54 protein-coding genes and 5 pseudogenes are annotated in these 56,389 nt (G+C 58.8%); 26 read left to right on the top strand and 33 right to left on the bottom strand.

The annotated features are described in order from the left end of the window. Positions 1–67: 67 nt before the first annotated feature. From C6W91_RS15225 to C6W91_RS15205, 5 genes and pseudogenes are all read left to right on the top strand, one after another. A pseudogene (locus C6W91_RS15225) lies at positions 68–667 on the top strand (type IV secretory system conjugative DNA transfer family protein); the annotation flags it as partial. Positions 668–859: 192 nt separating this feature from the next. Further along, entirely contained in the window at positions 860–2,194 is a 1,335-nt protein-coding gene (locus C6W91_RS15220; RefSeq protein ID WP_370571030.1) for a DUF4365 domain-containing protein, read from the top strand. After that, complete coding sequence (locus C6W91_RS15215; RefSeq protein WP_066010375.1) at positions 2,191–3,666, top strand: hypothetical protein; 1,476 nt, start codon at positions 2,191–2,193, stop codon at positions 3,664–3,666. The genes C6W91_RS15220 and C6W91_RS15215 overlap by 4 nt, the downstream gene beginning before the upstream one ends. 65 nt (positions 3,667–3,731) lie before the next feature. Continuing rightward, positions 3,732–5,720, top strand: coding sequence for an ATP-dependent endonuclease (locus C6W91_RS15210; RefSeq protein ID WP_370571029.1), 1,989 nt, complete (start codon positions 3,732–3,734; stop codon positions 5,718–5,720). After that, positions 5,720–7,591: a UvrD-helicase domain-containing protein gene (locus tag C6W91_RS15205; RefSeq protein WP_370571028.1), complete on the top strand. Its 1,872-nt coding sequence runs from the start codon at positions 5,720–5,722 to the stop codon at positions 7,589–7,591. Before C6W91_RS15210 ends, C6W91_RS15205 begins: the two co-directional genes overlap by 1 nt. A gap of 60 nt (positions 7,592–7,651) precedes the next feature. Here C6W91_RS15205 and C6W91_RS15200 read toward each other — a convergent pair whose 3' ends face one another. The 16 genes from C6W91_RS15200 to C6W91_RS15125 all read right to left on the bottom strand — a co-directional run bounded on the left by C6W91_RS15200 (position 7,652) and on the right by C6W91_RS15125 (position 20,663). Further along, positions 7,652–9,049: a hypothetical protein gene (locus tag C6W91_RS15200; RefSeq protein ID WP_370571027.1), complete on the bottom strand. Its 1,398-nt coding sequence runs from the start codon at positions 9,047–9,049 to the stop codon at positions 7,652–7,654. 30 nt (positions 9,050–9,079) lie between these two features. Then, the gene (locus C6W91_RS15195; RefSeq protein ID WP_108887240.1) at positions 9,080–10,156 is read right to left on the bottom strand and encodes a type IV secretion system protein; all 1,077 of its coding nucleotides are present in this window, start codon (positions 10,154–10,156) and stop codon (positions 9,080–9,082) included. Between the two features lie 12 nt (positions 10,157–10,168). Then, the gene (locus C6W91_RS15190; protein ID WP_370571026.1) at positions 10,169–10,438 is read right to left on the bottom strand and encodes a hypothetical protein; all 270 of its coding nucleotides are present in this window, start codon (positions 10,436–10,438) and stop codon (positions 10,169–10,171) included. 143 nt (positions 10,439–10,581) lie between these two features. Further along, complete coding sequence (locus C6W91_RS15185) at positions 10,582–10,773, bottom strand: DUF4177 domain-containing protein (protein ID WP_089963179.1); 192 nt, start codon at positions 10,771–10,773, stop codon at positions 10,582–10,584. Next, positions 10,770–11,756: an ATPase, T2SS/T4P/T4SS family gene (locus C6W91_RS15180; RefSeq protein ID WP_370571025.1), complete on the bottom strand. Its 987-nt coding sequence runs from the start codon at positions 11,754–11,756 to the stop codon at positions 10,770–10,772. Before C6W91_RS15180 ends, C6W91_RS15185 begins: the two co-directional genes overlap by 4 nt. A 4-nt stretch (positions 11,757–11,760) precedes the next feature. Beyond that, complete coding sequence (locus tag C6W91_RS15175) at positions 11,761–13,140, bottom strand: TrbI/VirB10 family protein (RefSeq protein WP_370571024.1); 1,380 nt, start codon at positions 13,138–13,140, stop codon at positions 11,761–11,763. Then, positions 13,137–13,832, bottom strand: coding sequence for a TrbG/VirB9 family P-type conjugative transfer protein (locus tag C6W91_RS15170; protein WP_040701727.1), 696 nt, complete (start codon positions 13,830–13,832; stop codon positions 13,137–13,139). Before C6W91_RS15170 ends, C6W91_RS15175 begins: the two co-directional genes overlap by 4 nt. Positions 13,833–13,834: 2 nt before the next feature. Beyond that, positions 13,835–14,488, bottom strand: coding sequence for a virB8 family protein (locus C6W91_RS15165; protein ID WP_370571023.1), 654 nt, complete (start codon positions 14,486–14,488; stop codon positions 13,835–13,837). A gap of 114 nt (positions 14,489–14,602) precedes the next feature. Continuing rightward, positions 14,603–15,412: a type IV secretion system protein gene (locus C6W91_RS15160; protein WP_370571022.1), complete on the bottom strand. Its 810-nt coding sequence runs from the start codon at positions 15,410–15,412 to the stop codon at positions 14,603–14,605. Then, a complete protein-coding gene (locus C6W91_RS15155) occupies positions 15,412–16,566 on the bottom strand; it encodes a lytic transglycosylase domain-containing protein (protein WP_370571021.1) in 1,155 nt (384 codons plus the stop codon). The genes C6W91_RS15160 and C6W91_RS15155 overlap by 1 nt, the downstream gene beginning before the upstream one ends. Then, positions 16,556–16,723, bottom strand: coding sequence for a hypothetical protein (locus tag C6W91_RS15150; protein ID WP_165481287.1), 168 nt, complete (start codon positions 16,721–16,723; stop codon positions 16,556–16,558). Before C6W91_RS15150 ends, C6W91_RS15155 begins: the two co-directional genes overlap by 11 nt. Then, positions 16,720–19,095, bottom strand: a complete 2,376-nt coding sequence (locus tag C6W91_RS15145) for a type IV secretion system protein B4 (RefSeq protein ID WP_370571020.1) — start codon at positions 19,093–19,095, stop codon at positions 16,720–16,722. The genes C6W91_RS15150 and C6W91_RS15145 overlap by 4 nt, the downstream gene beginning before the upstream one ends. Further along, positions 19,085–19,363, bottom strand: coding sequence for a type IV secretion system protein VirB3 (locus C6W91_RS15140; protein WP_054540611.1), 279 nt, complete (start codon positions 19,361–19,363; stop codon positions 19,085–19,087). Before C6W91_RS15140 ends, C6W91_RS15145 begins: the two co-directional genes overlap by 11 nt. Next, positions 19,356–19,649 carry a TrbC/VirB2 family protein gene (locus tag C6W91_RS15135; RefSeq protein ID WP_009503803.1) on the bottom strand — a complete coding sequence of 98 codons (294 nt, stop codon included), beginning with the start codon at positions 19,647–19,649 and terminating at the stop codon, positions 19,356–19,358. The genes C6W91_RS15140 and C6W91_RS15135 overlap by 8 nt, the downstream gene beginning before the upstream one ends. Then, positions 19,646–20,266: a lytic transglycosylase domain-containing protein gene (locus C6W91_RS15130; protein ID WP_370571019.1), complete on the bottom strand. Its 621-nt coding sequence runs from the start codon at positions 20,264–20,266 to the stop codon at positions 19,646–19,648. The genes C6W91_RS15135 and C6W91_RS15130 overlap by 4 nt, the downstream gene beginning before the upstream one ends. 43 nt (positions 20,267–20,309) lie before the next feature. Continuing rightward, entirely contained in the window at positions 20,310–20,663 is a 354-nt protein-coding gene (locus C6W91_RS15125) for a hypothetical protein (protein WP_012187165.1), read from the bottom strand. 202 nt (positions 20,664–20,865) lie between these two features. Between C6W91_RS15125 and C6W91_RS15120 the strand changes: the two genes are divergently transcribed. From C6W91_RS15120 to C6W91_RS15110, 3 genes are all read left to right on the top strand, one after another. Continuing rightward, positions 20,866–21,126: a hypothetical protein gene (locus C6W91_RS15120; RefSeq protein ID WP_370571032.1), complete on the top strand. Its 261-nt coding sequence runs from the start codon at positions 20,866–20,868 to the stop codon at positions 21,124–21,126. Positions 21,127–21,250: 124 nt separating this feature from the next. Continuing rightward, positions 21,251–21,508 carry a multiprotein-bridging factor 1 family protein gene (locus tag C6W91_RS15115; protein ID WP_370571018.1) on the top strand — a complete coding sequence of 86 codons (258 nt, stop codon included), beginning with the start codon at positions 21,251–21,253 and terminating at the stop codon, positions 21,506–21,508. Positions 21,509–21,675: 167 nt separating this feature from the next. Beyond that, positions 21,676–21,903, top strand: a complete 228-nt coding sequence (locus C6W91_RS15110; protein ID WP_370571017.1) for a hypothetical protein — start codon at positions 21,676–21,678, stop codon at positions 21,901–21,903. A gap of 304 nt (positions 21,904–22,207) precedes the next feature. Here C6W91_RS15110 and C6W91_RS15105 read toward each other — a convergent pair whose 3' ends face one another. The 7 genes from C6W91_RS15105 to C6W91_RS15075 form a co-directional block, all read right to left on the bottom strand. After that, positions 22,208–22,924 (bottom strand): helix-turn-helix domain-containing protein, encoded by a 717-nt coding sequence (locus C6W91_RS15105; RefSeq protein ID WP_370571016.1) that lies wholly within the window; start codon positions 22,922–22,924, stop codon positions 22,208–22,210. A gap of 57 nt (positions 22,925–22,981) precedes the next feature. Beyond that, the gene (locus C6W91_RS15100; protein WP_370571015.1) at positions 22,982–23,374 is read right to left on the bottom strand and encodes a RidA family protein; all 393 of its coding nucleotides are present in this window, start codon (positions 23,372–23,374) and stop codon (positions 22,982–22,984) included. A gap of 33 nt (positions 23,375–23,407) precedes the next feature. Continuing rightward, positions 23,408–24,676, bottom strand: coding sequence for an FAD-dependent oxidoreductase (locus C6W91_RS15095; protein ID WP_370571014.1), 1,269 nt, complete (start codon positions 24,674–24,676; stop codon positions 23,408–23,410). A 12-nt stretch (positions 24,677–24,688) separates the two neighbouring features. Then, positions 24,689–25,936, bottom strand: a complete 1,248-nt coding sequence (locus C6W91_RS15090) for a TRAP transporter large permease (RefSeq protein WP_370571031.1) — start codon at positions 25,934–25,936, stop codon at positions 24,689–24,691. A 29-nt stretch (positions 25,937–25,965) separates the two neighbouring features. Further along, positions 25,966–26,505, bottom strand: coding sequence for a TRAP transporter small permease (locus C6W91_RS15085; RefSeq protein WP_370571013.1), 540 nt, complete (start codon positions 26,503–26,505; stop codon positions 25,966–25,968). Between the two features lie 60 nt (positions 26,506–26,565). Next, a complete protein-coding gene (dctP, locus tag C6W91_RS15080; protein ID WP_370571012.1) occupies positions 26,566–27,663 on the bottom strand; it encodes a TRAP transporter substrate-binding protein DctP in 1,098 nt (365 codons plus the stop codon). 232 nt (positions 27,664–27,895) lie between these two features. After that, positions 27,896–28,420, bottom strand: a complete 525-nt coding sequence (locus C6W91_RS15075) for an Lrp/AsnC family transcriptional regulator (RefSeq protein WP_370571010.1) — start codon at positions 28,418–28,420, stop codon at positions 27,896–27,898. A gap of 71 nt (positions 28,421–28,491) precedes the next feature. On the opposite strand from C6W91_RS15075, the gene C6W91_RS15070 reads away from it, so the two are divergent. From C6W91_RS15070 to lpdA, 7 genes are read left to right on the top strand one after another with little or no spacing between them, the layout of a single operon-like run. Then, the gene (locus C6W91_RS15070; RefSeq protein WP_370571008.1) at positions 28,492–29,589 is read left to right on the top strand and encodes an acetyl-CoA C-acyltransferase; all 1,098 of its coding nucleotides are present in this window, start codon (positions 28,492–28,494) and stop codon (positions 29,587–29,589) included. A gap of 4 nt (positions 29,590–29,593) precedes the next feature. Then, on the top strand, positions 29,594–30,745 hold the full coding sequence (locus C6W91_RS15065; protein WP_370571007.1) for an acyl-CoA dehydrogenase family protein: 1,152 nt from the start codon (positions 29,594–29,596) through the stop codon (positions 30,743–30,745). After that, the gene (locus C6W91_RS15060) at positions 30,742–31,509 is read left to right on the top strand and encodes an SDR family NAD(P)-dependent oxidoreductase (RefSeq protein ID WP_370571006.1); all 768 of its coding nucleotides are present in this window, start codon (positions 30,742–30,744) and stop codon (positions 31,507–31,509) included. The genes C6W91_RS15065 and C6W91_RS15060 overlap by 4 nt, the downstream gene beginning before the upstream one ends. Continuing rightward, positions 31,506–32,741: a thiamine pyrophosphate-dependent dehydrogenase E1 component subunit alpha gene (locus tag C6W91_RS15055; protein ID WP_370571005.1), complete on the top strand. Its 1,236-nt coding sequence runs from the start codon at positions 31,506–31,508 to the stop codon at positions 32,739–32,741. Before C6W91_RS15060 ends, C6W91_RS15055 begins: the two co-directional genes overlap by 4 nt. 1 nt (position 32,742) lies before the next feature. After that, positions 32,743–33,756 (top strand): alpha-ketoacid dehydrogenase subunit beta, encoded by a 1,014-nt coding sequence (locus C6W91_RS15050; protein ID WP_370571004.1) that lies wholly within the window; start codon positions 32,743–32,745, stop codon positions 33,754–33,756. 2 nt (positions 33,757–33,758) lie between these two features. Beyond that, positions 33,759–35,048 (top strand): dihydrolipoamide acetyltransferase family protein, encoded by a 1,290-nt coding sequence (locus tag C6W91_RS15045; RefSeq protein ID WP_370571003.1) that lies wholly within the window; start codon positions 33,759–33,761, stop codon positions 35,046–35,048. A gap of 3 nt (positions 35,049–35,051) precedes the next feature. Continuing rightward, positions 35,052–36,431, top strand: coding sequence for a dihydrolipoyl dehydrogenase (gene lpdA, locus C6W91_RS15040; RefSeq protein ID WP_370571002.1), 1,380 nt, complete (start codon positions 35,052–35,054; stop codon positions 36,429–36,431). 551 nt (positions 36,432–36,982) lie between these two features. Here lpdA and C6W91_RS15035 read toward each other — a convergent pair. After that, a complete protein-coding gene (locus tag C6W91_RS15035) occupies positions 36,983–38,002 on the bottom strand; it encodes an IS110 family transposase (protein ID WP_370571001.1) in 1,020 nt (339 codons plus the stop codon). A gap of 496 nt (positions 38,003–38,498) precedes the next feature. Between C6W91_RS15035 and C6W91_RS15030 the strand changes: the two genes are divergently transcribed. Further along, positions 38,499–39,431 (top strand): IS5 family transposase, encoded by a 933-nt coding sequence (locus C6W91_RS15030; RefSeq protein WP_370571000.1) that lies wholly within the window; start codon positions 38,499–38,501, stop codon positions 39,429–39,431. Positions 39,432–39,567: 136 nt separating this feature from the next. On the opposite strand, the gene C6W91_RS15025 is transcribed toward C6W91_RS15030, so the two are convergent. Continuing rightward, positions 39,568–40,218, bottom strand: coding sequence for a helix-turn-helix domain-containing protein (locus C6W91_RS15025; RefSeq protein ID WP_370570998.1), 651 nt, complete (start codon positions 40,216–40,218; stop codon positions 39,568–39,570). Positions 40,219–40,357: 139 nt separating this feature from the next. Here C6W91_RS15025 and C6W91_RS15020 point away from each other — a divergent pair, with 139 nt between their 5' ends. The 6 genes from C6W91_RS15020 (at position 40,358) to C6W91_RS14995 (ending at position 45,556) form a co-directional block, all read left to right on the top strand. Continuing rightward, positions 40,358–41,173, top strand: coding sequence for a universal stress protein (locus C6W91_RS15020; RefSeq protein WP_370570997.1), 816 nt, complete (start codon positions 40,358–40,360; stop codon positions 41,171–41,173). 44 nt (positions 41,174–41,217) lie between these two features. Next, on the top strand, positions 41,218–42,168 hold the full coding sequence (locus tag C6W91_RS15015) for a tripartite tricarboxylate transporter substrate binding protein (RefSeq protein ID WP_370570996.1): 951 nt from the start codon (positions 41,218–41,220) through the stop codon (positions 42,166–42,168). 62 nt (positions 42,169–42,230) lie between these two features. Further along, positions 42,231–42,647 carry a tripartite tricarboxylate transporter TctB family protein gene (locus tag C6W91_RS15010; RefSeq protein ID WP_370570995.1) on the top strand — a complete coding sequence of 139 codons (417 nt, stop codon included), beginning with the start codon at positions 42,231–42,233 and terminating at the stop codon, positions 42,645–42,647. Positions 42,648–42,668: 21 nt separating this feature from the next. After that, the gene (locus C6W91_RS15005) at positions 42,669–44,201 is read left to right on the top strand and encodes a tripartite tricarboxylate transporter permease (RefSeq protein WP_370570994.1); all 1,533 of its coding nucleotides are present in this window, start codon (positions 42,669–42,671) and stop codon (positions 44,199–44,201) included. Further along, positions 44,198–45,091, top strand: coding sequence for a D-amino-acid transaminase (locus C6W91_RS15000; RefSeq protein WP_370570993.1), 894 nt, complete (start codon positions 44,198–44,200; stop codon positions 45,089–45,091). The genes C6W91_RS15005 and C6W91_RS15000 overlap by 4 nt, the downstream gene beginning before the upstream one ends. Positions 45,092–45,253: 162 nt before the next feature. Further along, complete coding sequence (locus C6W91_RS14995; protein WP_370570992.1) at positions 45,254–45,556, top strand: hypothetical protein; 303 nt, start codon at positions 45,254–45,256, stop codon at positions 45,554–45,556. A 52-nt stretch (positions 45,557–45,608) separates the two neighbouring features. Here the strand turns inward: C6W91_RS14995 and C6W91_RS14990 are convergent, their stop codons facing one another. Continuing rightward, positions 45,609–46,355: a hypothetical protein gene (locus C6W91_RS14990; protein ID WP_370570991.1), complete on the bottom strand. Its 747-nt coding sequence runs from the start codon at positions 46,353–46,355 to the stop codon at positions 45,609–45,611. Between the two features lie 182 nt (positions 46,356–46,537). Beyond that, positions 46,538–46,945 (bottom strand): annotated as a pseudogene (locus C6W91_RS14985) (integrase core domain-containing protein); the annotation flags it as partial. Between the two features lie 80 nt (positions 46,946–47,025). On the opposite strand from C6W91_RS14985, the gene C6W91_RS14980 reads away from it, so the two are divergent. After that, the gene (locus tag C6W91_RS14980; protein WP_368981699.1) at positions 47,026–48,282 is read left to right on the top strand and encodes an IS110 family transposase; all 1,257 of its coding nucleotides are present in this window, start codon (positions 47,026–47,028) and stop codon (positions 48,280–48,282) included. Between the two features lie 236 nt (positions 48,283–48,518). Here the strand turns inward: C6W91_RS14980 and C6W91_RS14975 are convergent. Then, positions 48,519–49,324 (bottom strand): annotated as a pseudogene (locus tag C6W91_RS14975) (IS3 family transposase); the annotation flags it as partial. Between the two features lie 245 nt (positions 49,325–49,569). Then, a pseudogene (locus C6W91_RS14970) lies at positions 49,570–49,815 on the bottom strand (transposase); the annotation flags it as partial. A gap of 66 nt (positions 49,816–49,881) precedes the next feature. On the opposite strand from C6W91_RS14970, the pseudogene C6W91_RS14965 reads away from it, so the two are divergent. Further along, positions 49,882–50,070, top strand: a pseudogene (locus tag C6W91_RS14965) (transposase); the annotation flags it as partial. Positions 50,071–50,141: 71 nt separating this feature from the next. Here the strand turns inward: C6W91_RS14965 and C6W91_RS14960 are convergent. From C6W91_RS14960 to C6W91_RS14950, 3 genes are read right to left on the bottom strand one after another with little or no spacing between them, the layout of a single operon-like run. Beyond that, positions 50,142–50,600, bottom strand: a complete 459-nt coding sequence (locus C6W91_RS14960; protein ID WP_370570989.1) for a hypothetical protein — start codon at positions 50,598–50,600, stop codon at positions 50,142–50,144. Then, on the bottom strand, positions 50,600–51,862 hold the full coding sequence (locus C6W91_RS14955) for an ABC transporter ATP-binding protein (RefSeq protein WP_274831105.1): 1,263 nt from the start codon (positions 51,860–51,862) through the stop codon (positions 50,600–50,602). The genes C6W91_RS14960 and C6W91_RS14955 overlap by 1 nt, the downstream gene beginning before the upstream one ends. 55 nt (positions 51,863–51,917) lie before the next feature. Next, positions 51,918–52,205 carry a copper-binding protein gene (locus tag C6W91_RS14950; protein WP_274831106.1) on the bottom strand — a complete coding sequence of 96 codons (288 nt, stop codon included), beginning with the start codon at positions 52,203–52,205 and terminating at the stop codon, positions 51,918–51,920. A gap of 883 nt (positions 52,206–53,088) precedes the next feature. Here C6W91_RS14950 and C6W91_RS14945 point away from each other — a divergent pair. Both C6W91_RS14945 and C6W91_RS14940 read left to right on the top strand, forming a co-directional pair. After that, positions 53,089–54,864, top strand: a complete 1,776-nt coding sequence (locus tag C6W91_RS14945; protein WP_274831107.1) for a copper resistance system multicopper oxidase — start codon at positions 53,089–53,091, stop codon at positions 54,862–54,864. Positions 54,865–54,891: 27 nt separating this feature from the next. Next, positions 54,892–55,596, top strand: a complete 705-nt coding sequence (locus tag C6W91_RS14940) for a copper resistance protein B (RefSeq protein WP_274834323.1) — start codon at positions 54,892–54,894, stop codon at positions 55,594–55,596. A 224-nt stretch (positions 55,597–55,820) separates the two neighbouring features. Here the strand turns inward: C6W91_RS14940 and C6W91_RS14935 are convergent. After that, on the bottom strand, positions 55,821–56,389 hold a 569-nt coding region (locus C6W91_RS14935), incomplete at its 5' end, for an IS3 family transposase (protein WP_370570987.1).

Here is a 56,389-nt window from a genome sequence, read left to right as displayed (position 1 = left end):
TCCGCCCGCCTCGTCAGGTTCAATTTATCACTGAAACAGAGGCGACAACTATCCTGACTGAGGGGGGAGCAAGGCGGTCGGCAAGACCACGAAGACCGTGGTCACGCGGTCGCAATCCATCGGCAAAAACCCCTTCGAGGGCCGAAGCCAATCTACACGGACCGAAGAGAGCTCTCTGCTCCCCGAAGACGAGGCGCGCCGCCTGCCACTCGACGAGATCGTCATGGTGATCGATGCGCAAATGCCGGTCCGGGCAAAACGGATCCAGTATTTCGACGACCGCCTGTTCAAGGCCATCCATGCGGCGCAGACAGGCGAGTTGCCATTTCCAGAGCCGGGGGGAGGGGGGCCGCAAGGCACGCTGCCGCTGAGCATGCGCGCCATGCCGATGACACCGCCACTGGACGGGTCTGGCGGATCCGAGGCCGACGTTGAGGCCGAACGCCAGGCTGCTGATGGCCAATCGTCAGGGAAAACTGATGTCGCTCCAAAGAAAACTTCGCCGGTCGTTCAAGCCGTTATCGCCAAGGAACAGCGACAGATTGAAATGGATTTTGGGGGGGAAGTGGCTGCTCTTGGTTCGGTGAAAGATGCGGATGTCGAGCAGGTACGAACGGCCGTACATGATTTGGGCGAGTTGGAGACAGCCCTAACACAGGGGCTCTAACTTGATGGGTTGTCGCATCCAGAAGTTGATGCAGTAAGAGGTGGTCACCAGCCGCGTTCTAGAAGTCTGAGATTTCGCTCTCTATCAGGTTTGACCCTTTGCAAGGGTAACCTCCATATCTTGTTGCTCCTCCCTTATGTTACTCCAGATAAAGTGTTACATCTGGAAAAGCCTGTTTTCGGGAATCGAGATGTGAATAAGAAAGTTACAACCAGCCAGCGAATTGGCGAAATCGGGGAGAAGGCGGCTAATCTTCAATTCTTGCGAATTGGGTTCCAATTCGATGGGCGTTCGCGGTTGGAAGCAGGGATAGACGGCATCGCTGAGGTGATGGACGATGATCAGCCGACTGCGAAGATGATTGCCGTTCAGGTCAAGGCTACTGAGCGTGGCAGCTATGTCGGCGAGACGAACGCCGGTTTCACCTATCGTGTCCGCGCTTCAGATTTCGACTATTGGCGTGGCTCCAACCTACCCGTCATCCTAGTTCTCTACAGGCAATTAGATGACACATTCTTCTGGAAGTCGCTCGAAAACCTCGTTGGCGAGGCCGAACGCACATTGCAGTTCGACAAGGAGCGCGACGTCTTGGACGGACGTGCGAAGGATCGCCTCGCTGCCCTGACCGTCGCCAAGCAAGGACACGGTTACTACGTCCCGCCACTCGGGGGAGGGGAGGACGCGATCATCAACATGGTGCCATTGCAGCTTCCTGGGGAAATCTTCGTCGCACAGACACAGCTCTCCACCCAGAAGGCGCTCGCCCGGATGAATAAGGTCCGGGAAGGCCAACGGTACGATTGGATGATCGATGAAACCTCGCTTTGGACATTCTGCGACCCGCTAACCACACCCGTTCGCGACCTAGTTGAGCGGGATCAGGTCGAACGGATCGAAACCGACTTTCTGGCACAACACGACGCCGTAGATCAGCAGCACAAATTTGCGGGCCTGTTGCGACATACTCTGGCGCATGACTTTCGGGATTTGCTTGGATGGGACCGAAAGAAAAAGCAGTTCTACTTCTTGCCGACACCTGGAGGCGTCGCGCGCAAGTTTCGCTATCTTGGTGCGAAGCAGAAGACACAGGCCGACGTTGTCAGCGTCTATCAGAAGTCGAAGGGGGAGGGGCCCATCGACTATGTGCGGCACCATTCATTCCATCCCCGGTTCGAGCGCTTGGCGGACCAATGGTACCTGATCATCAACCCATCCTACTACTTCACTTCGGATGGAGCGCGCGCGCTCAACTATCCGGATGCCTTGTTGTCCGGGAAGAAGCGCCTCGACACAAACAGCACCGTTCGAGGCCAGGTGATCATGTGGCATCGATTGCTGTCAGGTCTGGAATTTGAAGATGCCGGCGAACTGCTGGCACCCGACACCAAGACGGATCGTATCATCAAGTTTGGTGACCCGCCTTCCATCGAACTGCCGAAGAGTGTGCCCGAGGACGTGTGGGGCGCGAAGGCGCAAAAGTCGAGGAAGCCGTCCGGCTCGAATGAACAAGGCAGCTTCGACCTATGAGCGACTTCAAGACAAAGATCTTCCCGGAGCCTGAACTGGAATTTGGTGACCAACACCATCATCCTGATCCACGATTGGGGTTGCTACAGGCGGGCCCGTTGCAAACGAACCTGGGGGACACGATCAAAGTCGGCGTTGTTGGCAGCGCTCTGACCGTCGAAAAATCAGGCGAGTTTCTGAATGCGATCGAAGATGGGTTCGAGGGTAAGACCGAAAAGCACCCGAACCTGCACCCGGATTTCCCCGGGTTGAGAAACCAGAACCCCTATCGGTGCCGGTTTGAAATGGTGGCTGCCGAAGATGGAGTACTGACCAAAGGTCAGATCGAGAAGATTGCTAAGGAACCGAGCGATGCGCGTGCTGTGGAGATGGCCGTCGACGCAGTTATGGCGCAACTGGAAAAGCTGGAGGCGCATCATGAACGGCCGGACGTGGTCATGGTTTCTCTCCCTGTCAAGTTGATCGAACGGGTCTGGAGAAACGAGCGGGCGCGCGATGACGAAGTTATAGAGGACGAAGCGGCCGACGCGAAAGCTGGCAGAGAAACCTCTCCGAACTTCCGTGGCTTGCTCAAGGCCAGAGCGATGGACCTCAGATTCTCAATTCAGATTGTTTGGGAGGATGTCATCAACCCCGATGCCAAGATCCCTCGCAAAATCAAGGAGAACTCTGACCGCCAAACCCAAGACCGAGCTGACCTCGCATGGAACCTTATGACGACGCTCTACTATAAGGGCAGCGGCAAGGTGCCCTGGCGCAGATTGCCGGAAGAAGGCGAGTTCACCGCCTGTTACATTGGCATCAGCTTTTTCAAGGATGCCGAAACCGACGAGATATGGACCAGTGCTGCGCAAATGTTCGACGAGCGGGGCAGAGGGTTCATTCTTAGAGGCGGTCCTGCACAGTCAGAGTCGCGGGGTCGCCACCCGTTCCTCACTATCGATGAGGCTCACAAGCTTACCGAGAGCGCCTTGGCCGCCTACAAATCGGTCCATAGAACGATGCCGGCACGCGTGATCGTCATGAAGACGTCGCGCTTTCGCGAGGACGAGGCCGAGGGTGTTGGCAAGGCGCTCGACGAGGCAGGTGTGGAACTGCGCGATCTCGTTTGGATTCATGAGAGCTATTCAGTCAAGGTGCTGCGCGACGGCGACTTCCCTGTCCTCCGCGGCACCTTCGTTGAACTGGACGGCAATGGGCTGCTCTATACCAACGGCAGCATTCCCTACTATGGGACCTATCCTGGCCTCTATGTCCCGAACCCCCTGTTGCTCTGTCCACACCCGCAAAGCGAGAGCACAATCGAACAGATTGCGAAGGAAGTTTTCAGCCTCACGAAGGTGAACTGGAACTCGACCCAGATGAACCAACGCTTGCCGATTCCGATCCGAGCAGCCCGTAAGGTTGGTGACGTATTGAAATACGTTCCCTCGGGGCAAAAGGTCAGCAGTGACTATCGGAAGTACATTTAGAGCCTCTTGGGCCTTCGGGAATTTGCAGAAACCGATTTGAAAAAATAGAACGCTAGGGAATTCGGATGAAGATTGACACACTTTTTATACGGAACTTCCGATGCTTCGGCGCAGAGGCTGAAACTCTCAGGTTTGAGAACGGGGTTACGGCATTGGTTGGCGGAAACGGAGCCGGAAAAACGGCGGCGCTTCAGGCGTTAGCACGGCTTTTTGGTGTCTCAAGTGCAGAAAGACAGATCCAGACACGCGATTTTCATCTTAGGCCTGACCAAACCGAGCTCGATCCTGGAGCGACGTTGTCGATCGAGTGTATCCTGTCCTTCCCAGAATTAGACGGTCTTGACGAGGCGGCGGCGGCCGACGCCGTGCCGGATTTTTTCAACCATATGGCAGCAAACGGCCCTGGAGAACCGCTTAAAGCGCGCATGCGCCTGCAGGCAGTCTGGACGGATGACGGAACGCCCGATGGTACGGTGGAAGAGGACGTTCGCTGGATTGGTACGCTCGGTGATGACTACGATTGGGATGAGTGCCAAAGGGTCGCCGCCGTTGATCGTGGCACCATCCAACTTGTTTATGTGCCGGCGACCCGTAATCCGGCGGATCGTGTCACTGATTTGCTTAAGGGGCGTTTGTGGCGGGCTGCGAAATGGTCGGATCGCCTGTCCAAGACGACCGAGCGCGGAGCCAAGCTCATCCAGAAGCGTTTTGAGCGCGAAGCACCCGCAGAATTCATCGTCGAGCGGCTTACGAAGCGCTGGCGGCAGGTCCACGAAGCCGACACAGAGACGACGCCAGTGCTCAGACTTGTGGAAAGTCGGCTCGAGGAACTGGTCAGGCGAGTCGAATTTGCATTCCATCCCGATGAGGCCGGTCGCGAGCGGGCGCTTGTCGACCTAAGCGACGGTCAACGCTCTCTGTTTCATATAGCTCTAACTGCGGCGACGCTTGAAACCGAAAAAGATGCTCTGCGACTGGCCGCTGCCGATAGCCCGTTCGATCAGGAAAAGCTGCGGCGTGCTCATCTTACGATTCTGGCCATCGAAGAACCGGAAAACAGCCTGTCGCCGTTCTTCCTCTCTCGCATTATGAACCAAGCGCGCGACATCGGAGCGCTCAGCTCGGCGCAAGTACTGATCTCTAGCCACAGCGCTAGCATTTTGAGCCGTATCAAGCCGGACGAGGTGCGCTACTTCCGGCTCGATACGACCAGCAGGGCCTCATCGGTGAAATCTTTGACGCTACCTGACGATGCGACCGAGGCGGGTAAGTATGTCCGGCTCGCCGTGCGGGCGTATCCGGAGCTCTACTTCGCGCGGTTCGTCATCCTCGGCGAGGGGGACTCCGAACGAATTGTGTTGCCTCTGCTCGCGGAGGCGATGGGCGTCCCTCTTGATCCTTCTTTCGTGCCTGTTGTGCCGCTCGGCGGTCGCCATGTCGATCACTTTTGGCGGCTTCTTGACGCGCTGAAGATACCGCATGCAACGCTGATTGATCTCGACCTGGGGCGCTCACATGGCGGTGCGAACACGATAAGAACGACCGTCGGATCGCTCGCCGAAATTGGAAACGATCTCAGCAACAACTTGGATGTGATGATGGAAGTAGTCGAGCTCGCCAACCTTCCTGCCCTGTCCGACGAAGAGATGACTGATGGATTTGCCGAAAACAACTGGATGCAGGCGCTGAAAGACGAAGGTGTTTTTTTCTCCGATCCACTCGATCTGGACTTCGCGATGCTCGCGGCATTTCCAGACGCCTATAAGGAGCTCGATCCGGGCGCGCACGGTCCTGACGACAGTGAAGAGGCCTTGGAGCGCAAGAAAGCCGCCACTCTCAAAAAGGGCGGGAACGCTGGTCTCTACGATCCTGAGTGGGATGATTGCTTTATCTGGTATCCATACCTGTTCTTGAGCCGAAGCAAGCCTGAAACGCATCTGGCCGCGATTAATCGCATTCCGAAGGCAGATCTTGCCGCAAACGCTCCGCCTGAACTGTGCGCGCTGGTTCAACATGTCAAAATGAAGCTCGGTCTCGAGAACGGCGCAGATTGATGTTGGTGCTTCCCGATGATTGGAGGCCTCAGGGCGTCGACGATCTCGAGCCGGGCGCGTGGCAAGCGCTGCGCGAAACGGACCGAAGCGTATGCGTTACCGCCGGCGCAGGCGCGGGCAAGACAGAATTCCTAGCGCAAAAAGCAGCATACCTCCTGCAAACTGGCATCTGTCTGCCGCCCAAATGCATCCTGGCCATCAGCTTTAAAAGGGATGCTGCACAGACGCTCAAGGCGCGCGTAGGCAAGCGTTGTCCGCCCGATCAGGCGCGCCGTTTTCACTCGCTTACCTTCGATGCGTTCACCAAAAATATGTTAGACCGCTTTCGGGCCGCGATCCCTCAACCCTTTGGGCCGCCCCGCAACTATGAAATTGGGTTTCCGCGGCGCGATGATTTGGAGGACTTCCTCACCCGGAGCGGTCGGCGTGACATCGGCTGGCAAAAATTCGAAAAGGCGATCGCACGCGCGCCGCTTCCGTTCGATGCGGAGGGAATACCACCGGCTTGGCGCGAGCTACTTCATACTTATTGGCAGGAGCAATTGGAGCGTCCAACCGGTACGTTGCTCTCGTTTGCCATGATTAACAGACTTGTCGATTATTTGCTGCGCGAGAACCCCGCGATACGGCGTGCCCTGCAGCTCACCTATCCCTTCGTTTTCCTCGATGAATTCCAAGATACGACATATGCACAATATGATCTGGTGAAGAGTGCTTTTCATGGCAGTGATGCCGTTTTCACAGCCGTCGGCGACGACAAGCAACGCATTATGGGCTGGGCCGGGGCGATGGACAACGCCTTTCAGGAATTTGCTTCTGACTTCAATGCAGTGAACGGAGCGCTACGCTTTAACTGGCGGTCTCATGCGGATCTGGTCGCCATTCAACAGGTGATTGCGGAGCGCATCGATCCAAACGTAGAAGACGTTGAAGCCAGGGGGCAGCGCGCCGTCGACGGTCAGGTCGCTGCGCTTTGGCGTTTCGATACACGCGAGCAGGAAGCACAGCAAATCGCGGCTTGGATCGATAGAGAAATTGAGCACGGAATTCTGGAGCCGCATGATTGCGCCATTCTCGTGCGTATGCGCGCCGACGATGTTGAAGCCGAACTGACGGACGTATTTGCAGCGCAAGGCCTGAAGATCAGAAACTTGGCGCGTAGTGTTGGTGGAATTGCGATTCAGGAACTACTTGCCGAAGAACTGACAGGTATCTTTATACCGCTCTTGAGGCTCGGTACTGGTGAACGTAGCCCGGGTGCCTGGAACGCCACTCAAGAACAGCTGCAAGCGCTATTCGCCGTCGATACTGGCGATGAACGAGCCCAGGAGCGGCTGCAGCGAAGTATTGAAGAATTCTCCTCCACTTTGCGTGCGGCTATGCGCGATAACGAACAGAATGGCGAGAGCGCGGCAAATGTGTTTCAGATCGCCCTTGAATTTGTCGGTGCCGATCGGCTGCGCCAGGCTTTTCCCGCCTATAGACGGGACGCGGACTTCGAACGGGTACGGACAGGGTTCATCACGCTGTTTTGCGAATGCGCCGAAGCTGTGGACGCTTGGTCAGACGCTCTCGATCGCTTCGAAGGCATAGGCCAGGTGCCACTTATGACGATCCACAAAAGCAAGGGTCTTGAGTTTCACACAATGATCTTCTTCGGTCTCGATGCACAGACTTGGTGGAGCCTTTCACCCGGACGGGATGAAGAGCTGAATTCCTTCTTTGTCGCCTTCACGCGTGCCATGCAAAGGGCCTTCTTCGCTTATTGCAGTGAGCGCGGACAAGCGATCGGATGGCTTGAAAACATGTTGCTGCCGGCCGGTCTGGAGCGGGTCGACGGGCTCCTGCACCTTGCGGTTGGAGATGAATAGCAAGTTTAGTTTCAACCACGCTTAGTGGCCCGTTGGTGCACACGGGGGTATGATCCCGGCTCAGAAGAAGGTGATCTCCCGCAGACCTTGAAATGCACCTTCTCTAAACGCGCCCGTTTTATGCAGCCGAGGGAAATCTGGAAGCCTGTCTAGCTCGACTAACGGAAGCAAAATGTCAGCGCTGAACCATGGCATTTTCGCGGACCTGCTTTCATCATACATCTTCGAAAGTGCCCTTCCGACCGCATAGGCTCCGGCCAAGTCAATTTTGGAAACGCGTGTTCTATTTCTGGGCAGCAGGCTCCCAGTTGTCGATTTACCGCCGACATTGAAATAGATCAGGTCATGGCCCCACCCGAGGCGTATGATATGTGTCCGGCCGGACCGTTGGATTGAAACTCCCGGATATAGGTCTCTGACCCAAACCTTATGTTCATCGCACCAGTCGAGGGCTTCCTTCAGCATCGCTACGCCGCCGAGGTCTTTCTTCCAGATCGGACATAGGTGCTGAAACCCGGCGAATTTGACCCGCTTCTGACTTCTGATGTCATTGGCAATGAAAGCGCCTTCGCGCGTGACCTTCGGAGACCACATTTGTTCCTCGAGCGTGGCTGCGTCCTCCAAACCTATGTGTAAGTCATGAATCGCAACTTTGGTATCCGCGGAAATGGTTCTGTGTCGTGCTTCAAGCAGTGTGATGGGCGGTATCGGTTTCCTCGGGTATTGGTCGAGGATCGAAGGCCCGTTGGGTCGAACGATATCGTCAGAAACATCAACTGGTCTGTCCGTTTTCAAGTCGTGGTCGACCAGCCAGCGGTACGGTGTCCCGAGGTCCATAGGATCATCATTCATGAGCGAAAGATGTGGCAGACCTTTTTTGAGGAACGCCATGATCTCGCGCGTATCCTGACGTTCCGCCCCCATGAGCCGTCCGTGAAAGGATTGGCGGTCTGACTTGCTTTCACGGGCTTTCAGTGTGTTTTCGATGCGCTCTCGTTCGATATCGCTTAGCTGGCGCCGCATGTACGCAATCGAAACATCTACGTCCCCATAGTCGTCAAGCTCCTCGAGCGCGCTGCCGAACAGCTTCAATGTGATACGTTGCAGGCGGTTCGGATCGCTGTTGATGACCTTGGCCCGAGCAAGCAGTTCAGAAATGATGGTCTGAACCTTATCGCGCCCGATACGCTTTCGCTTGGGTTCCAGTGCCAGGCGAGTTCCGTTTGGGGTTAGCTGCCAGCAAAACAAGCCTTCAAGTATGTCGGCAGGCTCCAAGTACCCAGCCTCGGCCATCTGGCGCAAGACGCGGTTGGCATGATGCGCATCGCAGTCCAGAACACGTATTGCCTCTTCAAGCCCGACAGATCTTCCATTCACTGCTGAGCGCAGGACTGCTTGAACCCGCTCTAGTGGTACCGTTTTTACTGGTGAATGTTTATGGGGCCTGCGTTCATCCATGGCTCGGTAGCCTTGCAAAACAAAGCTTCATCACCTCCGCCCGAGCCTTCCCAGACGTGCAAGTTGCGCCAGCATCTGGGATCCGGCCCCCGGTGACCCTGTGCCGCTTGCCTGACCTGTCTGTCCCATGCCTTGCCGCACTGGCATCTGCTGCACACCAAAGAACTGCCGCGCTCTAAGGGCGGCAAATTCCGCACCACTTGCGCCACCGATTAAGTAGCGGTTGTAGGCTTGCTGGCTGCCCATGGCGGCGCGGGCGAAGCTGTAACCGCCGCCGAGACCACCTGAGAGGGCGGGCATCATGATGTTTCCGGAGATCGCGCGAACGATGAACGGCGTGGCGATAATGAAGCCCTTCGCCATGAGGACCATCATGAAGAAGGGGATGAGCGCGCCGATGTTTGAGGCCCCTTCCGGGTCGCCAAGCTCGCCGATGAGTGCGGAGGAGACACCCGTGATTGTCGCGAACACGCCGGCCACGACGATGGGGTAGAGCGCGAAGGAAACCAGTGCCGACAGCCAGCGCGCGAAATAGTCCTTGGTGACCTCGAAGAGGGTCAGAAAAATCATCACCGGTGCGATCCCGATCAGAAGTGCGATCATCAGGCGGGAGGCCACGAGGATGAAGGCGGCCAGCCCGCCGAGGATCGAGAGCAAGAGGACCCCGACAATGTCGAGCATGGCCCCTGCCATCCAGTTCAGCTCGGACCCGGCGGCGTTGAGATAGTCCCCTAGTTCCGCGATCAGCCGATCGAATTCTTCTGCAAAGGTGCCAGAGGGACCCGGGGTTCCGCCACCGACCGAGGCGACAAGCGCCCCCGCAATGCTGTCGATGCCGGCCAGGATGGCGGAGGAGAGGGCGTTGAACTGCACCCAGTTGGTCGCGAATATCCCGATGAGCCCGATCTTGACCGCGAGCCAGAAGGCCATGCGCCCGTCCATCGCCTTGTACTGGTAGATCATGTTCAGGAAGACGAGGATCACCACCAGAGTTGTTCCCAGCACCAGAAGCGTGCCGACTGTCGCCGCGACGGACCCGAACTGGGTTTCTGCGGCGGTGTCGAGATAGCCCTGGGAGGTTTCAACGAAATAGGTGACGACGCTCATGACGGGGCTGCCTTACCAATTGCCCGCGGCTTCGCAGATGGCCTTGGCGGCAGGGCGGGCAGCGTTTGCGCGGCGGTTGTAGGCGTCCGAGGCTTGCAGCATCTCCCATCGTTCGTCACTCGCGTACCTTTCCCGAAACACCGCCTCGGCAGCGTCCCAAGAGGGGAACCGGATTTCACAATCGCAGTTGCCAGTCTCGACGATGCGCTCGAGGTTTTGGGCGCGGTAGATGTCCTGAACCAGAACCCGCTGATAGGCTTGGCGCAATGGTATGTTTTGCATCCATTCGGACTCCAGCGGTCTGTCCGGGCAAACATCAAAACTGCGCTCAAGGCTCGGGACCAGGTTGCGCTCGGCCAAGGAGGATGACGCCGCCAGTACCAGAGCAAGAGTGACGAAAGTGATATCGATCCCGCAACGTATCATCAGACCGCGCCGCCAGCTGTCGTTTCCCGCTTCAGGAAGACAGTGTGTCCCACGTTGGCGAATTCCGAAGAGCTGATCGACACCACCTCCCAACCTTCTGCCCCTTTGGCATTAAGGCTGGCCTGCATGTCAGCGAGGCTGGTCTTACGAGTCATGGGAAAGCTGAGGATATCATATTCAAAGGTCTTCATTGGGAAGCTCCGATCTCATTGGCGCCGGGGAGGTAGAATTCGGTGATGCCGCGTTTGCCGTCATTCCGACCGGCTTGGATGATCACATCGATGGAGTTCTCGATGTACTGGATCATGTCAGCATAGGTCATTGGGATCTCGGTCTTGAGCGCCGCGATTGCGAGGCGCTGCACGGCAAGTTGCGGGGTTTCGGCGTGCAGCGTGGTCATTGACCCGCCATGACCGGTGTTTATCGCCTCGAGGAAGGTCATGGCCTCCTTGCCGCGCACTTCGCCGAGGATGATGCGGTCCGGGCGCATGCGCAGCGTCGCGGTCAGAAGCACATCGGCGGTTTGGAATTCCGCGTCGCGGTTGGCGATGAGGGTCACGGCATTGGGCTGGGTCGGCAGAAGCTCGGCCGCTTCCTCAATGGTGACGATGCGTTCTTCTGTTGGCACGTGCGAGAGGATCTTGCGCGCGGCGACGGTCTTGCCGGTGGACGTGCCGCCCGAGACGATCATGTTGAGCTTGTTGTCGACACAGAAGGCAAGTGCATCATCGATGGCGCCCGCGGCCACCACTTCGCGCAGTTCGCGGGTTTTCTCGTGGCGAAGTTCTTCCAGTTTGCGTTCCTTGCCATAGAGGAAATCGAGGGTGATCCCGTCGAGCGGCAGGCTTGAGAAGAACCGAAGGCTGATCGACATGGCTGAGAGCACGGCTGGCGGGGTGATGACCTGCGCCCGGATCGGGCGGCCCTTGTAGGTGATCGAGACGGAGACGATGGGGCGGTCCTTGCTCATCGTAGTGTTGGCGGAGGAAGCGATCTGGTTGCCGAGGTCCTTCACTTCGGTTGCGGTCAGCGTCTGATCCAGCTTCCGCATGAAATGGTCGCCCTGGAACTCACCCCAACAGGTCCCGTCGGGGTTGATGCAGATCTCGATGACATCGTCGCGAGCGGCGGCGTCGATCCGGTCGAGCGAGGTTTCGAGATAGCTCAGCGACATGGGCTCAGAATATCTCCAGATCGCGGTCGACCATGACCGTGACGCGGGCGCCCTGGTCGACATAGATGACGGGGCCGATTGAGAGATAGTCGCCGATGACGCTGTCCGTCGCATCTGCCAGATCATCGCCCACGTCTTCGAGAACGTCGGCGGCAGTCTCATCCTGGACCTCGGATGCGGCGGCACTTGGTGCGGCGGAAATCAGCGAGATCAGGGCTGCGGACCCGAAACGCTCGGCAAAGCGCGTGTCCACGAATCCGGTGACGCCAGAACGGCCCAGTTCATCACCTCCGAAGGAGCTGATCTGGACGGTCTGGCCCGCGGGCAGGATGATCCGGTCCCAGGCGATCGTGACGCGGCGCTGCGCGATATCGACGCCAGCGCGATAGCGCCCGATGAGACGCGATCCGCGGGGGATCAAGAGGCGCACGCCATCGACGCTGTAGACATCCTCGGACACCACGGCACGGGTCTGGCCGGGCAGGGAGCTGTCGAGGGCAGTTTCCATGACGGCCTGGATCATGGTGCCCTGGATGATGGTGTTGGAGGGATTGGCGATCACCTCGGCCTGCGTCACCGTCGAGGGCAGCGCCCCGTTCAGCACGAAATCCGTCACCTCGCCAAAAGTGCGTTCGGTCAGAGCCGTTTCATTCGCACCGGAGGCACCGCCAAACGCGATGGTGGGCGAGGCGATGCGCCGCTCCTGGAAGGCGCGTTCCTCCGCGGCCCGGCGCTCCAGCTCGGCCATGCGCCGGGCTTCTTCCTCGCGGCGCAGTCGCTCTTGCTCGCGTTCGCGCAGCTCATCTTCCGTGGGGCCCACTGGCGCGGGTTGCGGTCGGCTGGCCTCGAGTTGGGCCAGTTCCAGATCCATGCGGAGTTGCTCAAGGCTGCGATCCCGCGCCGTCAGTTCGTCCTGAAATCGTTGCTGTGCGGCTTCCGAGGCGGCTTGTAGCGCAGCGATCTGGGCGGTCAGCGCGTCGATCGCCTCTGCGGCGGCGGTGTCTTCCTCGACGACCGGTTCAGGGGCGTTGCGCAACTCCTCGATCTGGGCCTGCAGGGCGGTGATCTGCGCCAGAAGCTCGGCATTGGGCTCAGCGGGGTCTGGTCCGACGAACACAACCTCGGGCTCGGGCGGGGGCAAGGTCTCGATGGTGCCAAAGCCGTCCCCCTCGTTTTGGAAGACGTCCGGGGTGGCCGTCGGCAAGGCTTCCTCTTCGTCGGGCTGTGAGAGGAGATAAAGCAGGACACCACCCGCGCCGATGACGAGGACCACGATCAGCGCGAGAAGGGGCGACCGGCGCTGCGCCGCCGTGGGGGCGCGGGCACTGCCTTTCTCCAGGGCGGCGAGGCGCCTTTCCAGCTCGGTGTTCTCGGTATCGCTCATGAGGCCACCTCCGCGGGCGGGATCGCCTCGATGCAGACCACCTCTTCGCCAAGTCGCAGGACCCATTGGCGGTTCACGCCGCTGACGCGGATCACGCCGTCCTCAGGGGTTTGCGTGTTGACCGTGCGTTCACGGCCGCCCGCGTAGCGGAAGATCGCTGGCACAGGTGCGTTTCTCGGAAAGGCGAAATACGTGAACGTCCCGTCATCCCAGATGCGGGTTGGCGTGAACTCGGTCCGCGCGCTGGCACCGTAATTGTAGTTCGGCGCTTGGGCCGCGATGGCCCGGGTCGGGCGCGCAGCGTCGTCTGGATAGCGGAACTGCACGACGTAGAAGGTCGGGCTTCGGACCTCTTCGACGTTGAAATAGTAGCTGCGCCTGTTCGTGTAGACGGTCACATTGGTATGGACGCCGCGCGCAACGGGCTTGATTGCGAAGGCCTGCCCCCCCGGCACGCCATCGATCTCAAACCCTTCCGTGTCGCCCGCGATGATCGAGCGGATGCTTTCGCCCTTGCCGAACTCGATGGTGGTCACATGGGTGAGCGACACGCTGAGACGGTAGACCTGACCCTCCTGGTAGGTGGCCAAGCGCACCCGGCTGTCGTTGGGACCGCCGCGCGGGATGGCTTCGGCAGAGGCGAGGCCGGGCAACAGGGCAATGACAAAAATAAGCGATCTTATAAACAACAACGTCAGTTCTCCAATCTGTCGGAGCGGATGGAATATTCGAGGGCGGTGAAGCCGAATGGATTGGTCCAGACCTCATCGATGGAGCGGCGGGTCTCCGGGCGGAACTCGAAGAGAAGCGTGGCGGTGAAGAGCCCGGTCTGGACGCCATTGATGGATGTCAGGCGCTTGCGCAGGCGGACCGTCGCGCGGTTGGTTCCGATCCGGTTGATGCTGAGGATTTCCACGTCGAGCCGAGCATTGGGGCCATAGACCGTCGGCGGGTAATTCTCGTTGGCGCTGTTCCAGATCTGGCGCAGCCCGCTCTCGGCAGCTCCGTCCGAGCGGCGCAGGACGCTGCGGATGCGCAGATCGTTGTCGAGCTGGTTATAGACCTCCCGGTCGGCCACATAGCGGAACACCTCCGCCTCGATGATCGCCTGGTTGGCGGTCACCGAGGAGGCGCCCACCGAGGCTTCGGGGAGTGCAAAGCCGGTGGCGGGATCATAGGGGACAACGACGGGGGGCGGGTCGACATCGAGGATCGAGACAGCCGCGGCACTCAGACAGCCGATGATACCGAAGACAAGGCCCATCAAGCCAAGGCGTTGCCAGAGCCGTTCGCGGCGCAGGGCACCGTAGACCAGTTCTTCCTCGATGATTTCTTGTTCAGTCGCCACCCGTCATGCCCCCGCTCGGCGTTTCGAAATGAGTTGAAGCGGTTCTTCGCTGCCTCTCGCTGCGCTCGAACGCGAAAACCGATATTTGTTTTTGGGGATCAATTTCGAAACGCCTTAGTCTGCCCGGAGGTCCGGCAAGGTGAAATCCATGAAGCGCTGTTCTTCGGCGATGGTGGCGGCATCGATCACGCCGCCGGTGCCATCGCCCACGGTCTGGATGGCTTCGAGTTGCCACATGGCGACCAGCGCAATGGCGAGCTCCGCGGTCACGCGCGTGTTGAGATCGATGCTTTCCTTTAGTTCGTCCATGTCGTCGATGAGTCCGACAAGGCGGTCGACCCGCTCGAGCGATTGGCCGGCATCCTCATAGCTGTTCTGGGCCGCCGCCGATACAAGGGCACCGGTGGTGGCCTGCGTCGCCACGCGGTTGGCCCCGGGATTGCCGCTCGTGGCCATTTTCGAGAGGGTGTCATCGTCAAATCCGAGATCGGCCAGCACCCGGTCCATCTGGGTTTCGATCTCGCCTGCGCCAGAACCGGACAGGCCGGAGAAATCCCCAGTCTTGATCGCCTCAATCGTGGCGAGGATGTCCCCGAACTCTTGGTCGAGCAGACCGTTCAACTCGTCTTCCATTTCCGTCCGGATGATTTCTGGAAGCTCGGCGAGGCGGGTGAGGGCCTCGTAGGTTCTTTGCAGCTCCGCGAGTTGGTCCGTGAGAAGGCCGAGCTGTTCGCGGAGCTGCGTCAGCTGCTCGTTTTGCAGAATCTCGTCCTCGATCATCTGCCGGAGCTGCTGGATGTTTTGCGCGATGTTCTGGGTATCGACGACGGGCACGCCCTGCGCTGCGGCAGGGGAGAGGGCTCCCAGATGCAGGCCAATTCCAAGCGTTGTGGCCAAGGCCGCTCTCAGAAACTTCCGTCTCATCATTCAATCTCCCTGATCGTAAAATCCATGAACGCGCCTTCGGCCATGCGGGCGCTGGCCTGGGCCAGCTCTTCGGCGGAGAGCACGCGGGTGCGGGCTGCCTGAAGCCGGATGCGGGCGGCCACGAGACGCACCAGTTCGGCGCGGGCATAGGTGTTGAGTGCGACGCTCTCCTGCACGTCCTCGGTTTCGGAAATCCGTTCGACGATATCCGCAATACGCAGGGCGGCTTGCCCGATCGAGGCGGGCGAGTTGTTGCCATAGAAGGCCGCCCCATGACCCGTGATTGAGAGGCTGGCATTGGCCAGAAGCGCCGGATCGATCGTGCCAAGCGCTTCGATCCCGCCGATGCGGCCCAGGTAGAGATTGTAGCGTTCGGGGATGACCTGAACGTAGTGCTGGGTCTCGGCAAAGGGCGGCACGCCCCCATATTCGAACACGCGACCGGGTCCGGCGTTGTAGGCCGCGAGGGCGTTGATGATATTGCCGTCAAAGGTGTTGAGCTGTGTCGCCAGATACCGCGCGCCGCCATGCACCTGCAGGTAGGGGCTGTCATAGTATTCCGGGTTGATGCCGAGATCGCTGGCGGTGCCCGGCATGATCTGGGTGAGACCATAGGCGCCGACGGGAGACCGTGCCCCAATCGTAAACCGGCTTTCCTGCCAGATGAGCGCTTGCAGCAACGCGCGCCACTGGACGGGTGAGAGCCCTGCGCGGCCAACTCCCGCAAAGCCGCTGGTCTCCTGAGCCACGCGGATGATGAGCTGCTCGATGGTCTCAGACGTATCCCCGAACATCTGCGCACCGCCGGGATTGGGATCGATCTCGCCCGTGCCATAGACCGCCTCGACTGACCGGGCCGGATCCCCGCTGCCGCTTTCCAGCCCCGAGACCATAGCTGGCAAGCCCTGACCGCCGAAGCTGGTCTGGGCATCGAGGATGCGTTGCAGGGTTTCCAGCTGCTCCCGTTCGATCTCGGCAATGAGTTCGCGCACGGCAAGCTTGTCCGACTGAACGGCCAAGTCAGCCTCGCGATCGCCGGTCTCGACGATGTCACGCGCGGTCAGCCCACTGTCATTGGTCGGCACGCCTTGAGACAAGGCGAGACCGGGCAGCAGGCAAAACGCGAGGATATGAGGCAGGCTAAACTTCAACGTCGCCCTCCGGCGCGCCGAGCGGTGCGAAGTGGCAATCCTGGCCGGTCGCTGCCGTCGAGACGAGAAAGGAAAAGCAATTGGCCTGCGGCTCCCGATACTGGGTGCAGGAGGCCAGCGCGCCGAGCGCAGCCAAAGCGATAAAAATACGGATCATGAAAGCCTCCAAAAATCTGGGCGGTCGCGGTAATCGGCGCCGACAAGCGCTTCTCCCTTTTCCATGCCGCCAAGGATCGTGAGATTGGGCCCGAGAGCACTGAGATCGGCATCGACCACGATGGAGCCCTGATCGTCGCGGATCAGCGCCAAACGGCTGTTGCTGCCCGTGTTGAGAAGGACGTCGAGCTCCTTTTCCGTGAGGTTCAGCATGGCGTAGTCCGCAGGCTGCGCGCGGATATTGGGGAGCAGGATCTGCGTCGACACCGCCTCGACGATGGTCTTGCCGGTCCGGGTGCGCTCGAGCTGGCTCGCGTATTGCGTCATCATCACCGCGACGGTGTTCTGCTTGCGTGCGGTCACCAGCCAGTTGGACAGACGCTCGGCGAAATACGCATTATCGAGGGCCTTCCAGGCCTCGTCGATCACGATGATGGTGGGGCGGCGGTCCTCGATCTCGCGCTCGACCCGGCGGAAAAGATAGGAGAGGACCGCCATCCGTTCCTTGTCGGCCTCGCTGTCGAGAATGCCGGTCAGATCGAAGCCCACCACATCGCCTTTGAGCGAGAACGTGTCCTCGAGGCTCTGCCCGAAGATCCAGCCGTAGCGGCCGTCTTCGGTCCACTCGAGCAGGCGCTGGTGCAGATCGCCGCCGTCATCCGTAGACACAAAAAGCGATGCGAAATCCCGCCAGTTCCGCAGGGCCGGGTTGGTGGCCTGGGCATTCTGGCGCACGACTTCCTGGATGCGGTTGGTCTGCGCGGGCGTCAGGGGCTTGTCGGCGCGGTGGAGCAGGGTGGCGAGCCAATCCGATAGCCAGGCCGTGCCGCGGTTGTCGGTCTCCGTCCAAAGTGGATTGAGGCCCGTGGGCTGGCCGGCGTTCAGGGAGGCGTAGCGCCCGCCATTGGCTCGGACCGCCATCTCCATACCAAGACGGTAATCAAAGACGAAGATCCGTGCGCCTGCGCGACGGGCCTGGGTCATCAGGAAGGCCGACAGCACCGATTTGCCCGACCCGGGCCGCCCCATGATCAGGGTATGGCCGCTTGTCGGTTCTTTGTCCGGGCTGCCCTGCTCGTGATAGGAAAACCGATAGGCGCTCTGCTCCGGCGTGGGCAAATATGTGACGACCCGGCCCCATGGGGTAAGTGCTGCAGGTTTGCCGAGCTGCGTTCGGTGGAAGGCCGCGAAATCCGCGAAGTTGCGATTGGTGACGGCGCTCGCGCGGACGCGCTTTGGCTGGTTGCCGGGATGCTGGCTGAGGTAATGCGCCTTTGCGGCGACCCGCTCGCCGATCATCTTCACGCCTTCGGTTGCGGCGGCGTTCACGATCTCCGCGCTGAGGGTCTGCAGCTCTTCGAGCGTGTCGCAAAAGAGCGTCACGACCATGTGATGCTCGCCGAAGCTTTGGCGCTTGGCCTCGAGATCATCGGCGGCGATGTCGAGGGCTTCCAGGAGCGAGAGGGCCGCGTCCTGGCTGGCCTGCATCTGCCGCTTTTGCCGCTTGATGCGGCCTGCCATTAGGTTCGAATTGATCGGCGTGAAGGAATGCGTGACGATCATGTCGACCGGCAGGTTCAGCATGTCGAACATGGTGCAGGAGGTGCCTTCCGAGTATTCCCCGATGGTGAAACTCTTGCCGTAGCGATGGCCCACCACACCTTCCGAGAGCTCGAAATGGTCTCCGTGGAACGTCACGCGGGTATTGGCGACGTTGAAGGACAAAAAGCCGTATGTGTTGGCCGGGTAGAGCGGCAGCTCTTGCCCCGTGTTCAGTGCGCCCAAAAATCCCACCAACTCTCCCGATCCTGCTGACAGCAGGCGCGGCTTGAGCTCGGTAAGCCCCGAGAGGAAGACGTTCACGGCCTCACCGAGGCGCTGCAGGCGTTTGCGGGTCTCCTCCTTCAGTCGGTCCGGCGCGCTGCGGCTCAGGAACGGCAGGAGGCTTTTCGGAGGCGGGCGGTGAATGACGGTGAGCGTCAGTGTTTTGTCGCGGAGCCCGCTGGTCTCGAGTTTCGCGCGCCAGCGCCGGTCCACCTCGCCCGCGAAGCTGTCCTCACGGATGGGGTCGAGATCAGGTTTGATGGCCTTGGAGACCTTGTGGACGTAATAGCTGAATTCCGGGCCGAGCTGCGCGACGATGCGGGCAAAAAGCGCCGTCACCTTGTCGAGATAGGCATCGTCCGTCGTGTAGCTGTTGATCCCCTCGAGCCGGATGCAGCGGAAGAGTTCGTTCACCCGGGTCCGCACGGTCTGGTCGTCGACGAGGCTCACATAGGGCAGCATATGCGCGAGGCGGGTCTCGCGCGCATACCAGTCTGGCGTCATTGTGCGGGCATCGAGCGCAGCATCGCGGGCGTCATCACGGGGCATAGCTGTCCCCGCCATGGATTGACCTGTTGCGCGTGGGCGGTGTCTCCTGCAGCGCCGTCATCATCACGTCGATGAAACGCGGGTCCCAATCTGCGGCCTTCCAAAGCACCGGATAGAGTAGGGCGGCGAAACCCAGCACCGCGATATGCTGGACCCAGACGAACATGAGCACCGAACCGAAGAGCCAGACCATCGCGTACATGATGGGCAGGCCCAGAAGCTTCGGCGGGCGCACGAGGCCGAGAAAGAGAGGCGCGCGCTCAGCCACCGGCAAAGACCGCGGCAACGATGGTGGGGGCGGCGGCAACACCGGCGATGCCCACGAGGACCCAGAGCGCCTGGCGCAGATCGATGATGTTGAAGAACCAGCTGAGAAAGACCCCCAGAACGGCAAGCGTCGCGATGACAACGCCAAGTGGGCCGGTCAGCGCATCGACGATGCCCTGTAACAGGCTCTGGATCGGGGAGAGATCAATGCTCTGGGCGAGGGCGGGTTCGGCAATCAGCAGGAATAGCGCCAGCGAGGCGACAAAGAGGTTTGAAATCTGTTTCATGAATTTGATCCTTCCAATCGGGCCACGACGGCCATGACACGGGCCACGTGGTTCTGGGTTTCTCGGTAAGGGGGAATGCCGCCGTATTGGCGCACTGCATCTGGGCCGGCGTTGTAGGCTGCGAGGGCAAGGCGCGGATCGCCGAACGTCTCCAGCATCATCGCAAGGTAGCGGGCGGAGCCGTCGAGGTTCGGAAGCGGATCGCGCGGGTCGACACCAAGGTCGCGCGCGGTTGCTGGCATCAACTGCCCGAGGCCAATGGCGCCCGCGCTCGAGATCGCATCCTGCCGGTAGGCGCTCTCGACCTCGATATTGGCACGGTAGAGCGTCAGCCAATCACGAACCGAAAGATCCGTGCGCCGCAGCCCGGGATGACCGGCATAGCGCAGAGCGGTGGCCTCGATGGCCGCCAGAACATCGGCGCGGGGTAGGGGTGCTGGACGGGCAAGGGCTGCAAGACGCAACGCGTCGGGTTCAATAGCTCGTTCATCTTCACCGAGTATCGTCAGCTCATCAGCAGCGGACCCCTGACCGATGCCGTCATTGTAATTGCGGGCAAAGCTGTCTTGGGAGCGAGACGGGGTCAGAGAGCCGTCGCTCTCCATGACCAGCACCATCTGGGCAGTGGCGGGACCCGTCAGGAACCAGAAGAGAAAAAGACTACTTGCTGCCGCCCTTGTCGGTCGCAGCCAGCTTGTGCGTCGTCCTTTGGCCTTCTTCGAGCGGAACATCGGCATGGGAGAAGCCGATCCCGATGAGGAAGGAGACCACGCCCGTGATGGTTTTGAACTCGCGGATCTTGATGTCGTTATAGGTTGTCCGGGTGCGGGCCGTGACCAGCAGCTTTTCCACGCCCTCGTCAGAGACGACGCGCATGATCCAGACCCCGTAATAACTCGGGCCTTTCTTGTGTGCCGACTCCTGGCACAGGATTTCAGCGCTATAGCCACTTTCCACGAGTTCGCGGAAACGTGCTTCCGTAACCACATTTGGTGCTTCGATGTCCCAGTTCATGGCCCGGCTCACGCTTTCTTCAAACGCGCAACGACGGGCATTCCCACTTGAAGCCCAGAGTTACGATAGTATATTATTAACCGCAAGATATAATGCGGCAGATACGGCTGTATCTCGGTTACTCAAACTCTAGGCACGGCCATTGGCGTCTATCAAGGAAAATAGGGGTTTCAGAAACCTGCGGTTGAGCCGATGGGTGAAGATGCAGGCTGTGGCCTTGCTGATGCTCGTTCCGGTCGCAAGCCAGGCCGAGTCTTGTCTCGCTCCGGTCCGGCCTTTCGTTCCAAGCGATTCGCAGGCCGCCCGGGATTATGCCGACATCATCCGTCGGGACTTTGAGGTCTACATCACCGACACCCAGGACTACTTCCGCTGCCTCGAGCAGGAGCGTGGGCGTGCTTTTGAGGAAGCCCGTGAGGTCAGTCAGGACTACGGGCGGTTTCTGGAACTGGTGGGGGATTGATGGGCCTCTGGGCACGCACCAGACTTGCACCCCTTGGAAACCAGAGGCCGATAACACCCTCAAATATCTACTTTTTAGATAACAGATTTCATCCGCTAGCGACGTCACAAAAGGTATGTGACGCGTGGCAAAAACAATCAGAACAAATGGCCAATTGGCGCTCGTCCGTGCGTTGGTTGATGCACGACAGAATGCGGGTCTCAGCCAGCAGCAGTTGGCGGCGAAGCTTAGACGCCCCCAGTCATTTGTGGCACGCCTCGAAAGCGGCGAGCGACGTATCGACGTCGTGGAGTTTACAGTTCTGGCGAGGGTCATTGGCTTTGACAAAAACGAAGTCCTGTCGATTGTCGAAGCCGCCACGGAGCCCGACCACAAGATTTGACAACATAGAATTTTTGGGATGCTCGACTTCGCGCGTCCTCAAGTGAAGTGAGTTCTTTCAGGAAGAGCAGTTAGCCAACATCCCCCAAGCGCGGCATGCGGTGCAAGCAAGCACCAAGGCACGTCACGCCGCAAAAGAAGAGCCAAAGTGCAGGAAGTCAGTAAACAGTGAACGATGATAAAGGTGAGGGCGTCGCGATCGCCAATCTGATCGGGACCGATGGGTGCAGCATTGTTGGTTGGGTGTATCGATGGACGACAGGCGCGCATGCGGTGATGTGGGACGTCCACGGGCCTCAGCCGGTGTCGGAAATCCGGCCAGATCTCACTGCGGAACAGAAGCGGGAAATCGACTTCGATGGTTTGAAGCGGATCGGAAGCGGCAAAAGCGGATAGGCTCTTCAGCTAGCCGCTAGTTCATATTTGATGGTTGGGGTCGGCCGGCATACCGGACATTGGGGTCGCACCCGGCGAAATCTGACTCTGAGCCCATCCTGTGATTTCGAATTTCATGATGCGCGCGCTTGCGGCACAAGGCTTTCTGCGACTGCGTGATTTCACATGCTGCTAAGCATCGCGAAAACCGATCATTGACACGGAACGCAGCAGATTTGAGCAAATTAACTATCGGGTTAACGTAAGCCTGTGATCCCTTCTGGACGCATGTCAGCCCTGTGACGGCCCTCTCAGTCAAGCTTTTCTAAATTACAATTTTCGCGTCACTTTCGAACGAAACTTGTCCCGCGCAAATACAAAGTATTTCAGCGTCTTCATCGGATCCTGATACATATGCGTGACCCATGGTGCTATCGAGGTAAGCATAATCGCCCACGTTCAATACAACTGTTGCATAGAATTCGCTGTGCAACTCGACCTTGCCTTGCAGCACAAAAATAAATTCCTCGCCGTCATGGCGAACGAGTTCACCGAACTCGGCGATCGACCCCGCTTTTAACTTCACCAGCACGGGAAGCAGGCGTTTTGTCTTCAGACTAGAACACAAGTAGCGGTGTTCGTAATTCTCGGTGTCCAGCAAATCATAATCATCCGGTCGACCGACAACCTGCCAACCGCTCGGTCGTGGATCTTCATTGGTATCTATTATAGTCTCGCCAAACATCTCTCTGACCGGAATAGCCAATCCTTCTGCCAACTTCAAAATAACGTCATAAGTTGGCGATACACCTCCGTTTTCTATCTTTGATATTGTCGAGGCGGAAACCGACGACCGCAAAGCCAATTCAGTCAGAGTCAAACTGCGAGCTTTGCGCCTGGCTTTGAGACGCTGCCCAAAGGTCTGCTCGTCAGGCTGTGCTTTCGTAGCGGAAACGTTCATTGTTTCTCCTTCAAGCATGAGTGTCGGGCCGTGGTATTCGAGATACAGCGCCAATATCAGGGGAACAAGCAGTTGCGACATCGCATTTGCCCTTGCGCCTGCCCGCACTAGTTACTCCGCCGATAAGCCTGCGGCCGATTATCCCCACGGCTTGAAGATGGTGACCTCGATTTCGACTTTCGCATCCGGCAACATCAAAGCCGAGCAGACCGTCGATCGCGCAGGAGGCGACTCCGCGAAATACTCTGCGTAAACCGCGTTGAAACGGGCAAAGTCATGGGTATCGGTCAGCCAGACCGTCGCACGGACCACCTCCGTCAACTTCGCGCCCATGTCCTGGAGCAACTTTTCGATCGATATCAGGCACTGACGCGTTTGCGGGGCGATTCCGCCCTCAACAATCTTGCCATCGGACCCGAATCCAAGCTGGCCGGACAGAAATATGAAATCACCTGCTCGAACCGCCTTTGACAACGGCACTGGTGTTCCATCGGCAAGGGTGACGGCGCCGCCTAGTCTCTCGATTGTCATGTTTGGCTCCTATGGTTGGTGTCTGATTTGGTGTCAAAATCGGTTCGGGTAGTAATCAGATATCTGAAGGCCGGGTTGTCGTCCTGCGATCAGGTCGCTGACAGCACGAGACGTGCCACTGGCCGTGGTCCAGCCGAGATACCCGTGCCCGATGTTCAGATACAGGTTTCGCGGTCCTTGTCGCCCGATGATCGGCAGGCAGTCCGGTGTCATCGGACGATGTCCACACCAGGTTGTCAGGGGCTCTGCGTCTTCGACAAGATCGCGCACGCCCGGGTATGTTGCGAATGCCGCGCGGCGCAGGTTCTCGATGCGGGCCGGATTGATTTCTGGTGAATACCCACTGAATTCGGCTGAGCCAACAAAGCGTATACGATCACCAAGCGGTGTAAGACCGATATGTTGCGCATCGTCTACCACCGGGATTTTCGGGGCGCCGTTCCACCCTTTGACATCATAGGTCACCGAATACCCTTTGACCGGTTTGATTGGCAGCCGTAGACCCAGCTTTCGACCAAGCGCCGCACTCCAGAAGCCTGCGGCAAGCACAACTGCGTCAGCCGGATGGCGCGTCTTGTCGGTGACCACACCGGTGATCTCGTCGCCTGAAAGCTCGATGTCGGTTACCGTCTCGCCATAGCGCAGACTGGCCCCGCCTGCGGCCAGGTGACCGGCCAATGACCCGCAAAACTGATGGGCATCGCCGTGCTGGTCACCTTTGTAGTAGAACCCGCCCACCAAGTTGTCTTCGATCTCGGCGAGGGCAGGTTCCAAACGGACCAGCTCGGATGCCGAGCACCTGGTCACATCAACCCCGGCGGTCTCGACGATGCCATTGGCGATCTCCGCATTCCTGAAACTCGTGGAATTGCGGTACATCATGATCGTGCCAAGACTGTCTCCGTCCATGGCGGGATCGAGGGACGCGCGCAGGGCGTTGTATTGATCCAATGAATAGTGGCTCAGGCGTGCATTGCGCTCGATCGTCTGACGAAATCGTGCGGGCGTGGAGTTTCGGACGAAACTCAGCCCCCACCGAACGTATTGCGGAATTGCCGAGGTCTTGACATAGATTGCCGATGAAGGGTTGCCGATCGCGGACAAAAGCACCCTGAAGATGCCGGGCGAATTCCACGGCGCTGAATGGCTGGGCGTGATCAACCCGCCATTGGCAAAACTGGTTTCCAGCGCGGGCCCTTCACGGCGCTCGACCACCGTAACATCCATGCCTTCCTGCTGCAGGAAAACCGCGGTTTGAAGGCCTGCAAGCCCGGCCCCGATGACAACGACTTTTTTGGTCACAGATGGAACCCCTTAGTCCAAAAGCGATGGCAGCCAGAGCGACAGCGAAGGAACAAAAGCCAGCAACAGGATTGCGGCGATAACGGCGATGAAGAACGGAATGGCCGCAACGATGACACGCTCCGTCGGCACTTCGGCGATCTTTGCAGCGGTGAGCAACGTCATTCCCACGGGTGGCGTGATGTTTGACACGTTCAGGGTGACGATCATGATGATCGCGAAATGCAGGCTGTCAAAGCCCAGCCCAACCATGGTGGGATGCAGGATCGGACCGACCACCACCAAAGCCGGAAGCACGTCCATGACGGTGCCCAGCAGGATCAAAAACGCGATGACGAGGAGCAGTTGCACGGTTTGGCTATCTGACACGGCTGAAATGATATCGGCTGCATCCCGCGCAAGGCCTGAGCGGACGACGAACCATGACAGGACCGCGGAAGCCGCCAGCAGAAAGAACACGACGCCGGAAAACCGGATCGTGACGACCAGAGCGTCCCAAACCTTTGCCCAGCTCAGGCGGCGGTACAGCAAGGCGCCGACCAGCAGCGTATAGACCGCGGCAAAGGCCGATGCCTCGGTGACGGTGGTCAGGCCGGACAGAATGCCCCCGAGGATAACGATCGGGACCATCAGCGCAGGCAGCGAAACGACAAAGGCCATGAATGCAGCAAACAGCGCGGTAGGCTCGTGCTGCGGGAAGCCCTTGCGCCATGCCAGGAATATGCTGACCGCAAGCATGGAACCCGCCATCAGGATGCCCGGGATGATGCCGGCAGCGAACAGGTCAATCACCGAAACGTCGCGCAGGATGGTCGCATAAACGACCATGATGATGCTGGGCGGTATGATCGGCCCGATGATGGAAGAACAGGCCGTGACGGCCGCGCTGTATTCGGGGGAATAGCCTTCTTCCTTCATTGCGGGAATGAGAATGCGGCCAATGGATACCGTATCGGTCACAGCGGCCCCCGTCAGCCCGGCAAAGAACACGCTGACAGTGACGTTCACGTGGCTCAGGGCCCCCCTGATGCGCCCGAACAGCGCATTGTTGAAGGCGATCAGCCGCTCGGTCAAACTTGCGTGGCTCATCAGTTCGGAGGTGAAGATGAAATAGGGAACCGCGATGAGAACAAAAGAGGAAACGCCTGAAAACATCCTGTCGGGCACAATGATCAGGTAGTTCAAACCGCCAAGCGACAAAGCGCCGGCGCCACCTGCGAAGACCATCACAAGACCGACCGGTGCGCCTATCAACAGCATCAGGACGAAGACGGATATAACGAGGGGCATCAGCGGATCTCCGAATTCTTATTGGTTTCTTGATCTGTGACCAAGGCGTCGGTTGCATATACGGGCGTTTCTTCGATCAAGGCGCGTCCGGCTGTGAGATGGATCAGGATCACCGCACCCGAAACCGGGAGGCTTGCCGTCACCCAGCGTTGCGAGAACTGAAGCTGGTCACTGATCATGACCAATTGGTCGGATTCGATTGTGAACTGAATTCCGGCAACCAGCAAAACAAGGCCGAGAACACCAAGCGCGGCAATCGTTATCGCCTGAAGAACTTTGAACGGAAATGCGGGCATTGCGTTGATAACCATTTTCATCGCGACATGCTCGCCCTCACGAAGGGCGACGGTTATCGAAAGCAGCGCGATCCAGGGAACAAACTGTCTGGCCAGAGAATAGGTCCAGCTAAGCGCTTCGCCGACAATCGCCTGATAGAGTGCTCCGGAAAACGAAATGCATAGCATCAAGACCAGAAGAGCGGCGCAGACGAACGTGACGATCACGTTGAGGCGCGCGCTGAAACGAGCAAGCCAGGCCATGTGAATCTCCGATGTAAATAAACGCAGCCCGGGACATGCCCGGGCTGCGCGACAGCAGGATCAATCAGCGTAAAGGCTGACGCTGGTTGCTTTCTCGGCAGCAGAGATGCGTGCCACTTCGGCCCACAATTCTTCGACCAGTGCCTCGTCCACACCAAAGTCGTTGGTGACCCATTCACGCCAAGCAGGGCGCGCAATTTCGGCCATTTTGGTGCGCTCTGAAGCGGGCAGCACATAACATTCATCGAATACCTTGCAGCTTTCCGTCCAGCCGTTGATGGCCTGCAATGCCGCGATACCGTGGCCGATTTTCACCGCTTCGCGTGCCGCGACGGAAATCGCTTCCTGGTATTCCTCGGGCAAGGACTGGAACCACTTTTCGCTGACCACGAAGGTCGTCGAGTTGTAAACGTGGCCGCTGAGCGTGGTGTAGTCGGTCACCTCATAGAGCTTGTAGGCGGTCGAGATGCCCGGCGCGTTGAACTGACCATCCGCCAGCCCGGTGGACAGGGCGGTGTGGACCTCGCCCCAGGGCAGGGGGGTGGCCGAGGCACCGAGCGCCTTCATGATCGCCACATGCGCCGGGTTTTCCTCGACTCGGATCTTCAGGCCTTCGAGGTCTTCGACGGTTTTCACCAGTCGCTTGTTGGTCGTCAAGGCAACAAACCCGCCGCCATCGTCGAACGTCCCCAGATACCGCAGCCCGCTTTCCTCGATCGCGCCCTTCATGAAGTCTGCGTGCCATTCGCCGTCGAAATAGGCACGTGCGGTCAGGTAGTCATTGAACAGAAACGGTGAGGTGATGATCTGGTAGTCAGAAAAGAACGACGACATCGCCCCTGACGACATCACAGTCGCCTGCATGGTGCGGCCCGCTTGTGTCTGTTTGCCCGATTCAACTTCGTTGCCAAGCTGGCTGCCAGCAAAGATCTGTACGTCGATGGCCCCTCCGGTGGCGCTTTCCACCAGGGATTCGAAATGCAGCAGGCTGGGTTGCACTTCGTTGCTCATCGGATCCTCGGGGTAGAGGTGTCCGATGACCATTTCGTAGTCTGCTGCATGGGCAGTGCCTGCAAGAAGCAGCGCGGCGGCGCCAGCCTGGGCCGTCTTGCGGGCAATCCGCAACGCTGTCGAGCCAGCGGTATCAGTTGTTGGCATTTGGTATTCCTCCCGGTCTGTGTTGCGCGTCGTCCAATGCGACGGGCAGATCTGGTGCTGTCGCCCGCGAATCCGTTCGGACCGGCGACATGGGGGGCACGATAGAGAGGCGAATTTACTTAAGTCAATAAATTTTTCATATTCGAAAAATTGCGAACTTGGGTGAAAGTTCCATGACGATAGTCCGGACGCCGCTCGGTGACATTCGCTGGCCGGATGTTGGCGCGGCACATCAAATCGGCAGCGCTGTCGTCTTTTTGACGACGTCCAGGATGACCGAGCTTTCCATTTCCTGAACCCCGGGCAGCGAGACAAGCTTGTCCTGCACAAGCGCCTGATAGTGGTCGATGTCCCGCACGACAATGTGAAGGTGATAGTCGAAGCCGCCCAGGAGTAGGACGGCATATTGAATTTCCGGAATGCCGCGGATCGCGCGGCGGAAAGCTTCAAGCGCCGTCCGGTCATGTTTGTTCAGCTTGACCCGCGCTACCACCAGCGCGTTGAAGCCAAGCCGTCTGCGATCAAGGTCGACGGTCTTGCCCCTGATGATCCCCGCTTCCTGTAGCTGGATGATCCGCCGGGAGCATGGGGATTGGGAAATACCGACCTGCTCGGCGATCTCGGTGACGGTCTTGCTGCCATCAGCCTGCAGCGCGCGAAGGATGCGCATGTCCACATCATCAATTTTCAGCATGGTTATCCTCATAGTAAGAAGGTGCTTGGCTGTTTCATGCTCAATTTCGGTGGTTTTGTCCATCCTTTAGGAAAATCAGCCGAGCGACTCATGCGATATTGCGGCAGAATTGGAATGCGATCGGGAGAACATGGATGTCAGACGCCGTTATCTGCAGCGCAAAACGCACGCCGATGGGCGGGTTTCAGGGAGAACTCGGCGGGCTCAAAGCTACGGAGCTTGGCGCAGTCGCTATTCGCGGCGCGCTTGCAGACGCCGGGATCGAAGGTAATGACGTTGATGAAACCATCATGGGCATCGTCCTGCCAGCCGGCGTGGGCCAGGCCCCCGCCCGTCAGGCAAGCCTTGGCGCCGGACTGCCGCTGTCCACGCCGGCCACGGCGGTCAGCAAGGTCTGCGGCTCTGGCATGCAGGCGGTGATCCAGGGCTGCAACCAGATTTCCTCCGGGGTCAGCCGGTTTGTCGTGGCGGGCGGCATGGAGAGCATGTCAAATGCCCCCTACCTTTCTCCGAACACGCGGTCCGGCGCGCGTCTTGGGCATGCGAAGATGGTGGATCACATGTTTTTTGACGGGCTGGAGGACGCCTATGCCGTGGCCTCGCTCAACCGAGCTCTGGCCGCCAGCGATGACGGGGCCTTCGCAGGTGAAATCGCACCTGTGACGATCAAGACCCGTGGCGGCGAGAAGGTGGCCCGGACTGACGAACAGCCGCGCAATGCCCGTCTTGACAAGATCCCGCTGCTGAAACCGGCCTTTGCCAGCGATGGCACGGTGACCGCGGCGAATGCGTCTTCGATTTCGGATGGTGCCGCAGCCCTGGTTCTGGCGTCGCGCGACGCCGCCGCGGCGCAAAAATTGCCAATCCGTGCGCGGATCGTGGGGTTTGCCGGTCACGCGCAAGAGCCCGGATGGTTCACCACTGCGCCGGTCGCGGCCACGCACAAGCTGCTGGAACGGATCGGCTGGAGCGTTGCCGATGTCGATCTGTGGGAGGTCAACGAGGCTTTTGCCGTGGTCGCCATGGCATTCATGCACGACCTCGAAATCGATCATGAACGCATGAACGTGAACGGCGGCGCCTGCGCTTTGGGTCATCCCATCGGCGCGTCGGGCGCGCGCATCCTCGTCACGCTTCTGCATGCGCTGGAACAGCGCGACCTGAAACGCGGGGTGGCCGCGATTTGCATTGGTGGCGGCGAGGCCCTGGCGGTCGCCATTGAAAGAGAGTGATCAGATGGAAGGTATCCTCACGCAAGAACAGGTGATGATCCGCGACATGGCCCAGCAGTTTGCACAGGACAAGCTGGCGCCGGGAGCTGCCGACCGGGAAGCGGCAGGCCGGATCGAACCCGAAATAATCGACGAGATGGGACAATTGGGATTTCTGGGCATGACAGTGCCCGAGGAGATGGGCGGCGTCGGAGCCGACTATGTATCCTATGCGCTGGCGCTCATGGAGATTGCGTCCGGCGATGGAGCCGTCTCGACGATGATGTCAGTTCACAATGCACCGTTCTGTGCGATCCTGCAGCGGTTCGCCAGCAAGGAGCAACAGGACAACTGGCTGAAGCCCGCCGCACAGGGCGCATTCATCGGCTGCTTTGCCTTGACCGAACCGGGAACCGGCACCGATGCCGCCGCGATCAAGGCGCGGGCGGTGCGCACGAACGACGGCTACGTCCTGAACGGCGCGAAACAGTTCATCACCTCGGCCCGGATCGGCGGGGCAACGATCGCCTTTGCCGCGACCGATCCGGCGGCGGGGAAAAAGGGGATATCGGCCTTTTACCTGGAACAGGGCACCCCCGGATTCACCGTGGCCGAACCGGAAAGGAAGCTGGGCCAGAAAGCCTCTGATACCTGTGCCTTGACCTTTGATGACCTCAAGGTGAATGCAGACGCACTGATCGGTAACGAGGGGCAAGGGCTTCAGATCGCGCTGTCGTCGCTGGAAGCGGGGCGTATCGGCATTGCGTCGCAATCGGTCGGCATGGCGCAAGCGGCGCTGGACTATGCCACCGACTATGCGCTGGAGCGTCAGGCCTTTGGCAAGCCGATCTTCGAGCATCAGGCGGTTGCATTCCGGCTTGCCGACATGGACGCACAGATCGAGGCCGCACGGCAGCTGGTCCTGCATGCCGCACGGCTCAAGGATCTGGGCCAGCCCTGTCTGCGCGAAGCCTCCATCGCCAAGCTGACGGCCAGCCAGATGGCAGAGCGGGCCGTGTCAGACGCGATCCAGACGTTGGGTGGGTACGGCTACCTTTCGGAATTCCCGCTGGAGCGGATCTATCGCGACGTCCGCGTGTGCCAGATCTACGAGGGCACCTCGGATGTCCAGCGCATCAACATCTCCCGCGACCTGAAAAGGAGGTACCAGCCATGAGGATCGGTGCAGACACCCCCGCCGTAATCACCGGGGGCGCCTCCGGACTTGGAGTCGCCGTGGCAAAAGCACTGCGTTCGCAAGACGTCCCCGTGGGCATTCTGGACATGAACGCGGATGCTGGGCAGACGTTTGCGGCCGAGACCGGTGCAATATTCGCGCAATGCGATATTTCCGATGCCTCGGCGGTGAGTGCCGCGCTGGACGCGTTGCGCGCGCGTCAGGGACAGGAACGGATCTGCGTTAACTGCGCAGGTATCGCGCCCGCGGCTAAGACCGTATCCCGCGGCGCGGCGCATGACCCGGCCCTTTATGCGAAAACCGTCGGCGTCAATCTGATCGGAACCTTCAACGTCGCGACCCAATCCGCACTCGGCATGTCCGAAGCCGATCCTCTGAACGACGATGGCGAACGAGGTGTCATCATCAACACCGCATCGATTGCCGCCTATGAAGGCCAGATGGGACAACTGGCCTATGCCTCTTCCAAGGCGGGCGTTGTCGGCCTCACCCTGCCCATGGCCCGCGATCTAGCCAAGACCGGCATCCGCGTTGTCGCCATTGCGCCCGGTATCTTCGCGACACCGATGGTCACGGGATTTCCGCAGGAGGTTCAGGATGCGCTCGCCCGCACCTCGGAGTTTCCGCAGCGCCTCGGGCGGGTCGAGGAGTTCGCGGATCTGGCGCTGCATATCGCGCGCAATGTCATGCTGAATGGCGAGGTTATCCGTTTGGACGCAGCAACAAGGATGCAGGCAAAATGACCAAGAAGATAAAGCTCAACTTTCCCCATCCCCCCGCGCGTCCGGACCAAGCTCCTGATTTCTCGGTCATCGATATCCCTGAGGCGGGCATTGTGGATGTGCCGCCGCCGGACCTGAAGGCCGCCGACAGTCACGACTACGCCGAGGGCATGATCCGCGTTCTCGATGATCAGGGCGACGCGGTTGGCCCCTGGGCCGATTACATCGCCGATCTCGGCGACACGGCCTTGCTGCAAGGGCTGCGCGACATGCTCAAGATGCGGGCGGTGGACAAACGCCTGTTGAACGCGCAGCGGCAGGGCAAGACCTCGTTCTATCTGCAATGCACCGGCGAGGAAGCGATCGGCTGCGGGTTTCAGCGCCAGCTTGAGCAGAACGACATGAACTTCCCCACCTATCGACAGCAGCCGCTTCTGATCGCGGCGGACTATCCGCTGCAAGACCTGATGGGGCAGATCTACTCCAACGATTGCGACCCGCTGCAGGGTCGACAGCTGCCAATCATGCATTCGGCGCGAGACTATGGCTTCTTTTCTATCTCCGGCAACCTGGGCACGCAATTTGTGCAGGCCGTGGGCTGGGCCATGGGCTGTGCCTTGCGTGGCACCGGCAAGATCGCGGCAGGCTGGATCGGCGACGGCGCCACCGCATCCAATGATTTCAATTCGGCGCTCTTGTCGGCCTCGGTCTATCAACCGCCCGTCGTCCTGAACATCGTCAACAACCAGTGGGCCATTTCCACCTATACCGGTGTCGCGAGCGGCCAGAGCAAAACCTATGCCGAGCGGGTGCTGGGATATGGCATCCCCGCCCTGCGGGTGGACGGCAACGATTATCTTGCCGTCATCGCCGTTAGCCGTTGGGCGATCGAACGTGCGCGCAACGGGTATGGACCGATCGCCATCGAGTGGTTCACCTATCGCGCCGCTCCGCACTCCACCTCGGACGATCCCTCGGCCTATCGCCCCAAGGACGAGGCGCAGGCATGGCCGCTGGGCGACCCGGTCGAGCGCCTCAAGGCCCATATGATCCGGCGCGGCATCTGGACCGAAGAACGCCATACGCAGGCCGAGGCGGAACTGTTGGACGAAGTGATGGCGGTGCAAAAGGAGGTCGAGAAACACGGGACATTCGTGAACCCGCAGCCGATTTCGCCCGCTGAGATTTTCCGCGGCGTCTATGCCGGCATGCCCGAGCACCTGCGCCGACAGAGACAAGAGATGGGGTATTGATATGGCCCGTATGAGCATGATCGAGGCGCTGCGTAGCGCTATGGATGTGAAGCTGGGCAACGATGCATCGGTGCTCGTCTTCGGCGAGGATGTCGGCTTTTTCGGCGGGGTGTTCCGGTGCACTGCCGGGCTTCAGGAGAAATTCGGCGAAGAGCGGGTGTTCGACACGCCGATCAACGAAAGTGCCATTGTCGGCCTTGCCGTGGGCATGGCCGCGCAGGGGATGCGGCCTTGCGTCGAGGTGCAGTTCGCCGATTACGTCTATCCCGCCTATGACCAGATCACGCAGGAGGCGGCGCGCCTGCGGCACCGCTCGAACGAACAATTCACCTGTCCGATCGTGGTGCGGATGCCCACCGGCGGCGGCATTTTCGGCGGCCAAACGCACAGCCAGAGCCCCGAGGCGCTGTTCACCCACGTCGCAGGGCTCAAGGTCGTGATTCCATCGACCCCATATGACGCCAAGGGCTTGCTGATCGCATCCATCGAAGACCCCGACCCGGTGATCTTCCTTGAGCCCAAGCGGATCTATAACGGGCCGTTCTATGGCGATCATTCCGGCAAGTCGGTGCCCTGGTCGCAACATGATGCAGGCGAGGTGCCCGAGGGGCATTACACCGTCCCGCTGGGCAAGGCCCAGGTGCGTCAGCCCGGCAACGATGTCACGATCCTGGCCTATGGCACGATGGTCTATGTTGCCGAGGCCGCGGCGAAACAGGCCGGTGTCGATGCAGAGATCATCGACCTGCGGACGTTATTGCCGCTGGATCTCGATACAATACGGACATCGATCGAAAAGACCGGGCGCTGTGTCGTCGTGCATGAGGCGACCCGCACCAGCGGCTTTGGCGCCGAACTGATCGCGGAAGTTCAGGAGACCTGTTTCTGGCATCTCAAGGCACCGATCCAGCGGGTCGCCGGATGGGATGCACCCTATCCGCACGCGCAGGAATGGGATTACTTCCCCGGCCCCGAACGAATTGCCGCCGCACTGAAATTGGCGATGGAGGATTGATCATGGGTATCAGCAACATCAAGGTCCCGGATGTCGGCGAAGGTGTCGCCGAGGTCGAACTGGTCGAATGGCATGTGAAGGTGGGTGACGTCGTCCGCGAGGATGACGTGCTTGCCGCGGTCATGACCGACAAGGCCACGGTGGAAATCCCGTCGCTTTTCGACGGCAAGGTCGTGGAGCTGGGCGCCGATATCGGCGAGACGCTGGTCGTCGGGGCCACGCTTCTGTCGATCGAGCACGAAGGCGAAGGCAGCGCGGCCGCATCGGATGCGGACGAAACGGCGGAATCGCCCGCCGCACCAAAGGACCTCAAGCCCGAGGTCGAGGTCCCCGCGCCTGCGCCAAAGGCACCGGAACCGAAACCGGCCCCCGCCGTGCCGCCTGTCGCGGGCAGTGCGCGGGCCCCGCGCCCCGAAGGCGTGGCACCGCTGGCCGCTCCGGCCGTGCGGGCACGGGCGCGGGCCGCAGGCATCGATCTGCGGCAGGTGGCGGGAAGCGGCCCGGCCGGGCGGATCACCAACAGCGATCTTGACGCAGTTTTCGCCGCCGGCCCCGGGGTGGCCGCAGCGCCCAGACCCGGGCGCGCGCGCCGCGACGGCGTGGAAGAAATCCGGGTCGTCGGCCTGCGCCGCAAGATCTCGGAAGCCATGTCGCTGGCCAATACGCGCATCCCCCATATCACCGTGGTCGAAGAGATCGACGTAACCGCGGTCGAAGACCTGCGCGCGACAATGAATGCGGATAAGGGTGACAAGCCGAAATTGACGATGCTGCCATTTGTCAGCGCTGCCCTGTGCCGTGCGATTGACCGGCACCCCGAGATGAACGCGCATTTCGACGACGATGCGGGCATTATCCGGCGGCATGGCCCGGTGCATATCGGAATTGCCACGATGACCGACAAGGGTCTGGTGGTACCGGTCATGCGTCATGCGGAGGCGCTTGGGCCGTTTGATCTGGCCGGCGAAGTCCTGCGCCTGGCCGAAGCCGCGCGCACTGGCAAGGCGACCCGCGACGAGCTGACCGGCTCGACCATCACGATTACCTCGCTGGGCCCGCTTGGTGCGATTGCGACGACGCCGATCATCAACCATCCCGAGGTGGCCATTGTGGGCATCAACAAGATGGCGGTTCGGCCCATGTGGGATGGCGCCCAGTTCGTGCCGCGCAAGATGATGAACATCTCGGCCAGTTTCGATCACCGGGTGATCGACGGCTGGGACGCCGCGGAATTCGTGCAGCGCATCAAGACCCTGCTGGAAAACCCGGCGCTGATCTTTATGGAGGATTGAGCCGTGAAAACTGAAACCTGCAAGCTTCTGATCATCGGCGCGGGCCCGGGCGGCTATGTCTGCGGCATTCGTGCCGGGCAATTGGGCATCGACACGATCGTTATCGAGGCGGAAAAGCCCGGCGGCACCTGCCTGAATGTCGGGTGCATCCCGTCGAAAGCCCTCATTCACGCTGCAGATGAATTCGCCAGAGTGCGCGGCTTTACCGGTGAAAATGCACTTGGTATTTCCGCGAAAGCGCCACAGATCAACCTGGCCAGGACGGTTGCCTGGAAAGACGGCATCGTCAAACGCCTGACCGGCGGTGTTGCCAGCCTGCTCAAGAAAGCCAGGACCCGCTATGTGAACGGGCAGGCGCGGATCATCGACGGCAAGACGGTGGAGGTCTCGACCAGCGAGGGCCCAACACGCATTTCCTGCGAACACTTGGTGATCGCGACGGGATCGAAACCGCTCGAACTGCCGTCGCTGCCCTTCGGCGGCAAGGTCATCTCGTCCACCGAGGCGCTGGACCTGCAGGAGGTGCCGAACAGGCTGACCATCGTGGGCGGTGGCTATATCGGGTTGGAAATCGGCACGGCCATAGCCAAGCTTGGGGCCGAGGTCACGGTTGTTGAATTCGCAGATCGTATCCTGCCGCAATATGACGCTGAGCTGACCAGGCCGGTTGCGGCCCGTCTGAAGGAGCTTGGGATCCAGCTGCATCTGTCGACAAGGGCCAAGGGGCTGTCCGAGGACGAAAGCGCGCTTCTGGCCGAGGGCCCCAACGGATACCTGGAAATCCCCTCGGACAAGGTGCTGGTCACGGTGGGTCGTGCGCCAGTGACCCAGGGGTTTGGACTGACCGAGCTGGGCCTGACGATGAATGGCTCCTTCCTGGCGATCGACGATCATTGCGCGACCTCGATGCGTGGTGTCTATGCCATAGGAGATGTAACAGGGGATCCCATGCTGGCGCATCGCGCCATGGCGCAGGGCGTGATCGTGGCCGAGCATATAGCCGGGCAATCTTCGGTTTGGGACAAACGCGCCGTTCCGGCGGTATGCTTTACCGACCCGGAGATCGTCACCGTGGGGGCGCTGCCAAATGACATCGAGGGATCGAAGACAAGCGTTTTTCCGTTCGCTGCAAATGGTCGGTCCATGACGATGGAGCGCAGCGACGGGTTCGTGCGGGTCGTGTTCGATCCTGAAAACGAACTGGTGCTTGGCCTTCATGCCGTCGGTTTTGGTGTCTCGGAAATGTCGGGCGAGTTCGCGTTGGCGCTCGAAATGGGGGCGACCCTGACAGATATCGCGGACACGATACACGCGCATCCTACACTGGGCGAAACCATTCAAGAAAGTGTACTAAAGGCGCAGTCTCGAGCTTTACACATATAATCAAGAAGACTGCATCTGATCAATCATGCCTGAAAAACGTGAAACCCACGACAATCCGTGGCGTTGTTTTAGGCGGACGGGAACGCAAACTCATCTTGTGACAGCTGAAATGGCAATGATCTCATATTCCCACTTCTCCTTTGTCCGATCTGATTGCAGTGAAAGGGATGCCTAATCCCGGCCGAATTCCGCGGGTTGGAATGACCGCAAACGCGAAACTCGCCGCGCTGCCGAAAGTCTCGCGCTGCGGGAGCGAGAGTTTTCTGCGTGAGCATTAGCCGCGTGAGCAAAAGGCAACTTTGTCCTGTGTGGATGGCGTCTGCTTTGCAAGGAGAAAATGCATTGACAGCGCGGCTGGTCAGTACAGTCCTGTGTCCGGCCTTTGATCGCGGCATTCGATTGAACCGCTGGCCTTGATGGGTTCCGTGAACCCGGTCCCAATCGGCAGCGCGAACCTGAAAGTTCAGGACAAAGCTCGGGTTCCCGGGGTCTCGGATGACCGCACGTGCCATCATGGCATTCGTCTTGCAATTCCTCTTGTTCCTTTAGGGTTACGCTGCAGCTTGCCGGTAATAGGTGTCTCTGGTGAGGATCGCCCAGATGATCCTGGCCGCCTTATTGGCCATTGCAATGGTTGCGAGACGCATTGGTTTGCGTTCGAGCAATTGCATGATCCAGGGATGCACACGTTCCGGATATCCGCGGGCGCGTTGAACCTGTGATGTCATGCCGATCACCAGCAACCTGCGTATATAGCGATCTCCTTTCTTGCTGATCCGGCCCAAGCGTTCTTTGCCACCACTCGACCTGTTCAACGGCGTGAGCCCGAGCCAGGCGGCAAACTCGCGTCCGTTCTTGAACTGCTTACCGTCGCCGATGGTGGCAACAATGGCCGAGGCGGTGATGGGGCCGACTCCAGGAACTGTCCTGATGCGCTTTGCACGATCATCGATCCGGGAATGATACTCGATCAGCTTGTCGTAAAAGGTCACCCGGTCATCGAGAGCAACAACCTGGTCGCAAAGCGTCTTGAGCATGCTCTTCGCCACATCCGGTATGTCGGGGCAATCGTCAATCTGGAAAGCTTTGACGAAGCGCATCGCCGCCACCGGCCCATTCCCGATCACATGGCCGAATTCCCGAAGGAGACCGCGGATCACGTTCAGCATCTGGGTTTTCTGGCGGACGATGAGCTGGCGCACCCGATGCATCGTAAGCAGGGCTTGCTGTTCCTTCGACTTAACGGCAACAAACCGCATCGTCGGCCGCGTGACCGCCTCGCAAATCGCCTCCGCATCGACAGCATCCGTCTTTCCGCGTTTCACATATGGCTTGACATAGACCGCAGGCATCAGGCGCACATCGTGCCCGATAGCAATCAGTTCACGCGCCCAATGATGCGCTGATCCACATGCTTCAATACCGATCAAACAACTTGGCAGCGCTTCGAAGAACTTGAGTAATTGTCTGCGCCGGATCGAACGATTGAAGACAACAGTGCCGTCGGACGCAATGCCGTGAACCTGAAAAACGTCCTTGCCGAGATCCAATCCTACTGTCGTGACTTCCATGGTGGGGCTCCTTTCCTGTCAGAAGATGACTTCCGCAGTTTGCCGCAATGCGCGGCGGTTGGGAGCAGACGCCATCCACCCCATCCGCTCTTTACCAGTTCAAACCCGGTGCGGCGAACGGCCTTCGCGTCGGAGACCGGCCATTGATGACCGGCGCGGCGAATGAGGAGGATGAGCCCTTTGCCGCCGTCTTTGCCCGCCCCGGAAGCTGCAGACGCATTTTACCGCTCACAGGCCTATGCGGACACTCAAGGTACATGACACTAAAGGTTGCACCACGGGCAGCGGACTCTCAGCATGGGCTGACCGAAGAATTGCAGGCTAAGTTCGAATGAAGTCGTCGATACTTGCTATCATTCTGTCAAAATCCGGCTCTGTCGCAAAGAGCAGGTGATTGGGGCTGTTCAGTTGCACAAAGGATGCCCCTGGGAGGCATTGTTGCAGAACTTGACCAATGAGGATTCACCTTGAGAATCCGGTGGGTTAAGAGGCTCGCATGAGCAAGCCCGGACCCGCCCGCTACCGCACGACGAACTGGAAGTCCTACAACAACGCGCTGAAGCAGCGCGGCTCGCTGCTGATCTGGCTGGGCAAGGACATGGTGTGGCTGGCACCCAGGGCCGGTCGCAACGGTCGCCCTGCTGTTTTCTCGGATGCGGCGATCCAGTTTTGTTTGATGGTGAAAGTGCTGTTCGGCCTGCCGTTGAGGCAAACGACCGGGATGGTGGGCAGCATCCTGACGATGGCCGGGCTGGACTGGCCGGTGCGCGACTTTTCCACCCTGAGCCGCCGCCAGAAATCCATCACCGTCCAGATATCGGGCCGTCGCGCGGCAGGCCCGCTGAACCTGTTGGTAGACAGTACCGGGATCAAGTTCCTCGGCGATGGCGAGTGGCTGGCCCGCAAGCATGGAACCCATCGCAGGCGCCAATACCGAAAAGTTCATCTGGCGATGGACACCGGCACCGGCGATATTCGGGCGGTGGAGTTCACCTCCAGCGACAAAGGCGACAGTCCGGTCCTGCCCGAACTGCTGAGCCAGGCACCGCCAGGGGAACAGATCTGCACCGTGACCGGTGATGGCGCCTACGACACGCGCCGCTGCCATACGGCCATCCTGGATCGAGGCGCCGCCGCCGTCATCCCCATTCGCAAGAACGGGCGCCTTTGGAAAGAAGACTGTCCGGCCGCGACGGCTCGCAACGAGATCCTGCGCGCCACCCGGCACCTCGGGCGAGCCATCTGGAAGCGATGGACCGGCTATCATGCCCGAAGTCGGATCGAGGCAAAGATGCGATGCCTGAAATCCTTCGGCGAACGCATCGCCTCACGAGACCGCGACCGCCAGACCGCCGAAATCCACATCCGTATCGCTCTCATGAACCGCTTCAACGAACTCGGCATGGCCGAGATCGAACGCGTGGCCTGAACTCAATGGGAAAGGGAAAACTCGCTCAGTTGCTGGGTTCTGCAACAATGCTTGCAAAACCGACCAGAGCTTTGCCGCCTTCATCCCGCTCGCAGCAACCCTCATTCAATTGAGATGAACGTCAACAAGCCCTAGTTCAGCGGGGCTTGGGACTGCTTTCCTGCGCCCCTTCGGAGACCATGGATTTCAAGTCGGTTTCAATAGAGGATGCCGGATCCGGCGCGTGCAGGAACAGCACCCGGGCGCCACTGGCATCGGTGGAGGAATAGATATGGCCGCGGTTGCTGTCGAAATACACGCATTCGCCGGCAGTCAGCAGCACCGGCGGCTTGCCTTCCAGATGCATCGTGACCTTGCCGGAAATCACATACATGAACTCCTGCCCGCCGTGGCGGACATGGTCGTCAAAAGTCATTTCCTCCAATGGCTTCAGATCGCAGAAGGCCGGCAGCATGGTCTTGCCCAGAACCTGCGTGAACAGATGCTCATAGGTATAGGTTTCGTTTGTCTGGGCCACGCTGTCGCCGGCCCGGGCCACCAGGAAAGCCCCTTCTTCGAAACTGGTGCCGGCATCTGTGTGCAGGGCTGACAGCTCTACGCCCAGTGCTTCCGCGATCTTGGAAAACTTGTCGTAAGAGGGTGCCAGCATGCCCCGTTCGATCTTGGAAATCGTCGACACGGCGATGCCGGCCCTGTCCGAAACATCCTTCAGGGTCATCGCCTTCTGTTTTCGCAGTTTCCGGACCCGCTGGCCCATATCCGAATGGCTCTGCGCAGAATCTTTCATGCTTTCTACTCCAACACTTTCAGTAGCTTATAGTGAATATTTTGCGCTGTCTATTTTCGTATAGGAAAATTTGTTTGACAAAAATTTCCCATCTTGCATCGTAAAGGAAAAGATGGGTGCGAGAATCATGATCAGGAATGTGCTGGTTGCCTACAATGGCGGGAGAGCTTCGGAAGCCGCCGCACGGGCCGGGGCCAACATGGCCAGGAAATACGATGCCCACCTGACCGGCCTGCTTGCCTATTCGCGGTCATCCATAGCCAAAGGCCTGCCCGGCTGGCTGTCCGATGCGATGACGCAATCAATTCTGGAGCTGACCGACGGCCGGGCCGACGCCGTGAAGCAAGGGTTTCTGGAGGCCGTGGGGTCTTCGGTCGAGGCCTCCCGGCTTCATTGGATCGGCACCCAAGGCGACCCTGACCAGCTGGTCATCCACTATTCCCGGCTGTTTGATGTTCTGGTTCTCGGCCAGTACGAAACCCTGCCGGAAGTCAATGAATTCCGGCTGCATCCGGACAAGATCGCAGAGCTGAGCGGCCGCCCGCTGCTGCTAACTCCGAACGGATACAGCAAGGACACGATTAACGGCTGTGCGGTAGCCGCCTGGGACGGCGGGCAGGCAGCGTCCAAGGCCATCATGAGCGCGCTGGAGATCCTGCGGACCAAGACGGAGGTGTATGTCGTCAATGTCCGGGACGGCCGCCCGGTCCGGGACGCCGACAATGCCGCGCTTCACAACCAGTTGCAGCGGCACGGCATCAGGTTCCGGTTTGTTGAGACCGGCATGGCAGAGCGGTCTGTTTCCCGGACGATCCTGAACTTTTGCCAAACCGTGGACGCCGGGTTGCTGGTCAGCGGCGCCTACGGCCACTGGCGTGTCACCGAAAACTTCGTCGGAGGGGTCACCCGCGACCTCATCAGCCATGCGGACGTCCCGGTTCTGATGGCGCACTGAAGCCGCAAGAAAAACAAATCACCAAAGAGTCAGGAGGAACTCGAATGTTTAAATCACTGATAGCCGCCGCAGGTATTGCCGCCGCATCCGTCTGTGCGGCGCCGGCATCCGCCGGCGAATGGGCACCGGAGGAACCCATCAACCTGCAGATCGGGTTCGGCGCCGGCGGCGGCACCGATACCCTGGGCCGGGCCATTGCCGCGGCGATGGAGGAGCAGACCGGATGGGACATCGTGGTCGAGAACAAGCCCGGCGGCGGCGGGGTTGCCATGTTCTCCGGCGTGGCAACGGCCAGCCCGGACGGGCTGACACTGGGCATGGGGGTGACGACGCCAACCCTGATGGGGATCACGGAGCGCGGAGACTCCCTGCCGTTCAATATCGAAAGCTTTGATTATCTGGCAACAGTGGTACTTGGCCCTCTGGCTGTCGTAGCGCCGGCAGACGCCCCCTACAACACTTTCGACGAACTGGTTACCTACGCAGCCGGCAACGATGGAGCCCTGCTTGGCCATGACACGACACCCCAGTCGCTGATCATCCGGGCGATTGAAGGCGATAAGGGCGCAGGCCTGGTGCCGGTGCCGCACAACAGCGGTGCCGAAATGATCCAGGGGCTGCTGGGCGGCAACCTGCAGGCGGCCTTCCTAGGCGGCGCCCACATCCAATATGTCAATTCCGGTGACCTGAAGATGCTGGCGGTTGGGACCTCAGGGCGCCACGGCTATTCCCCGGATACAACCAGCCTGTCCGAGCAAGGCTACCCTTTCGCGGTGGAGCCGTATTTCTACATCGCCGCCCCGGCCGGCCTGCCGGAGGACACCCGCGCGTCACTGGCAAAGGCAATTGATGCCGCCATCAACTCCGAAGCTGTGACCGAGCTGGTGACCAACATGATGCAGGTGCCGCCCAGCAACATCGGCCCGGATGGAACCGCGCAGATGATGACCGATGGCCTGGCCTCCATGCAGAAGCTCTTTGAGCTGACCCGCTAAGCCCTCCCCCTTGTCCCGTCCGCCCCGGCGGGCGGGGCAGAATCCCGATAAGGATGCGAGCTGTGAGCCTTTCCAGAGCCTCTGCAATTGCCATCGCGCTGATCTGCGGCATGACCCTGGCCTTTGTCCTGCCAAACCAGGTGGAGCCCTACAATTACGGGCTGATCAAGCCTGTCAGCCTGCCGTTTGCGGCCCTGGCCGTCATGACAGTTTCCGCCCTGGCCGCAGCCTTTGAGAGCGGCAGCGGTCTGCGGGCCGATGCCGAGTTCCTGGTCAAGACCGGTCTTACAATTGTTTTGTCCGTCCTGGCCCTGATCGGTCTGAAACACGTTGGCTTTGAATATACGATGCCGGTCTTTGCGCTGCTGATCATGCTGCTGACGGGCGAACGGCAATGGGGCTGGCTGATAGCCGGGACGGCGATCCCGCTGGCGCTCTGGTTTCTGTCCGAAACCGTTCTTGGCCGTCCTCTGCCCTAACCCGATGAAGGAATTTCAGCGATGGACTTAGCCACTGCTCTGGCCGGTTTTCAGGATGCCTTGACGTTCTACAACCTGCTGTTCGTGCTTGCCGGCGTTGTGCTGGGACAGGTTGTCGGTGCCATGCCGGGCATCGGTCCGATCATGACCATGGCCATTGCCATCCCCTTCACCTTCGTGCTGGATCCGCTCCCGGCGATCGGCTTTCTTGTCGGCGTCAACAAGGGCGGGCTGGTCGGCGGGGCCATCCCGGCCATCCTGATCAACACGCCCGGAACCCCCGATGCCGCGGCGACGGCGCTGGACGGGCATCCGATGGCGCAAAAGGGCAAGCCGCTCAAGGCGCTCAAGATGGCGCTGTTTTCGTCGGTCTCCGGCGACACGTTCAGCGACCTGGTCCTGATCACAATCTCTGCCCCGCTGGCTGTTATCGCCTTGCAGATGGGGCCGGTTGAGATCTTTTCGGTAATGGTTTTCGCCTTTGCCGTGATCTCCGGCATGATCGGCAGATCTGTGGCAAAGGGCATCTTTGCCACCGCATTGGGTCTGTTCTGCGCCACCGTCGGACTGGATCCGCAGTTTTCAACCCCGCGCCTGATCTTTGGCCATATCGACCTCTATAACGGTTTCCCGATTGCAGCTGTCGCCATCGGATCGCTCGCGGTTTCAGAAATTTTCACCCGGACCGGCACTCCGGGAATTGCGGGACGGCCTGCAGTGTTCATTCCCAAGAACCAGCCCGCCAGCGACCGGGGTGTCTCATTGAAAGAGTTCCTGTCGTGCAAGATGATCCTGCTGCGCGGCGCCCTGATCGGCACTACCATCGGCGCCATCCCCGGCATGGGCTCTACCGCGGCGGCCTTCATGAGCTATGCGTCGGCCAAACAATCCTCTGACCAGCCGGAGACCTTCGGTAAGGGCAATATCAAGGGCATCGCCGCCACGGAGTCTGCCAACAGCTCTGTTGCAGGGGCGGATTTCATTCCGCTGCTGACCCTTGGCCTGCCAGGCAGCGCCTCCGCCGCATTGCTGATCAGCGCCTTCCTGATCCAGGGCATCCAGCCCGGCCCACTGCTGTTTGAAGAGCAAGGGCAGCTGATCTACGGGCTGTTCGGCGCCATGGTGATGGCCAATGCCATGAACCTGTTTGCCGGCCTGTTCGGGCTGCGCATGTGGGCTAGGATCGCCGCCGCGCCCAGTTCCATCGTCTTCGCCACCGCGCTGGTCCTATGCTTCACCGGTGTCTACCTTTCCTCCGGCGGCTATTTCGCGGTGGTGGTGATGCTGATGTTTGCCGTGCTGGGGCTGGTCATGACCGCCCTGGGCTATCCGGTGGTTGTGTTCATCATCGCCTTCTTCCTGGGCCCCCGCTTTGAACTGTCGCTGGGCCAGACCGCCACCATTTTGCGCGGCGATGTGACCCGCCTGACCAATCACCCCGTCGCACTGGCGTTTCTGGCTCTGTCCCTGTTCGTCGTCTACTGGCTGGGCGTCCGGGGCCGGAAACAAACGAACCCATCCGTCGTCAAATCCCTGAAAGAGGCTTCGAAATGAGCAATTCCGGCAACCGGATCGTTTACCTGAACGGTGACTACCTTCCTGAAACCGAAGCGAAAGTTTCAATTTTTGACCGCGGCTATCTGCTGGCCGATGCGGTTTATGAATACACCGCCACCATAGGCGGCGCGCTGATCGAGTTCGACGCCCACATGGCCCGCTTGCAGCGGTCTGTGGATGAACTGGGCATGGACTATTCCCTGGACCGCGAAGCGATGCTGGCGATGCACCGGGAGCTGGTGCAGCGCAATGCGCTGGATACCGGCGGGGTCTACCTGCAGATCTCGCGCGGGGTTGCAGACCGTGACTTTGCCTTCCCCAAGGGGCTCAAACCCACGATCATGGCGTTTACCCAGGAGATGAACTTTCTTGACAATCCGATTAATGACACGGGCCTCAAGGTTGTTTCAGTGGAGGACGGCCGGTGGATGCGCCGGGACATCAAGTCGGTCCAGCTGCTGTATACCGCGATGGCCAAAACACAGGCAAACGAGGCCGGGGCGCATGACGCCTTCTTCGTCAAAGACGGTTTCGTGACCGAGGCCACATCCGCCAATGCCTTCATTATCCGGAACGGCTGCATTGTCACCCGAGCGCTTTCGCAGGACATTCTCCACGGAGTGACACGCAAGGCCGTTCTGGAACTGGCAAGGCGCCGGAACCTTGCCATTGAGGAGCGTGCCTTCACGATCGCCGAAGCGCAGGAAGCGGATGAGGTTTTCATCACCGCCTCCCCGGTCTATGCCCTGCCGGTTGTCGAGGTCGACGGGAAGCAGGTCGCGAGCGGCAAGCCGGGCAGGCTTACCCAGGAACTGCGGCAGCTCTTCATAGACGAGGCTGTTGCACGGGCGGTCCCAGGCTATCCCGCCTCAGCAGAGGCTGGCTGAAGAATTACCTCGCGGAAATAAATTTGCGCTGAATCTCCAGACCAAGCCTTTAGTGAGCAATCAAATTGACGCCAAATTGTAGGCACACATGCTCATTGAGCCGCTAGTAGCGGATATGGCGTTCGCTGCCAGCCAAAGCTTGGTGGAGATATACCTGAAGATATGCTTGCTCAAGAGCTGACGACCGGCTCGGGCTGGAGTGCGCTATTACAAGCAATCGCACGAATACACGCTTTATCAGCCTCTTTGATGATCGATCCTGGTTGCACGAAAAAAACGGTTCGAGATTTGAGCATCGCTGTGGCTTTGAATGACCGGCCTGGCGACGTCCGCTGCAAGGCAGCGATGAGCGTGCCGCACCTGCAAGCGGATGCTGCGTCAGCAAACACCCGGAAGGGCAACGGCGGCTCTGTCCGCACAGCGGTCCTTTGCATCGACAGCAGCGAACGACCGGTGATTGAGTAACTCCGAGCATTTAGGTCGACACGGATGAATGCCAACGCTGTCTTTGTCGGCACTAGTAGTTCACCTGCTCAAAGCCGTAGTTCCCCTCATAGTCACTCCAGTCGACGAAGACGGAACGGTGATAGATGCTGGGGCAATTTTGGCCCCAGCGTTCGAGGCCGATATGGGCGGAAGGTAGGGCGGTGATGGAAGACCTCTGCCAGGCGAAGTCGCCTTGGGTTCCGTATGTGCCGATTACCACGGTAGCACTCCTGTTGCAGTCGCCGTCACGTCCGGATTCGTGCTGTCGCGCATACCGGACATCAAAGACGCGGATGGACCGCACGAAATTGAACTCAGGTCCGCTGATATCGATGTCCGCGCGATCTTGAATGAGCCGGAGGACCCGGTCGGCGGGAACAAGGTCATCAGGGGCTTCTGGGGTGTGCCAAGCGGGCGTAATTGGTCCAGCGGTATCGCGCGCTGGAAAGGATTGACGCGGTCCAGTGCTGTTGTTCTGGAAGAACGCTTCAAAGATGCGGTCTGCACTATTTGGTGCCGGAGCGGTTTCAAAGGACGCGCCCATGGGACAGCGCCAGATTTGGAGCGGCGGTTCGACCGGCCAAGGCGTAATACGTCGGATGAATTCGGCACGGGCTCGAGCGCAAGGGACTGAAGCAGGCCAACCGCCCGAAAGACACAAGAGGATCGCGCAATCGATCGGGTAAGTCTGAGCTCGGGCGGACATCGGCAACGAAAGACCTGTCACAGTTAAAGCGACTGCGACCGAGGGGAGGAACTTTTTGAAAGGATGACGCATGCTGAGGACCCTCTGTGACAAGGCTCAGCATACATACGATAATATACTATTGCAACACTAAGTATAATGACGCATAATGAAGTTTATGTAAAATAAACATCCTCTACCTCAAATTTACACCACATGGTAGGTGCAACTTTAGGCTAACGTGGTTGACCTGCCCCCCGCTGGTCCCTCGCTCATTACGAGAGTCTGCGGGTTTGATTTTGGTAGTCGTCGGTTTCGGGCTTGGCAAGCGCGGCGGGCGCGGAGCCCTCAAATAGCTCAAGCGCCTGCCGCGCTTGCTTTGGCGTTCTGTTCCCCAGCGAAGAGTGCGGCCTGACGTTGTTATTATCGTAACGCCACAGCGCCAGTTTGCGGCGGGCATCGTCCAGGGTATCGAACAGCTCTTCATTGAGGAGTTCGTCCCGCAGACTGCCGTTGAATGACTCGATGAAGGCATTCTGCTGCGGTTTTCCTGGGTCGATGTAATGCCAATCCACGCCGTTCCTGTCGGCCCACTTCAGGATTGCCTGGCTGGTGAATTCCGTGCCGTAGCACGTCGGGAAGAAGCGCCGCAGAGAGGTTATGGCCACGCGCGCAGCCCCCAAATAGCGTAGCGGGTGGCCATAACCGGGTCTCAGGTCTCAACAGTGGTTTTGCGTAAACCACACCGCTGAGGAGACCGGCTATGACCGCTACCCATTCTATTGCTTCGACCGTGCTGGTCGCCATCGACATTTCCAAGCACCGGCACGAGGTGCTGATTAGCATTCCCGGCAAGAAGCGCCGTCGCCGATTGACGATCACAAACACGCTGGAGGACTTTCAGCGCCTGGCCACTTCTCTTGCCAGCTACGAACTGCCGGTACGGATCGGGTTCGAGGCGACCGGTAATTATCACCGCCCTCTGGCACACCATCTTGGCCAAGCCGGGTTCGACCTGAAGCTCATCTCTTCTGTCGGATTGGCTCGGACGCGCGAGGCCTTACATAACAGCTGGGACAAGAACGATCCAAAGGACGCCCAGGTCATCCTGCACATGCTGGAGATCGGAGCGGTGCAATTCTTCCACGACCCACTGGTCACCGGCACCGCCGACATTCAGGAGCTCTCCAAGACCCACGAGATCGTCTCGCGTTCGAAGACCGAGCTGTGGCACCGGATCCTGACACATTACCTACCGCTATACTTTCCCGAGGCGGAGCGTTTCCATCGCAGTTCGCGGACCGATTGGTTCCTGGCGTTTCTGGAGAAGTACCCGACGCCGCACATGATCTCGACCATGAGCAGGGATGCTTTCATCGCCGATGCGTGGCAGGTAGTCGGTCGGAAGGTCTCCAAAGAACGCCTGCTTTCAGATATTTACGCCACGGCCGTTAGCTCGGTCGGCCTGCCGGTTCATCCAGATTCCGATGCCGTTCGTATGTTTCGTCTTGTACTGGCCGAAGGGCGCAGCCTCGTCCGCCAACGCAATGAGATCGAGGCTCGGGCTGTCGAATTGTTATCTGATCACCCCGACTACCAGCTTCTGACGACCATCCCAGGCATCGGTCCGATCAACGCGATGACGATCCTGGCCGAGGCAGGCGACTTGCGTCGGTTCCGGCACCACCGCCAGTTTCTGAAGTTCTGCGGGATGGACCTCGCCACCGTGCAGTCCGGCATGTTCCGCGGTCAGAGTAAAATCTCGAAGTACGGTAATGCCCGGCTGCGACGCACGCTCTGGATGGCAGGACAGACGGCCGTGCTGAAGCGGACCAACAGTTTCCGCGACAAGTTCGAGCGATACATCTCGAAGGATCGACACAATGCCCATCTGCGTCGCAAGGCCTACACCGCGATCGCGGCCAAGATGGCGCGCACCGTACACGCCGTAGTCAAACATGGCGAACCCTATCGCCCCTTCTTTGAGGGGGTGAGCCCAGGCGGAAGGACCTCTCTCTGACAAGAGCCGTGGAGGCAGTTCGCTGACCTCGTAGATAATGTTCGGGCTTTCTGCTTGGGATTTCGGATCTCGTCTTAAGGACGGTGAAGGCCGCCAGCGCGCGTACGTTGTGTTTGCTATGGGAGAGACCACTTCTTGACGGCAGAGCCCGTCTGGGCAAATCTAACAGGGTATCCGGTTCGCCGGATGCCCCATGACCTGCTGACCTAAGCAGCCAGAATTTCCCGACATAGGACGTTATCGCTGACAATGCAAGCGGGTTTTCCGTAGATCCGGACCAGCGCGTCCAGCTCCCGGGCAACGCGCTCACCTGAAATGCTGGTGTCCGCGGCCAGGCACAGGTTTTCCCGGCAGCAGTCATCGTTCACGGCCAGGATACGGAACTTCCGCGAGGCGCCGAAGCTGTCCGCCAGGAAGTCCAGGGACCAGCGCTGGTTCGGCCGTGTGGCTTCGGGCGTCGGCGTGCGTGAGCCCCGGGCGCGTTTGCGGCCCCGCCGCCGCTTCACCGCAAGGCCTTCTTCCCGGTAGAGACGGTAGAGTTTCTTGTGGTTCATGATCATGCCTTTGCGCTCGAGCAGCACGCCGATCCTCCGGTAGCCGAACCGGCGGCGTTTGCCAGCAATCTCCTTCATTTCCTGGCGGATCTCGGGATGGTCAGGCGGGCGTTCGCGCCGGACCGTCTTGGGGTCGACACCGACAAGCCGACAGGCCCTGCGCTGCGAGATATCATGATCCCGCATTGCATTGAGCGCTGCCTCTCGCCGCTCTTTCGGTGTCGTTAGCTTTTTCCCAGCAGGTCTTTCAGAACCACATTGTCGAGCATCGTATCTGCCAGCAGCCGCCTCAGCTTGGCGTTCTCATCCTCCAGCGCCTTCAGCCGTGCGGCCTCCGACACCTCCATGCCGCCAAACTTGGACTTCAGCTTGTAAAAGGTCGCCGGGCTCAGGCCGTGCCGACGGCACACCTCCGCCGACGGCATCCCGGCATCCTGCTCTTTGATCATCCCGATGATTTGCGCCTCGGTGAAACGGCTCTTACGCATTCGTCTGCTCCTACATAGGTTGGGCAGACTCTACTTCATGGTGAGGGATTTTGCGGGGGGCAGGTCACTTCCTAACCGGGATCGCCGCGATTGCAGCGTCACCACTCTCAAGTTCGCATCAGCCCATGTGCCACGTATTTTAACGGGGTCTGACCCTCCAAAAAGCCATCGGCAACTGCCCTTCGGGCGCAACATAGCACAGGCTGTTACTACCGCGCACAGGCGGCCTGCGGCCCGGAACGGTTTTTTAGGATGTCGCGCTCCTGTTTCAGCACTGCGTTCTCGCGTCGCAACCGCTTCAACTCAGCATGCACGTCGACCGAAGCCTCGACCGGATCACTGGCATCCCGCTCGCGACTGAGCCATCGCGTCAATGTCGAAAGTCCAATCCCCAGATCTTCCGCGATCTCCCGCCGCGTCCGACCGCTGGTCAGTGCCAGTCTGACTGCTTCCCGCCGAAACTCCGGCGTCGGTCTGTTGCCATTTCCCATAGAACACCTCCTGGTTCCTCAGTTGGTGCTCTCCACTTTTTCAGGGCAAGTCCAGTCTTCCCCATCAACGGCCGCCTGCGAGATGAGTGCCTCAACGAGCACCTGTTCGCAAACCTGCGCCACGCCCGGGAGCTGATCGCGTCTTGGCGTGACGATTACAATCACCATCGCCCCCAAACGAGCCTCGACGGGCTCACTCCGTGGGAGTATCGCCAACGGTCAACAGAGGACCAAACACTGAACAGAGCGAACTAACAACCGGGGACTCAAAGGGGAGCAGGTCATCCGGTTTGCGCCATTTGGAAGTTTGTATGCCCCAGCGATGGTCAGCATTGACCTCTCGGCAATACATGTGCCGAGATCTCCAGCGTTCCGTGCCTGAAGTTCAAGAATACAGTTGGATGGTCGCCTGCGTCGAGGTCTTGTTTGAGATCAGTCAACCGCGCGCCGATGTGGGAACTTGAGAGGTCAAGTACTTCCCCTTCATCCACGCCAAATCCATTCTGCGTGATCGTCGAACCCTCGAGATCTTTGAAGTATAACTCACCACCCGAAGACACATCGGATGCGACCCCATCTAGGAACACCATCTCGGCCGAATTGTTCTCGAACACCATCTCAATATCAGCATCGCTACCTTGAGGACCGCTGGTAACGCACAGTTTGCTTACGTAGACGCCGTGAAGACCTTCCAAGGACTGCTCGACGCCATCCGCGTGTGCAGGCAGAACAGTTACTGTCGACCAAATTAGTCCCATCACCAAAGCTTGCCGGGCAAAGCGCATCATGAAGTTCCTTCGATTTCAGAGAATTGTGGGCGACTACTCCACTGCTTCACGCTCAAGCCATGGATTGCTCTTCCACATTTCATCAAGAAATTTTCGTACTCTCTTGATCGCAGTCTGACATCGGAAGAATTTTGGTAATAGAGAATGAGTTCTCGGAAAGGACTGGAAAAATCTTTGAAGGCCGCAATGACTGCCACCAAGGCGCCAAGTGACAATCGGCCTTCAATAACAAGCCAGCCGCCAATCGAGTAAAGCAGAAAAGGCGTCAATGACATCAGAAAATTACTGATTGCCTTTTGCAAATACTTCGCGCGCTGCAATTCAAGTCTCGTGTTTCTAAGCTTATGGGCCGCTGAGAGTGTTTTGCGAGTGATGTATCGGCCAGATACATCACCGGTTTGCTCCCCGAGAACGTCTCCGAATGCGCGAACAGCACGAATGCGGGCTCTCATCCGTTTGTTTACCCATCTTTGCAAAATGGGTATGATAAACAGTTGAACAGGTACTAATGTCATCGCTGCGGCTCCCAATATCGGGTCTTGGATGAACATGAACAGCAGGACAGTGACTAAGGTGCCGCCTTGAAATACAGGCGTCGCCAGAACATCTCCTGCAAACCCGCCGATAGGTTCAATTTCACTTGTCGATAGTGGGATGACTTCGGTTCTACGCTGGCCTTCCGGTGCGCGGCGCCATGCCCGGTAAAGCACCAGGCGCAGCCTCAAAAGCGTTCGTTCTCCGATCTCCCCCTTCTTGATGTTAATACAATACTTGATCGCGCCGCTCACGATCAGGGCAATAAGATACAAGATAGACAAGAGGCCAAGAAACTCTAGCTGTGTGTATTGAAAGTGAAAAACATCAACGGGGAAATGGTTTGATTCGATGGCTCCGTTGACAATACGTTTTGGTAGTTCAAGTGTCGCATACAGAACTGGTTGTGCTAACAAACCAAGGAAAATAACGGTAACCTGTTCATGCCAGCGCAGCCCTATCAAGCGGCGAACAAGAGCAAACTCCATACGATCTTCAACGGAAAACAGCCTGTTTTGAACTACACTTCTGGTAATCTGGACCAGGAATATTAGGAAACATAGTAGCGTAGCGAGAGGCGCAACCACCAAAACAAGTTGCAGCACCACATGCAGCCATTGGGGAGGGTTTTCAATGATGCGAAATCCTATCAAGTCCGCAATATGATGTGTCCAGCCCAAAAGACCGGAAATTGTAAACGCGTCGATTTCCAGAGCCGTACTCATTGGGTGTCCTTAAATCGGCCGGCAGAGGAGCGGCCCTGGAACCTAAACATCGCGTCTATTGCTTCATAAGCTCTGTTACGATGTATTTTCCGTTGATTTTCTCAACGACAAAATGAATTTGAGTACCTTTACGAAGACCTTTCATCATCGCAGGCTTTGCAACTGCATAACCCATTTCCATCGCTGGCATGTTGATGTTTTCGAGTGGGCCATGGTTGATTGTCACCACATTTGATTTGCGATCCAGATTCGTAACGGTGCCCATCGACATGTCGTGGTTACCGCCGGCCAATGACGCTGTTGCAGCAATTGCCAATGCGGCTGCGAGTGAGAGAATCTTCATGTTTTGTTTGCTCCTTTGTGAGGCAAAAAATCGGTTTCTAGAGTCGAGGCTTTCTTGATTTCAAAACAGGCAAGCTCTGAGTTTTGGCTGAAAATCACCGAAGAATTTCACTCTGACTACCGGGCTGAGCCCGACGGCTCTGTTTAAGTTGGCAGTGTGAACGGTCCTGGCATTTCTACCTTTAATACCCAGTGCCTTGCTTGGCTTTTAGCCGTGATCACCTAATGATAGTAGAGCTAATAATCCCAAACAAATCAATACTACTAGGTCAGTTAGAAATGTATCAATTTGTAAGGTTTACACGGACGAGTACCATCTATAACCGTAGCTTGAAGCCCCGCAGAAAGAGATCGATGCAGTCCGGAATGATAACCAAGATACTTGGCGTTTTGTCGCTCGCTCTTTTTGTACTGACCGGCTTTCCAACCGCGTCTGTTGCCGTTGAGGCCAAGCCTCTGACATACACCAAGGTTTGTGCAGAAGCGAGTTCAGCGCACACTTCGGTGGTCAATGATCCGAATGAGCACCACCACACCAGTTGCTTTGGATCGATGGCACATTGTTTGATTGCGGCCACAACGACATCGACGCTTTGTGCGCCAAGGCCGGAGCCAACCTCGGGGACCCCAAGGGTCGCGGAATTACAATTGAACGAGAGTCGTGTTCTGGAGGTTAAATCCCCTCCTCCGCGTTTCTGAGTACCTTTACCTCTCTCAGATGTTGCCGCGCGTATAGGTATCAGCATTAGCGCTTTGACAGTGCATTTGCATAATTTGCTGCCGGTTACCGGTAGAAAATTTCAACATCTTGATGAATCAACTCGGCCATTCTGACGACCTTCAGTTTGGCAAACTCCAATAATTTGACCACTAAGGAGAAGAAAATGCGTCTCTTTAACGCCAGTTTTCTTGCACGCTCAGACACTGCGCTAAGTACATCGGAGCATTTGTCGGGTAGCCTTTCTCGGCGACAATTCGGTTTGGCTGCCGCGGCGGCTCTTGCAATGCCATCTGCTTTGCAGGCTCATCAAAACCCGACGATTACATCCAAAGGAACGTATGACATTACAGTCGATCGGGTGCGGATCGATACGGGCGACTTCCGTAAGACGGGTGTCGGTTACAACAATAGCCAGTTCCCAACCGTCCTCCGTTTTAAGGAGGGTGAAGAAGTCACGATCAACGTCAAAAACAATCTAAACGAAACCACCTCCATTCACTGGCATGGGTTGATCCTACCGTTTACTCAAGACGGCGTACCTGGGATTAGCTTCAACGGAATCCCCCCCGGGGAGACCTTCACCTATCGGTTTCCGATCACCCAGGCTGGCACCTATTGGTTCCACAGCCATTCCGGGTTCCAAGAACCCGACGGTGCTTACGGGGCCATTGTGATCGAGCCTCGCGGAGGTGAACGGGTGCGGGCAGATCGTGATTATGTCGTTCAGTTGGCAGACAATCACCCGCACTCCGGCAGGAAAATCATGCGCAACCTCAAGCGAATGCCTGACTACTACAATCGGTCGCAGCGCACGCTCCAAACACTCGTAAAAGACTCGCGCGCTGACAGTCTGCAAGCAGCCCTGCAGGAACGCGGGATGTGGGGCAGAATGCGCATGATGCCGACCGACATCGAGGACGTTCAGGGGTTCACGGCGTCAATCAACGGCTGGAGCACCTCGCAGAACTGGACCGGCTTGTTCCGTGCGGGTGAGAAAGTTCGACTGCGTTTCATCAACGCGTCCGCGATGACCTATTTCGATATGCGGATTCCGGGGCTCAAAATGACTGTGGTCCAAGCGGACGGGAATGATGTTAAGCCGGTCACGGTAGACGAACTCCGTATTGCTGTCGCCGAAACATACGATGTCATCGTTCAGCCGCGTGAGAACAAGGCTTACAGCATTATCGCGGAATCGGTGGGACGTACCGGTATGGTGCGGGGCACTCTTGCACCAAGGGAAGGTATGGCGGGCGCTGTGCCGGCGATGCGGTCGAAACCGCTTCTCACCATGGCCGACATGGGCGGTATGATGGGTGGTATGGATCACTCCAACATGGCTGGCATGGATCACTCCAACATGGCTGGCATGGACCACTCCAACATGGCTGGCATGGATCACTCCAACATGGCTGGCATGGACCACTCCAACATGGGCGGCAGGTCGGAACCCAGCAGTGTCGACCCCTCCTATGCCAATGGCAGTGGTTTGATACCGAGGGCCTACAATGGTGGGAAATTCCTGTCCTATGCCGATCTCACGGCTGCGCGGCCCAAATACAAGTACAGGAAGCCGTCGCGCACCATCGAATTGCGTCTTACGGGGAACATGGAGCGTTACATCTGGTCGATCAACGATGTTAAATTCAATGATGCGGAGCCGATCGTCCTGAAGTACGGAGAACGCGTGCGCATTCGCTTCATCAACGAAACGATGATGGCGCACCCGATGCACCTGCACGGTCTTTGGTCGCTCGTGGATATGGGCAAAGGGTCTCGCAACCCAATCAAACATACCGTCAATGTGAACCCCGCCATGACGGTGGACATAGATGTAGAGGTCGATGAGCCTGGTCAATGGGCGTTCCACTGTCACCTCTCATACCACGCTGATGCTGGCATGTTCCGCAAAGTCGTAGTGCGCGGCAGGCCGGCATAAGTGCCTCGAATACGAAGGGAAAGATCAATGCAAAACATAAAGATAGCTAGCGCTGCAGGCATGATACTTGCAGCCGCTTCGGCGGCTCAAGCCGAACCGCTCATCTACGGGTTTCAGGCAGAGCGGTTGGAATATCGAGACGGTGACAACGGCGAAAACGTCTTTGTATGGGATTTCGATTTCGTCGTTGGAACAGACGATTTGAAGCTCGTTTGGCGGAGCGAAGCCGAAATCGCGGAAGGATCTGGCGACTTCGAAGGCTTGGAAAACCAGTTGCGGCTGCAGTTCCCGATTTCGACCTTCTTTGACGGTGTTGTCGGTGTCCAGGCAAGTACACCCGATGGTTTACCGGATCGGTATAATGCGGTGTTAGGCTTTAAAGGTCTTGCTCCTGGTTTCCTAGAGATTGATGCTGACTTCTATTTATCCGATCACTCGTTCTTTCGCTTTGAAGGGGAGTATGAGGGTCTAATTACAAATCGGCTCATCTTGACGCCCAGCATCGAATTGACGGTCCCTCTTGAGGATGATCTTGCTTATGATCAAGCGTCAGGTGGTGCAACAATGGAAGCCGGGTTGAGGCTTAGTTATGATCTGGTTGATCGTTCTTTCTCACCTTACATAGGGATAAACTACGAAAAATCCTTTGGTGGGACGGCTGATCTTATTCGTGCAAGCGGAAAGGAAAACGGCGTTACCTCTATTGTTTTTGGGACGCGCCTGATGTTTTAACGCTAAACCGCCCCTTCTGAACTGAAGGGGCGGTTCAATCTGCCTGTATCAACAGTTGGTCGCAAGTTGATCTATGAAACAATCTGCATCTGTGCTGGAAACGGAAGACTAAGATTGTACGTGAATTGACTTTCTCTTATCAAACTCCTCGATTTCAGGTGAGCCTGCTCTCGAACTGAGGAAACTGAGCTACTCCCCGATCGTTGGACAGGATCTGGCGTAGTTTAAGCTACTCTCTGCCGCTGCTGACCAGGTTGGGTTTCGTCTTTTCTCAGCCAATAGACCATGGCAGGAGGCTTGCCGCCAAGGGCGGAATGTGGGCGTTTTCGATTATAGAACTCGATCCATCTGCCGACGCCTGCCTTCGCCTCTGATCCAGTCTCCCAAGCGTGCAGGTAGACGCACTCGTATTTCAGACTCCGCCAGAGCCGCTCGACGAAGATGTTATCGAGGAACCGGCCTTTGCCATCCATCGAGATGCGCACATCGGATCGCCGCAGCCTGTCCGTCCAGGCGAAAGACGTGAACTGGCTGCCCTGATCTGTATTCATGATCTCGGGCGGGCCGAACTTGTGGATGGCCTCGTTCAGCGCCTCGACACAGAAGTCCGCTTCCAGCGTGTTCGAGATGCGCCAGGCCAGCACCTTGCGGGTGTGCCAGTCAATGATCGCCACCAGATACAGGAACCCCTTGCGCATTGGCAGATAGGTGATGTCTGCCGCCCAGACCTGGTTCGGGCGCCCCACCCGCAGACCACGCAGCAGATAGGGGTAGGTCTTGTGTCCCTTCGCTG

It is taken from the genome of Phaeobacter sp. SYSU ZJ3003 (assembly GCF_041300735.1).
In the GTDB taxonomy this organism is placed as follows: Bacteria; Pseudomonadota; Alphaproteobacteria; order Rhodobacterales; family Rhodobacteraceae; genus Phycobacter; species Phycobacter gallaeciensis_A.
The sequence above is the reverse complement of the archived record's forward strand: the minus strand, read 5'-3'. Positions and strand labels throughout refer to the sequence as shown.

Bases quoted from the DNA above. Each gene is read 5' to 3' on its own strand.
- C6W91_RS15185 (WP_089963179.1), bottom strand. From the start codon at position 10,773: ATGAAGACCTTTGAATATGATATCCTCAGCTTTCCCATGACTCGTAAG.
- C6W91_RS15000 (WP_370570993.1), top strand. From the start codon at position 44,198: ATGAGCAATTCCGGCAACCGGATCGTTTACCTGAACGGTGACTACCTT.
- C6W91_RS15145 (WP_370571020.1), bottom strand. From the start codon at position 19,095: ATGCCCCGTGATGACGCCCGCGATGCTGCGCTCGATGCCCGCACAATG.
- C6W91_RS15070 (WP_370571008.1), top strand. From the start codon at position 28,492: ATGTCAGACGCCGTTATCTGCAGCGCAAAACGCACGCCGATGGGCGGG.
- C6W91_RS14995 (WP_370570992.1), top strand. From the start codon at position 45,254: ATGCTTGCTCAAGAGCTGACGACCGGCTCGGGCTGGAGTGCGCTATTA.
- C6W91_RS15130 (WP_370571019.1), bottom strand. From the start codon at position 20,266: ATGGTGCTGGTCATGGAGAGCGACGGCTCTCTGACCCCGTCTCGCTCC.
- dctP (WP_370571012.1), bottom strand. From the start codon at position 27,663: ATGCCAACAACTGATACCGCTGGCTCGACAGCGTTGCGGATTGCCCGC.
- C6W91_RS14940 (WP_274834323.1), top strand. From the start codon at position 54,892: ATGCAAAACATAAAGATAGCTAGCGCTGCAGGCATGATACTTGCAGCC.
- C6W91_RS15195 (WP_108887240.1), bottom strand. From the start codon at position 10,156: ATGAGCGTCGTCACCTATTTCGTTGAAACCTCCCAGGGCTATCTCGAC.
- C6W91_RS14990 (WP_370570991.1), bottom strand. From the start codon at position 46,355: ATGCGTCATCCTTTCAAAAAGTTCCTCCCCTCGGTCGCAGTCGCTTTA.
- C6W91_RS15065 (WP_370571007.1), top strand. From the start codon at position 29,594: ATGGAAGGTATCCTCACGCAAGAACAGGTGATGATCCGCGACATGGCC.
- C6W91_RS14980 (WP_368981699.1), top strand. From the start codon at position 47,026: ATGACCGCTACCCATTCTATTGCTTCGACCGTGCTGGTCGCCATCGAC.
- C6W91_RS15200 (WP_370571027.1), bottom strand. From the start codon at position 9,049: ATGGATGAACGCAGGCCCCATAAACATTCACCAGTAAAAACGGTACCA.
- C6W91_RS15150 (WP_165481287.1), bottom strand. From the start codon at position 16,723: ATGATCCGTATTTTTATCGCTTTGGCTGCGCTCGGCGCGCTGGCCTCC.
- C6W91_RS15205 (WP_370571028.1), top strand. From the start codon at position 5,720: ATGTTGGTGCTTCCCGATGATTGGAGGCCTCAGGGCGTCGACGATCTC.
- C6W91_RS15210 (WP_370571029.1), top strand. From the start codon at position 3,732: ATGAAGATTGACACACTTTTTATACGGAACTTCCGATGCTTCGGCGCA.
- C6W91_RS15105 (WP_370571016.1), bottom strand. From the start codon at position 22,924: ATGTCGCAACTGCTTGTTCCCCTGATATTGGCGCTGTATCTCGAATAC.
- C6W91_RS15190 (WP_370571026.1), bottom strand. From the start codon at position 10,438: ATGCAAAACATACCATTGCGCCAAGCCTATCAGCGGGTTCTGGTTCAG.
- C6W91_RS14945 (WP_274831107.1), top strand. From the start codon at position 53,089: ATGCGTCTCTTTAACGCCAGTTTTCTTGCACGCTCAGACACTGCGCTA.
- C6W91_RS15050 (WP_370571004.1), top strand. From the start codon at position 32,743: ATGGCCCGTATGAGCATGATCGAGGCGCTGCGTAGCGCTATGGATGTG.
- C6W91_RS15215 (WP_066010375.1), top strand. From the start codon at position 2,191: ATGAGCGACTTCAAGACAAAGATCTTCCCGGAGCCTGAACTGGAATTT.
- C6W91_RS15005 (WP_370570994.1), top strand. From the start codon at position 42,669: ATGGACTTAGCCACTGCTCTGGCCGGTTTTCAGGATGCCTTGACGTTC.
- C6W91_RS15075 (WP_370571010.1), bottom strand. From the start codon at position 28,420: ATGGACAAAACCACCGAAATTGAGCATGAAACAGCCAAGCACCTTCTT.
- C6W91_RS15045 (WP_370571003.1), top strand. From the start codon at position 33,759: ATGGGTATCAGCAACATCAAGGTCCCGGATGTCGGCGAAGGTGTCGCC.
- C6W91_RS15120 (WP_370571032.1), top strand. From the start codon at position 20,866: ATGCAGGCTGTGGCCTTGCTGATGCTCGTTCCGGTCGCAAGCCAGGCC.
- C6W91_RS15090 (WP_370571031.1), bottom strand. From the start codon at position 25,936: ATGCTGTTGATAGGCGCACCGGTCGGTCTTGTGATGGTCTTCGCAGGT.
- C6W91_RS15025 (WP_370570998.1), bottom strand. From the start codon at position 40,218: ATGAAAGATTCTGCGCAGAGCCATTCGGATATGGGCCAGCGGGTCCGG.
- C6W91_RS15060 (WP_370571006.1), top strand. From the start codon at position 30,742: ATGAGGATCGGTGCAGACACCCCCGCCGTAATCACCGGGGGCGCCTCC.
- C6W91_RS15160 (WP_370571022.1), bottom strand. From the start codon at position 15,412: ATGAGACGGAAGTTTCTGAGAGCGGCCTTGGCCACAACGCTTGGAATT.
- C6W91_RS15035 (WP_370571001.1), bottom strand. From the start codon at position 38,002: ATGGAAGTCACGACAGTAGGATTGGATCTCGGCAAGGACGTTTTTCAG.
- C6W91_RS15085 (WP_370571013.1), bottom strand. From the start codon at position 26,505: ATGGCCTGGCTTGCTCGTTTCAGCGCGCGCCTCAACGTGATCGTCACG.
- C6W91_RS15055 (WP_370571005.1), top strand. From the start codon at position 31,506: ATGACCAAGAAGATAAAGCTCAACTTTCCCCATCCCCCCGCGCGTCCG.
- C6W91_RS15125 (WP_012187165.1), bottom strand. From the start codon at position 20,663: ATGAACTGGGACATCGAAGCACCAAATGTGGTTACGGAAGCACGTTTC.
- C6W91_RS15135 (WP_009503803.1), bottom strand. From the start codon at position 19,649: ATGAAACAGATTTCAAACCTCTTTGTCGCCTCGCTGGCGCTATTCCTG.
- C6W91_RS14950 (WP_274831106.1), bottom strand. From the start codon at position 52,205: ATGAAGATTCTCTCACTCGCAGCCGCATTGGCAATTGCTGCAACAGCG.
- C6W91_RS14955 (WP_274831105.1), bottom strand. From the start codon at position 51,862: ATGAGTACGGCTCTGGAAATCGACGCGTTTACAATTTCCGGTCTTTTG.
- C6W91_RS15030 (WP_370571000.1), top strand. From the start codon at position 38,499: ATGAGCAAGCCCGGACCCGCCCGCTACCGCACGACGAACTGGAAGTCC.
- C6W91_RS15100 (WP_370571015.1), bottom strand. From the start codon at position 23,374: ATGACAATCGAGAGACTAGGCGGCGCCGTCACCCTTGCCGATGGAACA.
- C6W91_RS15015 (WP_370570996.1), top strand. From the start codon at position 41,218: ATGTTTAAATCACTGATAGCCGCCGCAGGTATTGCCGCCGCATCCGTC.
- C6W91_RS15180 (WP_370571025.1), bottom strand. From the start codon at position 11,756: ATGTCGCTGAGCTATCTCGAAACCTCGCTCGACCGGATCGACGCCGCC.
- C6W91_RS15175 (WP_370571024.1), bottom strand. From the start codon at position 13,140: ATGAGCGATACCGAGAACACCGAGCTGGAAAGGCGCCTCGCCGCCCTG.
- C6W91_RS14960 (WP_370570989.1), bottom strand. From the start codon at position 50,600: ATGCGCTTTGCCCGGCAAGCTTTGGTGATGGGACTAATTTGGTCGACA.